The organism is Mesorhizobium yinganensis, from assembly GCF_040081985.1.
Lineage (GTDB): Bacteria > Pseudomonadota > Alphaproteobacteria > Rhizobiales > Rhizobiaceae > Kumtagia > Kumtagia yinganensis.
Map to the genome: position 1 here is coordinate 56,082 of NZ_JBEBMH010000014.1, position 55,372 is coordinate 111,453.

The window sequence follows — 55,372 nt, forward strand, 5'->3', positions numbered from 1 at the left end:
GGCGAAGGACAGTTTTGTGAAGGGGCGCTTCCAGTCCTGCGCAAGTTCGCCATAGCCGGCGATCTGGTCGGCGAGCAGTCCGACCGCCAGCGCGTATTTGTCGGCGTTGTTGTAGTTCTTGAGGACGTAGAAGTTGCGGGTCATCAGGAAGGCTGGACCGCCGCGCCCGTCCGGAACCTTCAACTCGGCCTTGTCGCCGCCGTTGCGGAACGGCTTGCCGCTTGGTCGCGTGACGCCCAGCGTTTGCCATTTCGAAAGCGATATCGAGCCTTTCGGGAACTTCGTGCCTGCCGGAAGGACCACCTCGTAGCCCCAGGTCTTGCCTGCTTGCCAACCGTTTTTCTTCAACAGGTTGGCGGCGGTGGCGAGAGCGTCGGGCACTGAATTCCAGATGTCGCGGTGGCCGTTGCCGTCCATGTCCACGGCATAGGCTTGATAGGAGGTGGGGATGAACTGCGTGTGACCCATGGCGCCGGCCCACGAGCCCATCAGATGGCTCTCGTCGATATCGCCGGTCTGCAATATCTTGAGCGCGGCGATCAACTGGGTGCGCGCGAACTTCGCCCGCCTCTGGTCGGCATAGGCAAGTGTCGCCAGCGAGCGCACGACGTTGCGCATCACCTTGTCGTTCTTGAGGATCTCGCCGTAGTTCGATTCCATCGACCAGATGGCGAGCAGGATGTTGCGGTCGACGCCGTAACGGGCCTCGATCTTGTCCAGCCACGGCTTCCATTTCTTGGCCATGGCGCGGCCGACCGAGATCGACTGTTCGTGGACGCGATTGTCGAAATAGTCCCACACCGGTGCGGTGAACTCCGGCTGGAACCTTGCCTTCTCAATGACCTCCGGGTCGGCGGAATTGATGCCGCGAAACGCGCGGTCATAGGTTGCGCCCGAGATGCCGCTTTGCATGGCGGTGGCGCGGAAACCCGCTACCCAGCGCTCGAAGCCGGCATCGGCGAACGCCGGATTGGCCGACAAGACAATTGCGATCGACAGGCCAGCAGCGGCCGCGGCGCCGGCGAGGCGTCTTGCGGTGTTGCGAACGAGCATGTTTCCCTCCAGTCCTATATACTGAAGACTCATTCATCGCCAAAGGCGGTTAGCAATTGGTTTACCATAGGGCTTACCGGAACCAAAATTTATGCGATTGGTTGTTGGCAGCATCCCACCTCCGTGGGGTGGGAACTAATCTTAAATTCGGGCATGACAATGTCTTCCAGGCTTATTGCGGCCTTCAATGCGGGAACGGATACTCTAGTCATGAAGCGAGTCAGAAAAGCTGTTTTCCCCGTGGCGGGGCTTGGAACGCGGTTCCTTCCGGCGACCAAATCGATTCCCAAAGAAATGCTTACAGTCGTGGACCGCCCGGTGATCCAGTATGTGGTCGATGAGGCGCGCGAGGCCGGCATCGAGCATTTCATCTTCGTCACCGGCCGTAACAAAGGTGTGATCGAGGATCATTTCGACCTGCAATTCGAGCTCAACGAAACGCTGGCGCAGCGCGGCAAGACCGAGCAGCTCGATTATCTCAAGACATTGCAGCCCGGACCGGGCCAGACCAGCTTCACCCGCCAGCAGGTGCCGCTCGGGCTCGGGCATGCCGTCTGGTGCGCGCGCGACATTGTCGGCGACGAGCCCTTCGCGCTGCTGCTTCCCGACATGATCATGCAATCGGAAAAGAGCTGCATGAAGAACATGGTCGAGCTCTACGCCGAAACCGGCAACAACATCATCGCCGTGCAGGAATGCGACCCGGCCGAGGCGCACAAATACGGCATCGTCGGCAGGGGCAAGGACATCCACAACGGTTTCGAGATCACCCAGATGGTGGAGAAACCGAAGGCCGGGACCGCCCCGTCCAACCTCTTCATCAACGGCCGCTACATCCTGCAGCCCGAGATATTCGACGTCCTGGCGAAGCAGGAGCGGGGAGCCGGCAACGAAATCCAGCTTACCGACGCGATGCTGAAGCTCGAGAAGAGCCAGCCTTTCTTCGGCTATCACTATCGCGGCAGCACCTATGATTGCGGCTCGCCGGAAGGCTTCGTCGAAGCCAACATCGCCTTCGCACTGGCGCGGCCGGCGATGCGGGGCGGCGTGCTGGCCATGCTGGAACGCCTGATCGCCGACCTTGATCCGGACGAAGCGAAGGCGGCGGAATAAGCGGCTCGTCCGGCGCTTGATTGTCGCTTAGCGCTGGACCTTCAGGCCGAGGAACGCGCTTTGGGCCGTGTATGCGCGGCCTTCGATGTTGCTTTCCTGGCCTTCGTAGCGCAGCCGCCCGGTGACGCCGGCATAGCGGTTCAGCCACCAGGTCGCGCCGACTTCCGCATTGTACAGGAAGTCGTGCGAATCCGAATCGGCATAGTTGCGGTAGCCGAGGCCGAGCTTGGCGTTGGTGGTCAGGTTGGCGCGCGCCTGTCGTTCGACTCCGACCTGCACGGCATGCAGAAGGGAGCCGCTTTCGCCCGCCGTCGTCGTGCCTTCCACGGTGGTGGCGGCTTCGATGTTGACGGTGGTCTCCCGCTCGGGCGACCAGGTGAGCAGGGCGCTCAGCGTCGGCCCGTCGATCGGCACGAGCCGGTCGTCGTCGAACTTCTCGCGAAGCCAGCCGCCCGAAAATTCTCCGGTCAGTTTCTCGTTCAGGTCGAGTTCGACGCCGGCGCGCGCGCCATACCGATCGTTGGACCTGCGATAGCCGGCGCTGTCGACCGTCTGGTCGTAGAACTGGCGCCCACCCTCGACCTCGACAAACGGCGTGATCGCCGGCGAGATTTCGTATCCGGCGCGCAGCAGGCCCGTCACGAGCGTGGCGTCGCGGTCCTTCTGGGACAGGGTGTCGCCGTCCGAAAGATCGGCGTTGCCATAGACGTCGCGATCGACCCGGGCGGTTATGCCGAACCGTGCCTTGCCGACATCCTTTTCGAGGCCGAGGGTGCCGCCGAAAGCCTGATGGATCGGATCCGAGACGGTTCCCTCGATCACCACCGGCGATGAAGCGGTCTCCGGCACACGAAGATACTCCAGCGTACCACGGGCGCGCAGTTCTTCGGAGATATCGAGATTCAGTGCCGCGATGCCGCCTATGCGGGAGTCTTCCAGGTCAAATCCCGAAAGCGATTTGCGGAAGACGCCATAGCCGTCGAAGGTTGCGGAATGCTGGCTCCAATCGGACACGGCGTTCAACCGAAGCGTGGTCTCGGAGAGCACCGCCCCCTGGCCGTCGACGCTGTAATTCGCGTTCGAGGTGACGGTGATGCCCTGTTCGATGGTCGGACGCAAGATGAATGTGCCGACGCGGATGCCCACCGGAGCGAAAGGGTTTTGCTCGGGTATGGTCGGGTCGAGCACCTCGATTGCTTCGACCCGACCGGCATCGTCTGGGACACCGATCCTCTCGGCTGGACCGACGGGTTCGGTGCGGACGGTTCCTGTCGTCTCGGTCCCCTGGTCCTGGGCGGGCACGCCGCTCCTCGTGTCGCGCGTGTTGGGTCGAGGCGCTGCCTCCGACTGCTCCTGCTGCTCGCGGCTCTGCTTGCGGTCGCGCGCGGTGGAAGGCGGTCGTGTACCCGGTATGGGCAGGTCCTCGATGAACGTCTTGTCGTCCCCCTGATCCTGGGGGAACAAGGTGCCGGACGGATCGGAACCGTCCAGAGGCTGCTCGTCGGGAACGGCGCCCGGGCTGACGGGAACATAGGGGGAGGGCGGCGCCTGATCGGCTGCAGCCTGTGTGGCGCCGGTTATCATTGGGTCGGCGGAATCGGCTCCGGGCTGGATGGCTCCTCGCAAGCCGGCTGCGTCCTGGGCCGCGGCGAGACCAGACACAGCCAAGAGGCTCGCCGATGCCAGCAGAAGGCTGGCCGCCTTCGCCCGCAGGCTGAACGTTGGCTTTATGCGGACCTGCGGCATGACCTTCCAATGCTTCGGTGACGCCTGCGCGCCATGCTTACCGAACCGTAAATGTGGATGGTTAACGTTGTGTTGCTCGCAGCCAGCGGTGGGCAACCGCGTCTTGACTGTGGACAGAATGGCGTCAAAGCGCTAAGCGCTCACTCATGGCTCTCGCTTCCGTGATACAATCCGATCGTTCGTTTTCGATCGCGTCGGCCCTTAGGACAGTCTCGATCGAGCAGGCGGGTATGGCGGCACTGGCCGCGGCGCTCAACAATGGCCTGTCCGAGCCGTTCGCCCACGCCGTCGAACTGATTTCCGGCATAGGCGGCCGGGTGATCGTGACCGGGGTGGGCAAGAGCGGCCATATCGGCTCGAAGATCGCCGCGACCATGGCCTCGACCGGAACGCCAGCCTTCTTCGTGCATCCCGCCGAAGCCAACCACGGCGACCTCGGCATGATCGCCAGGGACGACGCCATCATCGCCATGTCGTGGTCCGGCGAAACCGCCGAACTCAAGGGCATCATCGCCTATTCCAGGCGCTTCTCCATCCCACTGATCGCCATCACGTCAGGCACCGAATCGGCACTGGCGCGGGCCGCCGACGTGGTCATTTGCCTGCCCAAGACGCCGGAGGCATGCCCGCACGGGCTGGCACCGACCACCTCGACGCTGCAGCAGCTCGTCATCGGCGATGCGCTGGCGATCGCGCTGCTCGAAATGCGCGGCTTCACGCCGGACCATTTCCGTACCTTCCATCCCGGAGGGCAGCTTGGTGCCAGCCTGACGAAGATCAGCGACGTGATGCACACCGGCGACGGCATCCCGACCATTCTCGTCGGTTCGGGCATGAAGGAGGCGATCCTCGCCATGTCGAGCAAGCGCTTCGGCTGCGTGGTGGTCGTCGACGCCGAGGGAGGCCTCGCCGGCATCATTACGGATGGTGACCTCAGGCGTAAGATCGGCGAGGATCTGCCGTCGAAGACCGTCGATCAGGTGATGACGCGCAATCCGAAATGGATCGAGCCGGACACATTGGCGGCGACGGCGCTGCAGCGCATCCAGACGTCGTCGATCACCGGGCTGATCGTCGTCGAAGACAGCAAGGTGGTCGGCTTCGTCCACCTGCATGATCTGTTGAAGATCGGCGTCGCGTAAGCGACGACGTCAGGCCGCGACCACCACCAGTTCCAGGTCGGCGACCGAAACCACCTTCACGCGCGAGCCGGCCGGCAGGTCGGGGCCTGAGACGCGCCACAGCGTGTCGCCGAGCTGGATGCGGCCATAGCCCTCGCGGATCGGCTCGGTCAGCGTCGCGGTTCGGCCGATAAGCTGCTCGCCGCGGCGGTTGAGCAGAGGCTGGTCGCTCTCGGTCTTGCGCCCGCCCATCAGCCTGTAGCCGGCATAGGCGGCGGCTAGGGACAGCGTCAGGAAGACGATGACCTGGACCTGCCAGCTCCAGAACGCCGTGTCCCACAACGCCAGCGAGACCGCTCCGACGACGAGGGCGGCAAGGCCGATCCACAGCAGGAAGAAGCCGGGCGCCAAGATCTCGACGGCGAGCAGAGCCAGCCCCAGCACCATCCAGTTCCACGGCCCCAACTGGCCGACCAGCCATTCGATCATCCTTGTATCCTCAGCCCTGATCCGGCACGCGCGTCACCGGCGGGCGGGCCGGTGAGCGAGGGGCCGGACCGCCGTCATGCCCGAAGACGTCGCGGGCAATCGCCCCGATGCCGCCAAGCGTGCCGATCAGCGACGACGCCTCCAGCGGCATCAGTACGATCTTGCTGTTGTTGGCGGAGGCGATGTGAGACAGCGCCTCGGTGTATTTCTGGGCGATGAAGTAGTTGATCGCCTGGACGTCGCCCTTGGCGATGGCCTCCGATACCACCTGGGTGGCGCGGGCTTCGGCCTCGGCGGCGCGTTCGCGCGCCTCGGCGTCCCGGAAGGCGGCTTCCTTGCGGCCCTCGGCTTCCAGAACCTGCGCCTGCTTCAGGCCCTCGGCCTCGAGGATCTGGGCGCGCTTGGTGCGTTCGGCCATCATCTGGCGGGCCATCGATTCGACGAGATTGGCCGGCGGGTTGATGTCCTTGATCTCGACGCGCGTGACCTTGATGCCCCATACATGCGCGGCCTCGTCGACGATGCGCAGCAGGCGCTCGTTGATGGCGTCGCGGTTGGAGAGCAGTTCGTCGAGGTCCATCGAGCCCATGACCGACCGGATGTTGGTCATGGTCAGATTCAAAATAGCGTTCTGCAGGTTCGAGACCTGGTAGGCGGCCTGCGCGGCGTTCAGCACCTGGTAGAAGGCGACGCCGTCGACCGCCACGATGGCGTTGTCGCGGGTGATGACCTCCTGGGTGGGGACGTCGAGAACCTGCTCCATCATGTTCAGCTTGGCGCCGATGCGGTCGATGAAGGGGATGATCAGGTTGAGGCCGGGCGTCAGCGTCTTGGTATAGCGGCCGAAACGCTCGACCGTGAAGTTGTAGCCCTGGCCGACGGTCTTGATGCCCATAAAGAGCACAAGCACGACCAGAACAACGAGAGCCGCGATGACGATGTCGAAACCGGTGAATTCCATGCATTCCCTCCAGTTGCAGCGCCGGCCGCGCCGAAGTGCCGCCCGGCCTCGCGAATCACTTAGGTTGGTTCGAGCAGCTATACAATCGCGGGACGGCAAAGCTGATGTGAAGGGGCCTCAGCGCGGAAAGGCGAAGATGTCGGTGTCCGTATCTTCGCCGCCGTCCAGCACCGTCGCGATCAACTCCGATGCGATCTGCGAATAGGTGATGCCGTTGCCGCCGTAACCCATGACGGCGAAGAGAAGCGGCTTGCGCGGAACGGTCCCGATCATCGGCAGGCCGGTGGTCGTCGTGCCGAAAGCGCCGGCCCAGGCGAATTCCGGCGAGGTGTCGATCTGCGGGAACATGCGGTGCAGTTTTTGCGCGATGGTCGCGGTCTTTTCGTCGATCATGGAATCGCGCAAGGCCTCGTCGCGGAACGCCTCGTCCTCGCCGCCGCAGATGATGCGGCCGTCATGGGTGGAGCGCATGTAGAGATAGGGGTCAGATGCCTCCCAGATGAAAGCGGCGCCGGGCCAGACGTTCTGTCTTTGCGGCCGGGTCGCGATGGCGAAGGTCGAGACGACCTGGTGCCGGGTTGCCGGCACCGCCTCCATCAATTCGTAGCCGGTGGCGAGCACGACGCTCTTGGCCGAAATGACCGGACCGTCCTTGGTCGCGACGGTCACTCCGTCCGATGTCGCCGATATCGTCGTCGCCTCGACGGGGGCGTAGAGACGCCCCTTGCGCTCGATCACTTTCCTCAACAGTCCCGCCGTGAGCTTGCGCGGGTCGAGCGCCAGATTGCCGTAGCTGAGCAGTGCCGAACGCCCCTTAATGCCGAAGCGTTCGGCGAGTTCGATGGGCTTCAGATAGGCGGAGCGCAGCCCGGCCTGGCGGCGCACCTCACCCTCCTCGCGCAACTGCGTGGGCGAGAGCACATTGCCGTGGAGGAGCAGCGATTGCCGGGGCTCCATCAGGCAGTCGATCCGCAGATCCTCGATGCGCGATTGCAGATTGGCGACCGCGAGACGCGAGCGCCGCCATGCGGCCTCAGCCTTGCCGCGCCCGATCTTGTCGGCCAGCAGCGAGAGCGGCTGGTCGATCTCATATTGCACGAGCGCGGTTGTCGCGGCGGTGGAACCGGCCAGCGGCCCGCGCCGGTCGATGCAGACGACGTCGCGTCCGCAGGCCGTCAGCGCCTCGGCGATCATCGCGCCGCTGATGCCCATGCCGACCACCAGGACGTCCGTCTTGATGTCCTGCCTCAGATCAGCCGTCGGAACGCCCGGCACGCGGTAGGCGGTCCACACCGGACGCCCGGTACGAAGATCGAGTTTGCGCTGCATGGAATGTCCAGGTCAAAGGCAAGCGTCAACGGCACAGCGTTCCCGGTGTTCCGCGTAGCCGGCTCAGATCCAGCCCAAAAGTTCGCGGCGCACCATCGTCTCGATGACCTCCATGCCCTCCCGAGAATCGTTGAGGCAAGGGATATGGGAAAAATTCTGTCCGCCGGCGTGGTGGAAGATCTCCGCGGCCTCGCCGGCGATTTCCTCCAGCGTCTCGATGCAGTCGGCGGAAAAGCCGGGGTTGACGACGGCGATTGACTTCACGCCGTCGCGCGCCAGTTTCTCGACCGTCTTGTCGGTGTAGGGCTGCAGCCATTCCTGCGCGCCGAAACGCGACTGGAAGGTGGTGATCAGCTTCTGCTCGCCCCATCCGAGTTTCTCGCGCAGCAGCCGGATCGTTTCGAGGCAGTGGGCGCGATAGGGGTCGCCCTTGTCCGAATAGGGTTTGGGGATGCCGTGGAAGGAGGCGAGCACGACCTCGGGTTCGAAGGGAAGCGTTTTCAGATGCGTCTCGATGGAGCGGGCGAGCGCGTCGATATAGACCGGCTCGGCATAATAAGGCGGGACGCAGCGCACGGCGGGGGCGTTGCGCATCCTGGCCAGGGCATCGAACAGCTTGTCGTTGGCGGTCGCGGTCGTGGTCGCCGAATATTGCGGGTAGAGCGGGAAGGTGAGGATGCGGTCGCAGCCCTGGGCGGTCAGCCGATCGACGACGCTCCTGATCGACGGATTGCCGTAGCGCATCGCCCAGTCGACGACGATCCGGTCGTCACCGGAGAACACCGCCGCGAGCTTCTCGCCCTGGGCGCGGGTGATGGTGCGCAGCGGCGACTCGTTCTTCTCGCGATTCCAGATCTTCGCATAATTGGCGCCGGACTTTCGCGGGCGCAGCGTCAGCACCGGGCCGTAGAGGATCGGATACCAGACGAAGCGCGGCAGTTCGATGACGCGCGGGTCGGAGAGGAATTCTCTGAGGTAGCGCCACATCGGCCAGAAGTCGGTGCCGTCCGGCGTGCCGAGATTGACCAGCATGACGCCGATCTTCTGAGAGGGGGCGAGAGGCCCGCCGCGCTCCGTTGCGATGGAGGACGGTTGTTTCATTTCCGGCCCGGCGATGGCTGAACTCATAAGGCTTTGCTCCCCGACCGCCGATAGGTAGCCGCAACCCCGCCGAATTCAATGCAGCGTGTGGCCGCAGATGAAAACGGCCCGGCGTGAGACCGGGCCGTTGGCGATCCGTTTGTCCGGGCTCAGTTGGCCGGCGGGATGGTGAGCGTCGCGCCTACCGGAAGGAAACGCGGCTTGTAAGGATTGGCGTTGCCGATCAGGTGCCACTTCGCGCCGTTGCCATAAACTTTTTCGGCGATGTCCCAATAGTTGTCGCCGGCGACCACCACATGCGAGGTTTCCGGCTTGGCGGCCGGAGCCTGGGCTTGCGCGGGGGCTGTTGCCGCCGGAGCCTCGGCAGGGGCGGCGGGAGCGGTGGTCTCTCCGGCAGCCGGCGGCTGCTTGGTGATATCGGCCGATCCAGCCGGCAGTTCCGGCAACGTTGCCTCCGGAGCAGCGGCAGCCGGCGCCGCCGCGGCCGGCGCGGCAGCGGCGACCTCGGTGATGCGGCCGTCGAGGTAAGGCGTGTATGGGCGGTGGGCTCCGAGATAATCGGCCACGACCTGTTCGAGGCCCGGACCGTAGTCGTAGGCGTTCGTGGCGTCGTTGGCGAAGATCTTGTAGCCGTCGCCGCCCTGGCGAACATAGTTGTTGGTGGCGGCGATGTAGGTCTTGTTGGGATCGATCGGCACCCAGGCGCCGTTTTCCATCACCTCGACCGACTTGACACGGCTTCCGGCCGGGGACGACTTGTCGAAGGAGTATTTCAGGCCGGCGACCTGCGGGAAGCGGCCGGCCCCTTCCTCGATCTGGCCAAGCCCGCTTTCAAGAGCCGCTGTGATGTCCTTGCCGGGAAGCTGGAAGGTGGCCAGCGTGTTCTGGAAAGGCAGGACAGTGAGCACTTCGCCCATGGTGACCACGCCCTGGTCGATCGAGGCGCGAAGGCCGCCGCCGTTCTGGAAGACGATCTGCACGCCCTGGTCCTTCACCCGGTCGAGGATAGCGTCGGCGACGAGGTTGCCCATCTCGCATTCGCGGGTGCGGCAATTGTCGCGGCTGCCGTCGATCGCCTTGGTCGTCTCGGAGACTTCCTTGTTCTTCAGTTCCTCGATCGGCGCGCCGAGTTCGGCGATGCGCGTCAGCGTCGCCGGGTCCGGTGTGATCGACTTGTCGAGCCAGATCGGGTCGCCCTTGGCTTCCTTGACGACGCCGGCATCGTCAAAGGTGACCTGCAACTCGCCCAGCACTTTCGAGTAGGAAGCCGCCTGGACGACAGGCACCTTATAGCCGTCGGGATTGTCGACCCAGGTCGGGTAGGGACCGGCCGCCTTGTCCTCGGGCTTGTTCGACAGAAGCGTGTGCGAATGGCCGCCCACCACCACGTCGACGCCCGGGATCTTGGCGATCATCTCCATCTCGCGGGGATAGCCGATGTGGGTGAGGGCGATGATCTTGTCGACGCCCTCGTCCGTCAGTTTCTTCACCTCGGCGGCGATGTTGGCGACGTCGTCCTCGATCTGGATGTTCGGGCCGGGAGAAGCGATCTCCGGCGTATCGGTCGTCACCGCGCCGATGATGCCGATCTTCTGGCCGCCGACATCCAGAACCACTGACGGCTTGATCTTGCCGTTGGCCTTGGACTGGTTGTTCGGCTTGATGTTGACGCCGAGGATCGGGAATTTCGCGTTGTCGATGAAGGGCACCAGCGCCTCTTCGCCATCGTCGAACTCGTGATTGCCGAGCGCCATGGCGTCGAAGCCCATCTCGTTGAGGAACTCCTCCTCGGCCTTGCCCTTGTAGGTCGTGTAGAACAGCGAGCCCTGGAAATTGTCGCCGGCCGACAGCAGGATGACGTTCTGGTCCTTGAGCTTGTCGCGCTCCTGGGCGATCGCCGTGATCAGCCGCGCCGCGCCGCCGAAACACTCGCCCTTCGTCTCCTCCTCGGCCGAGCAGGTCGATTCGTATTTGTTGTTCGATTCGATGCGGCTGTGCCAGTCGTTGATGTGGAGGATGTTGAGTGTGTAGTCGGCAAAGGAGGCGCTGGCCGACATTGCGAGCGTCGACACCGACAATGCGGCGAGGGCGGCGAGTTTTTTCATATTTGTCTCCCGGATGCGGCTGGTCCCACGCTTCTAGCGCGCCGCCTTGACCGTTTTCTTACACGGCCGATGCCGGCATGTTTCCACCGGCGTCAGGCGGATGCAAGCGGAATCGGGGCCGGCGGCGGCACGGGCAGGCTTCCCAAGCGGATGGATAAATTCATGACAGCACAAATCGCCGCCAGACCGCGAAATTTTTTCGCGCTGGCCGTTGATTTCTGCGATCGGCGCGTGGTGGCCGGGTCATGAGGTGTCCGGCGTCTCCAGCGCGTAAACGGCCAGCGCATGGGCGTGCGCGAGAATTTCGTCGACGTCGCGGATTCTGTAGGAATGGGTCGCGGTAGGGTCGTAGCGGGACAGCCGGCCGCCGGGCGGACGCCCGCGCCGCAGCGGCGAGAGGCGCCGGCCGGAAACGGGACCATCCCGCGCGATAGCGTCATCGCGCCGTGCCTGCCAGCGGGCGAAGCGTTTGGCCTGGCCCGGCAGGTCGTCGAGCGCGGCGCCGAGCGCGGCAAGGCGCTGGGCGAGACGCGCGGCGTCGATCTGATCGTTCGGCGACGGAGGGGGAGGCAAGGGGTGGTACGTCGCGCCGAAATCGAGGCCGAGGATGCGCGGGGCGGCGTGGGCGGGCACAGCGCGGCGCGGGACGCGGAGCAGACGGCGCGGCGGATCGAGCAGGGACAGCGATAGGGTGCGCCGGGTGACCTTTGCACGCTTCTTCGGTCCCTTTGGCAGGAAGGCGCGCGGACCGCGCAAGGTCGCGGGCTTTGGCTTGCGCGGGCGGAGCGGCGGCAGGGTTACGACGATCCCACGCGCGGCCGCGATGATGAGGCGCCGCGCGGCGGCTTCGGCCGGACGCAGCAGCCGCAGGATGGCGAGGTAGAGATGGCGGGGGAGGCTGAGTGCCGGGTTAAGTGCCGGGGACAGTTTACTTTTTTCCGCCAGCACCTGCCTTGAAGCGGCTGCGCCTTTCCGCGGAAAGAAAGTAAACTGTCCCCCAGCGCCAACGCCCCCGGCGCCCGGCTCCTCAGCGCCCATCCCGGCCATGGCGACGAGCATGACCAGGATGCGCTTCAGCGCCTCCAGGTTTCGCTGGATTGCCGCAGTGCCGTCCATCGCCGCCTTCCTCCTTTCGCTACCATGGCTGATCCCGCGCCGTCGGCGTTCGGCGGGAGAAACCGGCAACGAGAATGAGGTGGATTTTGCCGAGGGGGATCAAAATCGCGTCCGGCGGCATTCGACCCACCGGGCAAGGCGGGGCAGGATGAGCAAAAGCAATGGTTTACGCTGAGAAGGCCAATAAAATTCTTGGCGCCGACCCGTTTCCAATCCCCGTTCTCAGGAGGTTTCGCCACGGTTTTCGGGACCGCCGAAGTACTTCGTCACCGGTACGGCATGGATCCAGGGTCTCCGCAGGTCGCTTCGCTCCTGCTGCGCCCCAGGAGGACGAAAGGAGGGACGCGCAAGGCCAGTCGCCGACACTGGCGACGGAGGCCGCCGACAGGAGCAAATGGCGGGGCCTCATTTCGTGTAGTCGCGCTCGTCGGAAATCACCTTGCCGTCATTGGGCAGGCTGCCGGGTTGGGCGAGCGCGACATGGCCGCCGAGGCGGGTCGCGTCGCGCAGGGCAACCGCGATTGAATCGGCGTCGAGCGTCTGTCCCGGCGTGGGCTCGACATGCAGCGTCATAACGTCCATCTCGCCGTCGCGCGTCACCACGAGCCGGGCGCGGGCGATGCCGGCATGGCGGCGCGTAACCTCGGCGATCTGCGCGGGGTCGACGAACATGCCCTTGACCTTGGTGCGCTGGTCGGCGCGGCCCATCCAGCCGCGGATGCGCGTGTTGGTGCGTCCGCAAGGCGAGGCGCCGGCGAGCACGGCCGACAGGTCCCCGGTGCCGAGGCGGAGCAGCGGATAGGCCGGGTTGAAGCCGGTGACCACGACCTCGCCGACTTCGCCCTCGGGCACGGGGTCGCCGGTGCCGGGCCGCACGATCTCGACGATGATGTGTTCGTTGACGACCATGCCCGGATTCGGCTGGCCATCCGCCCCGGCGGTCTCATAGGCGATGACGCCGAATTCGGCGGTCGCATAGCACTGCATCACCGACACGCCGCGCGAAAAATATTCGGCGCGCAGCGAGGGGAAGAGCGCGCCGGCTGTCACCAATGCCTTGCGGAACGAGGACAGGTCCTTGCCCATTTCCGCCGCACGGTCGAGCAGCACTTTCAGGAAATCCGGCGTGCCGCAATAGACCGAAGGTTTCAGCCCTGCCGCTGCCTCGACCTGCAGGTCGGTGCTGCCGACGCCGGCGGGGAAGACGGAGCAGCCCAGCGCGCGGGCTCCGGCATCGAGCAGGAAACCGCCCGGCGTCATGTGGTGGCTGAAAGTGTTGTGGACGGTGTCGCCGGAACGGATGCCGGCGGCGAAGAAGGCGCGCGCCGTGGCGCGTCCCGCTTCCGGGCGGTCGTCTTCCGGCACCCAGATCGGGCCGGGCGATTGAAAGATGCGGCGGCCGGCCAGCGCGGCCGGATCGGCGAGGCCGCCGAAGGGCGGGTCCTCGGCCTGGCCTGCCATGATCTGCGATTTGCGCAGGACCGGCAGTTTCGCCAGCGCGGCGCGGTCGGTTATGGCGGCGGGATCGACGCCGCCAAGCTTGGCGGCGAAGGCGGGGACGGCTCGCGCGGCTTTGGCAAGGAACGCGGGGAGGGCGGAAAACAGCGCCGCGTCGCGCTGTTCGGGGGAGCGGGTTTCGAGCGCGTCGAAGTATTCCGTCATCGGCCGTTCCTCCGGATCGGGCGTGTTATCGCAGCACCCTGATCCTGTGCGACGAGGAGGAAAACCATCGCCGCGACGCGCGCAGCGGCGTCAGGCGGTTCCGGCGCCGCGCCGTGTCAGGACGAACTGCTGGCCGCCCGAACTGGTGCAGTTGAGCTGGTTCGGCGCGACGAGCGCGCAGTTGACGTTGGTCGTGGTCTTGCGGATGAGCGAAACCACGGTGATCTCGACGGTGTTCCCGTTTACCTTGTAGCTGCCGTCGGCGAGCTTGTTGCCGGTGTCGAGCGCGTTGGTGGTGAAGACGCCGCCCGACAGCCTCGACACGGCTACGCCGTCGCTGCTCAGCCATTCGCCCTCGACGGCCGATGCGGCCGCGGTCGGTCCGGAAGGGCCGCCGCTGACGCAGCCGGAAATGCCGGCGGCCAGGATTGCAATGGCACCCGCCTGGATCAGCCTGCGCGTTTCAATCATCGTTTCGATTCCTCTCCTTCGTCCTTAACAAAGCAATCGCCCGATTTCCGGGCGATTGCAAGTTCAACGGAAGTGAAGTGGAAGTCCGGTCAGCGCACCAGCACGTTGCGGAACTGCCAGGGGTCCTTCTCGTCCAGGTCCTCCGGGAAGAGGCCGGGACGGTCCGTCAGCGGCGTCCAATCCGTGTAATATCCCTCGACCGGGCCGAGATATTGCGACTGCACGTCGAGGCAGCGCCGGTAGTCCATCTCGTCGGTCTCGACGATGCCGGCATTCGGGTTTTCCAGCGCCCAGACCATGCCGGCGAGCACAGCCGAGGTGACCTGCAGGCCGGTGGCGTTCTGGTAGGGGGCGAGTTTTCGCGCCTCTGCCAGCGACAGATGCGAGCCGTACCAGTAGGCGTTCTTCTTGTGGCCGAAGAGCAGCACGCCGAGTTCGTCGGTGCCGTCGACCAGTTCATGCTCGTCGAGCACATGCTGGACGGGCTGCGCCTTGCCGGCGGCGCCGAACATCTCGTCCAGCGACAGCATGGCGTCGTTGCACGGATGGTAGGCGTAGTGGCAGGTCGGCCGGAACGTCACCTCGCCATGCTTGTCGCGCACGGTGAAATAGTCGGCGATCGAGATCGCCTCGTTGTGGGTGACGAGGAAGCCAAACTGCGCGCCGAGCGTCGGGCACCAGGTGCGGATGCGGGTGTTGGCGCCGGGCTGTTCGAGGAAGATCGCCGCCTTCGAGCCCTTCTTGTGCTTCTTGGCGTTCTTCGGCATCCATTTTTCATGGGTGCCCCAGCCGAGCTCGGCCGGCTGCAAACCCTCCGAGATGAAACCTTCGACCGACCAGGTGTTCCAGAAGGTGTTGAACGGCTTCGGGTTCTTGGTGCGCTGGGTGTCGCGCTCGGCGATGTGGACGCCCTTGACGCCGGCCTTCTTCATCAGCTTCGCCCAGGCTTCGCGGTCGTCCGGGCCGGGTTCCTCGAAGTCGAGGCCGAGATCCTTGGCCAGGTTGACCAGCGCCTGCTTGACGAACCAGGAGACCATGCCGGGATTGGCGCCGCAGCAGGAGACGGCGGTTGTGCCGCCCGGGTTCTTGCGGACCTCCCCGCGCACGGTCTCGCGCAGCGCGTAGTTGGTGCGCGAGGCGTTGCTCGCCTCCTTGTCGAAATAGAAGCCGAGCCAGGGTTCGACGACGGTGTCGATGTAGAGCACGCCGAGCTTTCGGCAGAGCTTCATCAGGTCGAGCGAGCCGGTATCGACGGAGAGGTTGACGCAAAAGCCCTGGCCGCCGCCTTCGGTGAGAAGGGGCGTCAGCAACTCCTTGTAGTTCTTCTTGGTGACAGCATCCTGGATGAATTTGATGCCGCGCTCGTCGAGCAGTTTTTTGTCGGTCTCGCGCGGGTCGATCACGGTCATGCGCGTGTGATCGAACTTGAAATGGCGCTCGATGAGAGGAAGCGTGCCGCGCCCGATCGAACCGAAGCCGATCATCACGACGGGGCCGGTGATCTCACCGTAAACAGGCCATTTTTCTTTCACCATTTTATGCTGGTCCCTCCATTGAACCTTGGGGTTGACGCCCGCCTTTCGGGCAATCCTTGCCTCGACACCATAGAACAGTGTCACAATAAAGCGAAATCTTGGATTTTGATTACACCAAGACCCTTTTGCAGGGTCTGGAGGTCACCCGGCGCGATGCCCCGCGGGTGCCGCGAAGGCGTCTCTGACTACTGGGCCCGGGCCGCTTAATAGTATCGGACGATGTAGGGCCGGACCGCCAGCACGCCGCCATCGTCTTTTTTAGGCGCGGTGTCGAAACCCTTGTCCGGCCACGGATTCTTGCCGTCGCGCAGCCACGTCAGCGTGTCCAGCCAGAAGCCGGAGGCATGACGGTCGTGGAAAAGACCGAAATGGCCGAGCGCGTCCATGCCGAGGTCGGCCGGCGTCAGCATTGCCTCGGTTTTCGGGGCATTGCGGTAATAGTCCAAAGCGCGGCGGACGGCGCGTGGCGTGGCGAAATCGTCGTCGGTGACGGTCACCGCGAGGATCGGCGCGGTGACGGCGGCGAAGCGGCGAAGGACGCTTTTGCGCTCGATACGCGGATGGCTGCGTTCCATCCTCGCGCCGCGAAAACTCCATTCGTTGGCGACGCCGGCCGGCAAATCCTCCAGCCAGCCCAGGCGCTTTCCGGGGAAATGACCGCAGAGCGCGGCGATCAGCGGCATGGCGACGTGCCATTTCAGAAAGAGCCGCAGGCGGCGATCCGGCGCATAGTCGGGCCAGTAGGCATATTGGGCGCCCACGGTGAGCATGCGGCCGATCGCCGGGGCGCTTTCTGCCAGGCCGGGCAGCACGCCGCCGATGCTGTGGCCGACGACGAGCAGCGGATTGCCGCCGGCGCGCGCCGTGGCCATGCGGAGCACGGCTTCGAAATCCTTCTCGCCCCAGTCGCGCCAGCGGTAGCCGCAGCCGCGCAGGTCGGCGGGCCGGGACAATCCGATGCCGCGATAGTCGTAGGTCCAGACGTCGAAGCCGTGGCCGGCGAGGAAGGCTGCGTAGCGCTGATAGTAGCGGGCGAGCACGCCGGTCGCCGGGTTTATGATGACGGCGCCGTTTTTCCGGCCGCGCGCGGCTTTCCAGAAATGACCGTGCAGGATGACGCCGTCGGCGCATGGAATCGCGACGGGCTGCGTGGTGACCGGGAAATTTTGCTGCAGCATGAAGGAGCCCCTTTGACCAGGACAGCCTATGCCTGCGGATTAATTGATTACACTCACTAGTCGGTATACATAGGAGCATGACCTCAGAAGAACTCCCGACCCGCGACCGCATCGTCAACGCGGCTTCCGACTTGTTCTACGGGGAGGGTATCCGCGCCGTCAGCGTCGATGCGGTGGCGGAAAAGGCCGGCGTCACCAAGCGCACGCTGTATTATCATTTCACCAGCAAGGACGAGCTGATAGCTGCCTATCTGCGGCAGCGGGAGCAGCCGAACCTGGCGCGGTTACGGCGCTGGTACGCCGAGGGCGAGGGCGGCGTCGCCGACAAGACGCGGGCCGTTTTCCGCAACCTGGCGCGTTCGGCGCGCCGTCCGAGCTGGAAGGGATGCGCGTTCCTGCGCACGTCCGCCGAACTCGCCAACATGCCGGGGCATCCGGCGATGAAGATCGGCGCCGCCCACAAGAAGGATTTCGAAAACTGGTTCGCGGCGACCTTCGAGGCCGAAGGGCTCGCCGATGCGGCCCTCTTGGCGCGGCAAGTCGTGCTGCTGCTCGACGGCTCGTTCGCGGTCGTCCTGCTGCACCGCGACCCGGCCTATATGGAGGCGGCGGGCGAGGCGGCGTTCGCCCTGGTGAGCGCGGCCCGCCGGGATGGCGTTGGCCAGGCTATTTAAGAGGCGGCGATTTCCTCCAGCCGTTGGATCAGCCGGTCCTGGTCGGCGGTCAGCCCCTTGTAGTCGAGCTGCGGCTCTTCAAGCGCCGCTAGCTGCGTTGCAAAGGATTTTGCCAGCACCGCGCGGTCGGGATGCCGTGCCAGCACCGCCAGCGGGTCGAGATAGATGCGGATGGTGAACAGGATGTCGCCCGAGACCGGCAGTTTGCGCAAGGCCTGACGCTCCACCCGGATGAAAGCGCGGGCAACCGCCTCGTCGTCTGCAAATCGCGAGGGCCGCGCCGAGGTCCGTGCATCGCGCTCGGTATTCGAGAAGGGGTGGTAGAGCGCGCCGCCGAGTTGCAAGGACCAGTTCCAGCGTATCACGCCCTGGCCCTGCAAGCGGTCGAACATGCGTGCGATCAGGTCGGCGTTGCGCGTGCCGTCACCGAAACCGGGCACGGGCGAGTGGATATGGTTGAGTGGCCTGCCGAATTTTTCCGTCAGCACCCAGGATGAGGGGAAGCAGAGCGAGCCGGCCGCCAGGCGCCAGCCGTCGTCGCCCCGGCGCATCAGGATCAGGTCTTCCTGCACCAGCAGCGACGCGGCGCGCAGCGGGGCCGCGGCTATGTCGGTGGAGCGCAGGCGTTCGGCAAGCGCCGTCTGACCGGCAGGGCCGGGGAACAGGCGCGCGGCATGAGCCGAAAGGTGGGCGGCCGCCATGCCCAGCACTTCCTGCTGGGCGGCCCGCGTGTCCGGCTCCTCGACGAAGATTTTTTCGGGGATGGTCGCGTAAAGCCGCGCCTTCTCCGCCAGATAGGCTTCGTAATGCCCGTCGATCTCCAGCCATGCGTCCGGGTCGAGCGGCTTCAGCCCGATCGTGAAGGGTTTCGACGAGCCGTCATAGGGTGTGTGGGTGAGGAGTTCGGTCATCCGATCCACTTGAGAGGCCGCTCACGGCTGGTATGAAAGATGCGCAGGATTTCGACAGTCTCGCCTCGAATTCGATACGGGACGACATATGGCAAGCCGGGCACGGAATGTTCTCGGATGCGAGGCTGTGTCGACGGCCTGCCGATCCCTGGACGTGCGGAAATGAGATTCAGTGATTTCTTGATCCGGAGGGACACGGCGTCGGCGGCGTACTCGCTATCGAGGCTGATATAGGCTCGGATTTCGGCCAGATCGCGAACCGCTCTGGGGAGGATTTTGAGCTTCAATTGCGGCCGTCAGGAAATATGTCGGGTTCGGGCGGCGGCAACTCGTTTTCCGTTCCCCAGGATTCAAGCCACTTAATGACGGCCTCCCCGGAAACGAATACACCCTCGTCCGCTTCCCGCTCCGCTTCCTCGATCGCAGCCAGATAGGCGCGGCGCTCGGCCAGATGCGCCTCCACGGCCTCCTTGACGACGAAAGCGGTGGAGCGCTGGGTCGCGCGGGCATACTCTTCCAACTCTTTCTTGGTCTCCGGAGGAAGGCGTACGGAAAAGGTCTCGTTCGCAGCCATGATGTGATCCTCGAACACAGGTGAACTCAAGCGAACACAATGTAGGTGGCGCCGCCTTCGCAGTCAAATCATGATGCTCCGAAACTCGTGGCCGGCGCGGCGGACATCCGTGCCTCGATCAGGCCGCGCAGCGAGTTGCCGACGAGGATTTTTCGCGCCGCCCACAGATCGTGCAGCGTCAGCACGGCCTCGCGCGCCTCGCCTGTCTCAATCAGTTCACCGCGCAACACGCCCGGCAACAGACCGCATGACAGCGCCGGCGTGAGCAATTCCTTCTCGCCCGTGTCGAGGAAGATGCTGGTGATGGTCCCCTCGCAGAGTTCGCCGCGCTCGTTGAGAAGCAGCAGCTCTTCGGCCTGCTCGCGTGGGAATTCGGCGCGTGCTGCTTCGTAGAGCGCGCGGCGCGTCGTCTTGTGACGCAACAGCGGGTCGGACGAATCGAGCCGGGTGGCGGCGATGCGGAGCGTCCAAACGGTGTCTTCGGGGAGCGGTTCGAAAGGCTGGGTCACGCCGGTCGCCTTACCGTCCGGAGCGAGCGTCAGCCGCACGCGCAACGGAACGCGCTCGCCTTCGCAAGCGCCCAGCGCCTCGCCGATCTTTTGGGGATCGGCTGCGAAACCGAGAGCAGCGGCGGATGCATGAAGCCGCGCCAGGTGCCGCTCGAGGCGGACAAAACCGCCGATGGGCTGCCAGCGAAAAGTCTCGATCAGTTCGAAGCCGGGGCCGTTCCGGTCGCGAAGCGGGCCTTCAGCAGGCATTCCTGATACTCCGACTCGGCGGTGGAATCGAACACGACGCCACCGCCGACATTGTAGACGGCCTCGCCGTCCGGGAAGAGCGAGATGGTGCGGATCGCCACGGAAAAGCGCATCGGCCCGCCCGGCGCGATCCAGCCGATGGCGCCGCAATAGACGTCGCGCGGCGCGGTCTCCAGCTCACGCAAAATCTCCATTGCGCGGATCTTCGGGGCGCCGGTGACCGAGCCGCAGGGAAACAGCGCTGCAAAGACGTCGCGAATGGACCGGTCGGGCAGGAGCTTCGCGCGCACCCGGCTGACCATGGTGTGCAGGGTCGGATAGGTCTCGACCTTGAAGAGTTCTGGGACATCCAGCGTGCCGACTTCGCTGACCAGCGAGATGTCGTTGCGCAGGAGGTCGACGATCATGCGGTTTTCCGCCTGGTTCTTCTCGTCGTTCCTGAGGAAATCCCGGAGGCGGTCGTCCTCGGCCCTGGTGGCGCCGCGCGGCGCGGTGCCCTTCATCGGATGGGTCTCGATCCAGCCGTCCTGGCCGATCTCGAAGAACAGTTCCGGCGAGCGCGACAGCACGACCGGGCCGCCGAGATCGACCAGCGCGCCGTATTTCACCGGCTGGCGGGCGGTCAGTGCGTCGAAGGCGGCGAGCGGCGAGCCCGTCCAATGCGCGTGGACCGGGAAGGTAAGGTTGCCCTGATAGCAGTCGCCGGCGCGCAGGTGGCCGTGCAGTTTCGCGAAGCGTTTTTCGTAGTGGGCGAGCGTCCAGGTGGCGCGGGCGTCGAAGATCGGGCCGTTACTGGGAGCCGTCTTGCCGGCGGGCAGGTCCCTGTCGGCTGGGCCGTCGAAGACGCCGAGGCAGAGCAGCGGGGCGCGGCGGCCCTCGGGAAGGATCGGCCGCAGCTTCGGCTCCAGAAGGTAGCCGGCTTCATAGGAGAAATAGCCGGCCAGCCATTGACCGGCAGCGCGAGCCGCCTCGGCTTTGTCGAGCGCGTCGAAGAAGGTGCCCGGCGTGTCCGCGGACAGGATTGCGCGCGGTCGCTCGAACAGCACGGAGCGGCCAACGACGTCGTCGCGGAAGAGGGCAAAGGGACTGGATGGCTTTGCCATTCAATTCGGCCGGAGGATCGACATGCTTCGGTATAGGTGTCCAGCGTTCATGCCGCGAACCTAGCTGCGGCCTGGGCCGCCGCCTATTGGCCAGTGGGAGGATCGTGCGCCTCCAGCCGCGGTACGCGAGGCCCCCGGCGGCCGGCGTGTCTTCACTCCAGCGCTTCCAACTCGTCGATCAAGCCGGAAATCACCGAGAGCCCCTTGCCCCAGAAGGCCGGATCGGAGGCGTCGAGACCGAAGGGCGCCAGCAGTTCGGAATGATGCTTCGTGCCGCCGGCGCGCAGCATGTCGAAATATTTGTCCTGAAAGCCTTTTTCGGCGTTCTGATAGACGGCGAACAGCGAGTTCACCAGGCAGTCGCCGAAGGCATAGGCGTAGACATAGAAGGGCGAGTGGATGAAGTGCGGGATGTAGGCCCAGAAGGTTTCGTAGCCGTCGCGCAGCACGATGGCGTCGCCGAGGCTCTCCTTCTGCACTTCCAACCAGAACTGGCCCAGCCGGTCGGCGGTCAGTTCGCCGTTCCGGCGCTCCGCATGCACCTTGCGCTCGAATTCGTAGAAGGCGATCTGGCGCACGACCGTGTTGATCATGTCCTCCACCTTCTGGGCGAGCATCGCCTTGCGTTCGCGCCGGTCGGTGGTCCTGTCGAGCAGCGAGCGGAAGGTCAGCATCTCGCCGAACACCGAGGCTGTTTCCGCCAGTGTCAGCGGCGTCGACGACATCAGCGGGCCCTGCGCGCCGGCCAGAACCTGGTGCACGCCATGGCCGAGTTCGTGGGCGAGCGTCATCACGTCGCGTGGCTTGCCCATGTAGTTGAGCATCACATAGGGATGGGCGGATGGCACAGTGGGGTGCGCGAAGGCGCCGGGAGCCTTGCCGGGGCGCACCGGCGCATCGATCCATTTGCGGTCGAAGAAGGTGCGCGCGATGTCGGCCATATCAGGCGAGAAGCGATGATAGGCCGTCAGAACCGTGTTCTTCGCTTCGTCCCATCCGATCGTCGCCTGCGGGGTCTCGGGCAAGGGCGCGTTGCGGTCCCAGTGGTTCATCTTCTTCATGCCGAGCCACCGCGCCTTCATCGCATAGTAGCGATGCGACAGGCGGGGATAGGCTTCGCGGACGGCGGCGGCCAGCGCATCCACGACCTCGCGCTCGACGCGGTTGGCGAGGTGGCGGGAATCCGCGATGTCCTGAAAACCGCGCCAGCGATCGGAGATTTCCTTGTCCTTGGCCAGCGTATTGGTGATCAGCGTGAAGATGCGCAGGTTTTCCTTGAATGTCTTTGACAGCGCCTCGGCGGCCTTCTGACGGACCTTCGGGGTGGGGTCCTGCAGCTTGTTCAGCGTCGGCTCAAGCGTCAATTCCTCGCCGTCGACCTTGAAGCGCAGCGCGGTCATGGTCTCGTCGAAAAGCCGGTTCCAGGCGCCGCGGCCGGTCACCGACTTTTCGTGGAAAAGCTGCTCGATGCGGTCTTCGAGTTGGTAAGGCTTGTCCTTGCGGAGATCGAGCACCCAGGGCCGGTAGTGGCCGAAGACCGGATCGGCATCGAGCGCCGAGGCGATCAGTTCGTCGTCGACCAGATTGAGTTCGAGCGCGAAGAACAGAAGATGCGCGCTGGCGTCCGTCATCTTCTCCTGCACGTCGCCGTAGAATTTGGCGCGCTGCGGGTCGGCGGTATTGCCGGCATAGACGAGGCCGGCATAGGAGGCGAGGCGGCCCATCAGTTCCTCCAGCGCCTCATATTCCTTGAGCGCCTGGCCGACGCGGCCGGCGGCACCGGCGGCTGCCTCGGACGCCAGCGTCCCCTTCCAGCGTTTCTCGAAGGCTATCGCCTGTTCGGCGGCGAGCGCCAGGTCGCGCTGCAGTTCCGGAGACTCCATGCCGGGATAGAGGTCGGCGAGATCCCATTCCGGCAGGTCGGCAAGCGGCGCCGCGCTCAGCGCGCTGACCGCGGCATGGGCTTTCCGTTCCGAGACAAAACGCATCGCAATCCCTTTCCAAGTTTCAGGACGGCCGCGGTTCGTGAGAAGTCCAGCCGGAACTTTAAACGCTTATTTAGGTCCGGCTGCCACTATCATCCAGAAGGCATTCATGGCCAGAACGGTTTTCCGTCCATGTCGAAGGGACCATGACGGCACGCATCCTCCTCGTGGACGACGATCCGGTGCAGCGGCGCCTGCTTGAGGCTGCCGTCACGCGCTTCGGCTATGCGGCGACGATCGCCACCGACGGCGAGTCCGCGCTCGCCGTGCTTGACGGTCCGGACGGCAAGGGGATTTCCGCTCTCATCCTCGACCTGAACATGCCCGGGCTCGATGGGCTGGGTGTGCTGAAAGCCATGGCCGAGCGCGGCCTGGAACTGCCGGTCATCGTGCAGACCGCGCAGGGCGGCATCGAGACGGTCGTCAGCGCGATGCGGCACGGCGCCTTCGACTTCGTCGTCAAGCCGGCATCGCCGGATCGGCTGAAGGTGGCGCTCGCCAACGCGCTGAAGGTCGAGACGCGCGGCGACGAGGCCAAGCGAACGGCGCGTCGTACAACCGGCAGCCTGAGTTTTGCCGACATCGTCACCCGTAGCCCAACCATGGACAAGGCGTTGCGGCTCGCCCGCAAGGCGGCGGGGTCGAACATCCCGATCCTGATCGAAGGCGAGTCCGGTGTCGGCAAGGAGATGGTGGCGCGCGCCATCCAGGGCACGAGCGACCGCGCCGCGCGGCCGTTTGTCACCGTCAATTGCGGCGCGATCCCGGAAAACCTCGTCGAATCCATCTTGTTCGGCCACGAGAAAGGATCGTTCACCGGTGCCACCGAAAAACACGCTGGCAAATTCGTCGAGGCGAATGGCGGCACACTGTTCCTCGACGAGATCGGCGACTTGCCGCTCGACGTGCAGGTCAAGCTGCTGCGCGCCGTGCAGGAGGGGGAGGTCGATCCGGTCGGCGGGCGCACGACCGTCAAGGTCGACATCCGCCTGATCTCGGCCACCCACCGTGACCTGCTGCAGCAGGTCAAGGACGGCGGTTTTCGCGAGGATCTTTTCTACCGCCTCAACGTCTATCCGATCGTCGTGCCACCGCTGCGCAACCGGCGGGAGGACATCGAACCGCTGACGCGGCATTTCATCGCGCGGTTTTCGGCAAGCGAGACCAAGGGCCGGGTGCGGGCGATCTCGCCGCGCGCCCTCGCCATGCTGGAGGCGTATGACTGGCCGGGGAACATCCGCCAGCTCGAAAACGCGATCTTCCGGGCGACGGTGCTCTGTGACGGCGACACGCTGACGGACGAGGAATTCCCGCAGATCAGGGCGCAGGTCGAAGGCACCGTCGATCTCGACCAGGGCGGATCTGCCTCCGCGGATGCTTACGACGATCTCGAGCCGGACCTGTTCGAGGGTCCTGCCGTCGTTGCCGAGCGTCCCCTTTCAAACCTCGTATCGGCCGCCGGCACCTTGCGGGCGCTGGACGACAATGGCGAGATGCGGCCGCTCGCGGACGTCGAATACGACATGATCGTGATGGCGATCGACCATTACGGCGGCCAGATGAGCGAGGTGGCGCGAAGGCTCGGCATCGGGCGTTCGACGCTCTACCGCAAGCTCAAGGAATACGGCATCGACCCCGAAACCGGCCGTTCCGAGCGGCTTGCGTCGTAGACGTTAACGCCAGCATCGCGTAAGCTTGGCCTCGTACTTTGGCTGTTAACCATGTGGTTGGCTACACGGATTTGGACAGGATGCTGCCACGCTCTTACCGCATTTCAGCTTCAATAAGCTGTGATTAACCATTAGGATCGATAGTCTGGGTGTCGGGAATCGCCGGCGTCCAGGGTTCAAGTCCGGGGACAAAACGGCAGTCTGCAAGGCCTTTTGATTTGATCAGCATCGAGCGACACCACGACCGGCGAGACGACGAGGGTATCCGCTGGAGAAACTGGTTTGTTGGTCTCATGGTCGCGCTCTGCGCGTCGGCCTGGGGCATGGGAGCGGCAAGCGCCGAGACACGGACGCTGAAGCTCTATTTCATCCACACCAAGGAAAAGGCCGAGATCACCTTCAAGCGCAACGGGCGCTACGACCAGGCCGGCCTCAACAAGATCAACAATTTCCTGCGCGACTGGCGGCGAAACGAGCCGACCAAGATGGACCCGCGCCTGCTCGACCTCGTCTGGTCGGTGTATCAGTCGGTGGGCGCGCGCGACTACATCAACGTCGTGTCGGCCTATCGCTCGCCGGCGACGAACTCGATGCTGCGCGGCCGCAGCCGCGGCGTCGCCAAGAAGAGCCAGCACATGCTCGGCAAGGCGATGGATTTCTATATCCCCGGCGTCAGCCTCAAGAAGCTGCGCGAGACCGGCATGAAGATGCAGGTCGGCGGTGTCGGCTATTATCCGCGCTCGGGCTCGCCTTTCGTCCATATGGATGTCGGCAGCGTGCGCCACTGGCCGCGCATGAGCCGCCGCGAACTGGTGGCGCTGTTCCCGAACGGCAAGACGCTGCACGTGCCGAGCGACGGCAAGCCGCTGCCCGGCTTCGAGCAAGCGGTCGCTTCCTACGAGGCGCGCAAGAAGAGCGGCGCGACCGCGCTCGCCTTGGCCTCCACCGGCAGCAGCAAGCCGTCGAAAGGTCTGCTGGCGATGCTGTTCAGCCGCGGCGCGGATGAGGACGAGGAAGGTGCTCCCGTCGAGGAAACGCCTGCTGCGGTTGTCGAGGAGAAGGCGCCCGTAGCGGTCGCCAAGGCTGCGCCCCCCGCTCCCGCCGCCAAGCCTGAATCACTGCAGGGCATCCAGATCGTGTCGCCCGAGAATGCCAACCGGACCGAACTGCCGGTCGCAACCGCGCCGGAGACGGCGACAGAGCCGGAAGCACCCGTCGCTCAGACCCCGGAAATGATCATCGCGGCATTGCCCGCGCGTTCGGTGCCGTTGCCTGCGCTGGCGCCGCGCCCGAAGGCCGAAGTCGGGGTGACCGAGATGGCAGCCGCCACCACCGTCTCCGAATCGGCCGCCGCCGGTTATCCGCCCGCCGATATGCCCTTCGGCATGGCCGAGCAGGTTCCCGCCGATGCGGCGTCCGGGCCGGCTGCCACGGGCGCCGTTGCCGAGCCTCCCGCGCAGGTCGCGCTTGGCATTCCGCTGCCGACGCCCAGGCCGGCGCATGCCGCACCCAAGGTGGCCGATGCCGTGGATCCCAAAACGCCGGACGACGTCCTGCTGGCGCTGGTCTCGGCTGAGCGCGACCCGACGACGACGAGCGATGCGGCGGCGGTTCCGATGCCCATGGGCCGCCCGGCCGACGAGGATGAGTTGCAGATGACCGCCATCCCGTCCGAGCGTCCGGCATCGCCCGCCGCGTCTGGCGCCGCCGACGACCAGGCGGCCGTCGCGGCCGCCATCAAGGCCAACAATGCGCGCGTCGCGGCCTTGGCTTCGGTGACGGCAGGGTCGTCGCAGCCGGCCCTGGCGGCCAATGTCGACCCCGGCACCGTGGCGTCGCTCGGCGTCAAGACCACGCGCAAGACCGCGCGGGCTACAGCCGGCGACGCAAAGCCCGAGCGCAAGAGCAAGGTGACAGCGGCGCAGCCGACCGCCGCCCGCTGGGCGCTGAACAGCGACCAGATGGCGGAAACCGCCGTTGCCAACACCACGGCGCCGTCCTTCGCCTACAATGCGGTGGTGACCGCGCCGCGCGAAGTCTACACGATGGGCTTCCGCAAGGACGGTGAAGGCGTTCCAGATGCGAACCGCTTCACCGGCAAGTCCGTGGAGTTCCTGTCGGTAGCGCGGTTCGAGTAGCGCCCGCCTTCTCGACCAAGCGACCGGACACGATTGTGACCGGTCGCTGATCTTCGCCGCTAGATAATCAGCAGATCGTCTATCACGTGTCCGTTGTGGTTCGCGTCGGCGACGCCCACGAGGTCGACCGTATCGCCATCGCCTCGCAGTTTCAGCCGCCAAACGCCGTCGATCACCGCGTCGCTCGCGATGCTCTGGCGGCCGTCGGGCAGATCGATCACATCCACCTGCGACCTGCGGTAATCAAGGATCGTATCGGTCTCGCGAAAACCGTTGGTCAGTTCGGCCGACCTGAACAAGAAGACGTCCGGGCCGGCTCCGCCGGACAGGTCGTCATTGCCGGCACCGCCGCCCAGGCGGTCGCCGCCTTTTCCGCCGAAGAGCCGGTCATTGCCGATGCCGCCGGCCAAACGGTCGTTGCCGTCGAGACCGCGCAGCGTGTCGTGACCCAGTCCGCCCAGAACGGTGTCGTTGCCAGCATAGCCCTCGAGCCTGTCGTTTCCGGGCAGGCCCCGTACCACGATCCTCACGAGTTCCTCGTATTCGCCGTCGGGGGTGGTCGTCAGCACCTCGCCGACACCGGCCACATACTTCTTGTACTCGACATGGCCGGGGTCGAGCGCCGTGGTTTCCCGCGTCTTCAAAGCGTCTTCGAAATCGCCGTAGGCGGTCACGACGGAAGCATCAAGGCTCAGCACCTGAGCCGCGTCCTCGGCGACCCCAGGTGCATTCTCCTGGAAATAGGCGTCGCCCACCTTTGGGTGCGCCTCCATGACAATGCCCGGCCGTGCGCCGTCGACGCCCGCGCGCCAGCTGCCTTCGGTACTGACCGGCAATGGATTTCCCGGTTCGAACTCCTTGGTATCCTCGCCGAAGTACCAGACGTTGCCTTGCTTGTCCTGGGCGAAGTAATCGAACGTGTCCTCAATGACCTGTCCATTGATCGACTTCGTGTCGTGCACGACGATGCAGGTCACTCCGGCGATGACGACGGTTTTGTAGGTCACCTCGAAGACGTCGCGGCTTCCCTCCGCCTTGTCCTGATAGACAAAGGCCGTTCCCGGCCGCAGGATCATGAATGGATTGTCGATGTGGTCGACGAAGTTCCCCGGATCGAAAACCGGAGCCTTTCCGCTCGAATGCGATGACTGAATTTTGAGGCTGGGCATGTTGCGCATGGGTACCTCCCTCGCCGCCGCCCGGCTCCATCTGCCGCCTCAAGCGTGGTTCAATTAGGGAAGATTCTTGTCCGCATTGCCGCGCCAATGCGTCGCCTTTGCGGCGCCGCATTTTGCCGTCCGGAACGCAGTTGCGTGCGTCGAAGATGGTCCGTTCGCCCACGGACTTGGACGTTCGACGATGGCGGTCTTCTTGCGTCGATCCCGCTGTCTCAGACGGCCCGCAAGCCCGAGGCCTCTTTGGCCAGCGCTTCGATTGCCGCCCAGTCCTTGGCCTTGACGAGTTCGTCCGGCGCGACCCAGGAGCCGCCGACGCAGACGACGTTGGGCAGCGACAGATAGTCCCTGACGTTCTTCTGCGAGACGCCGCCGGTCGGGCAGAAGCGGATGCCCGCGAAGGGGGAGGCGAGCGCTTTCAGGAAGGCCGCGCCGCCGGCCTGCTCGGCCGGGAAGAATTTCAGGAAGTCGATGCCGGCTTCGCGCGCCGTCATGATCTCGCCCGGCGTGATCGCGCCGGGCAGCAGCGGCACCTCGCTGCCGGCGGCGGCGGCCAGGACGCTGCCGCTGACGCCGGGGCTGACGATGAAACGCGCGCCGGCCTTGGCGGCCTGGTCGAACTGCGCGGCGTCCAGGATGGTGCCTGCGCCGACCACCGCCTCCGACACCTCGGCGGAGGCCCGCCGGATGCTTTCCAGGGCGCTCGGGGTGCGCAACGTGATCTCGATGACCTTCAGTCCGCCGCGCGCCAGCGCCCTTGCAAGCGGAACGGCGTTGTCCGCGTCGTCGATCTTGATGACGGGAATGACGGGCTGTCCGTCAAGCAGGGACAACAGCTTTTCGGTCTTGCTTGGCATCGGTACTGTCCGGTCGTGTTCGGGATTTAAACCGATTAACAGAGTGAGCCCGACAAGTCCACGAAGCGCGGGCGGATTCGACGGGTCGATCTGGCGACCAATCGGCGCAGACGATGTGGCACCGGAATGTCACGCACGGATGACGGCGAACTCGTCGTCCGCCTTGAAAATGTGCGGGTGAACCGATACGGCCAGCGGCCATGATTTCCCCCTTGCCCGAAGAGGCCTTCCGCGTCGCCGCACTCTACCGGTTCTGCCGGCTGGATCGGTTCGAGAGCGTGCGGGCGCCGCTGTCGGCGTTCTGCTGCGGAAAGGGCATCAAGGGCACGCTCCTGCTCGCGCACGAAGGCATCAACGGCACGGTCGCCGGGCGTCCCGAAGCCATTGCCGCGCTGATCGATTGGCTGGAGGCCGTTCCTGAATTCGCGGGCCTTGAGGTCAAATACAGTCTTGCAAGCGAGATGCCGTTCCACCGTATGAAGGTGCGGCTGAAACGTGAAATCGTCACCATGGGCGTCGAGGACATCGACCCGACCGCGAGCGCCGGAACCTATGTCGAGCCCCAGGACTGGAACGCGCTGATTGCCGATCCGGACACGGTGATTGTCGATACGCGCAACGACTACGAGGTGCGGCTTGGCACCTTCGACGGCGCGATTGACCCGCGGACCCGGAGTTTTCGCGACTTCCCAGCCTGGGCGCAGGTGCATCGCGGGGAACTCGCGGGCCGCAAGGTTGCGATGTTCTGCACGGGCGGCATTCGCTGCGAGAAGGCGACCGCCTATGTGAAATCGCTGGGCGTCGAGGACGTCTTTCATCTCAAGGGCGGCATCCTGAAATATCTCGAGGAGGTGCCGAGCGAGGAGAGCCTGTGGCAAGGCGAGTGTTTCGTCTTCGACGAGCGTGTCTCGGTCACGCACGGGCTGGCTGAGGGCGAGGCCGAGCTTTGCCGCGCCTGCCGGGCACCGTTGATGCCGGCCGACCGGCGGTCGCCGAAATATCGGCCGGGCATCTCCTGCGAGCGCTGCCACGGCGAGCGCAGCGACGCGGATCGCGCCCGCTATGCGGAGCGCCAGCGCCAGGTGGAGCGCGCCGAGGCGCTGGGACTGCCGCTGCCGATCGGCAGTTGAGCGCGGAGGGCGCGGCGGCGACGATCCAGGGGATTTGGCCCATAGGCAGTGGGCAGTCGGCAATAGGCAGCCGGATGGTTTGAGGGTGAAGGTTACTCCAGTGACGGTGTGCTTCGCCGACGATCGCGTCGACGCACGGCCCGACTGCCCATTGCCGACTGCCCACTGCCTATGGGCGCGGAAAATCCGTGCGAGCGATTGGCCTGCCCGAAACGCGCCGGTCATTGCATTGTCGCGGTGGGCTGCCTAATTCTGACGGACCTGTGATCGTCCCGCCGATACCGGGACCAGCAAGCGGAGGCCTCGATGTTCGATCCCAAAAAACTGCTCGACGATCTGCTCGGCTCCAACGTGCCCGGCACGGGCGGCACCGTTCGCGACGGCGCGGGCAAGGCGGTGCAGATGGCGAAGGACAATCCGCTGGCGGCCGGCGCGCTGGTTGCCGTGCTGCTCGGCACCAGCACCGGACGCTCGGTCACCGGTTCGGCTGCGAAGCTTGGCGGGCTGGCGGCGATCGGCGGGCTTGCCTATCACGCCTACAAGAACTGGCAGGCCGGCAAGGAGCCTGCCGAGACGGCCGAGGCGCAGCCGCAGATGCTGCCGCCGCCCTCCGATACCGGTTTTCATCCCGACAATGCGCCGCAGGGGGAAACCGAATTCGCGCTGACGCTGATCCGCGCCATGATCGCCGCCGCCAAGGCCGACGGCCATATCGACGACGAGGAGCGCAAGAAGATTTCCGACAAACTCAGCCTCGCCGGCATCGGCGGCGACGCGGAAAAATTCCTGATGGCGGAACTGGACGCGCCGCTCGACCTCGACGCGCTTGCCGCCGCCGCCAAGACGGAGGAGCAGAAGGTGGAACTCTACGCCGCCTCGCGGCTGGCTATCGACCCGGATTCGCGCGCCGAGCGCGGTTATCTCGACTTGCTGGCGGGGCGCCTCGGTCTGCCGGACGCGCTGATCGACCATGTCGAGGCGACCGTGACGGCGGCCAAAGCGGCGGTCCCAGCCGAGCCTGCTCCCGCACCGGCCGCGCCCGAGACTGTCACTACAGCAAACCCCAACGTCAATCCGCGCTGGTAGCGTTCAGAGCAGCCGACCGAGCAAAGCCGGACGCCTGGTGAAAGTCTGACGCTTTGGGTCCCGGAGAATGCCGCTTTGGGCGGGAAGCGGCTGTTGCCTGCGTATTGTTGGCCGCAGACAATTTATGGAGTTGATTTAAGTCTATGCTGCTCCCTAATTGGAATGGGAGCGGGGAAGCATTCCATGAATGATGGTGCGCATGAGCAAGAAGCTGGAGAGGGGAAACTCCAGCCAGCTTGGTCAGGCGCCGACGACGTTCTCCCCCCACCTCGTGGAACATCGCGTCCAACTATGATTGCCGCGAGCCTGATCGGCCTCGGGGTTCTGGTGGCTGGTGCATATGCAGCCACCCGGACTCCGCTCGATCAAGCCCATGTGGACGCGCTCATAGCAGACTGCGAGGTGCAGCAGAAAGCCGACGCCTGCACCGAGTTGCTGAAGGCGGGCTTGCCGTTCAAGCAACAGCAGATCGCCTCCATATATGTCCTTCGCGGCAGTGCGCGGCAGAGTGCCGGCGATGTGAAAGGCGCGGTTGAGGATTTTGACCAGGCGCTGCGTATTGAGCCCAAGCTGACCCAAGCTTACCTCATACGGGGCGCCCTCTATCTGAACGGGGGCGAGCCGCAGAAGGCGGCGGACGACTTCGGACGGTTCATCAGCGCCAGTCCAAATGCCAGCGAAGGCTACTACAATCGTGGTCTCGCCTTCCGTGCTCTCAACCGTTGCGATCAGGCCGTTTCCGACTTCCAGCAGGCGCTCAAGCTCAATGCTGGCTTTGCGGATGCCGCATATCAGAAGGGCGTCTGCGAGCACGCATCGTCGCAGCTCGAACAGGCAATTGCGAGCTACGACCTAGCACTTTCCATCCGGCCGGATTTTGTGGACGCTCTCGTCAACAGAGGCACAGCCGGGTTCGAGTTGGGAGAGACGGTGAACGCCGAACAGGATTTTAAGGCAGCGCTATCACTCAATCCGAACAACTCGCTCGCTTCCTATAATTTGGGACGACTGTACGTGGACCTTGGCCGGCTCGATGATGCAATTGAGCAATTCAGCCAAACCCTCCTTATAGAGCCGGCACATAGGTTGGCCCTCTACAATCGAGGCATAGCCTACTTCGTGCAAATGAAGAGTGAACAGGCGCTGGCCGACTTAGACGCGATGATCCGGATGTCCGAAGTCGACGCTTCACCATTGAGCGGCTCACCAATGGGAATTGACTACGACCTGTCTGATTTCTCGTCGCAGAACGGCGTTCAGGCCAACGAGGCGGCACTCGCCTTAGCCCATCTCAAACGCGGGATGCTGTATCACCTGAACGGCCGCTTCGACCTTGCAATTGCTGACTATGACAAGGCGATGAAGTTCAATCCAGACTTAAAAGACGCCGCTCTTTTTCGGGCTAAGGCACAGCGGCTGGAGAAAGTGACGTGGTGAAGGCCCTCTGGACTTCCGTCTAGAGTTGACCGCAGGTGTCGGGTGGCAGACTTTCACCGCTGGCAGCATCCAAAGGATTGGGAGTGGATATCGGGCTTCCGGTCCGCGCAGCCATGTCCGCCGAGTGTCACGTCCGCCGACCGCCCGGGACCACCCGTTCGAGTGCCCGCAGGATCGTACCGTCGCGATCGGCTTCGAGGTCGCCCTGGAGAAATCTAAGGCGGCCTGCGATCAGCAGGTTCGCCAGGCCGTGAACCAGCGACCACGCGGTCAGGATGTCGGCGCGGCCTTCGACGTGATCGAGGGCGTTGTCACCGCGCAGGTCGGCGACATCCTTGACCAGCACCATGAACGACTCGAAAGACGGCCTTGAAAACTCCTCGGATGAAAAATCCGGGCGGCGGGAGCCGAACATCAGCCCGAACAGGGCCGGATTGTCGAGCGCGAATTCGATATAACCCTGGCCCGACGCGATGAATTGCGAGCGAGCGTCACCCGGCGACCTGGCTTGGCGCCGTTTCATCGTGTCTCGGAAGCGGGTGGCCGCCACGGCGGCGAGCGCCGTCAGCAGGTCGCTGGTGTCGCGGAAATGATGCGCCGGGGCGGCGTGCGACACGCCGGCGCGCTTGGCGACGCCGCGCAGCGTGAACCCTTCGATGCCTTTCTCGATCAGTTCCTGCTCGGCCGCCTTGAGCAGCGCTTCGCGCAGGTCGCCGTGATGATAGGCCGATCTAACCCGCTGCCCGGTCTCTTGCGCCATGAATCCAGATCCTTTGCCGTCGGTGCTTAGCACCACGAATTTCCGGGCTCAATCTTGACGGCGTAAAAATGAAGTTGACATCGTAAAGATCGTCTGCAATCCTCATCTTGTCGCTGTCAAGATGAGGCTGCCGCCGCGATGACCCCTGACACCCTGTTCCAGATTGCCAACACCACCGCGCTGGCCGGATGGGCGGTGCTGCTCGGCAGCCCGCTGTTTCCGATCATCGCCGACCGCATCGCGGCCTATGCAATTCCGCTGCTTCTGTCGGTCGCCTATGCCGGCCTGATCCTTGCCTTCTGGGCGCGCGGCGAGGGCGGGTTCGACAGCCTCGACAATGTGGCGCGCCTCTTCCAGACGCGCGAACTGCTGCTCGCCGGCTGGATTCACTATCTGGCCTTCGACCTGTTCGTCGGCGCGTGGATCGTGCGCAAGGGCCGCGGCGAGGCCGTGCCGTTCCTGCTGGTCGTGCCTTGCCTTGCTCTGACCTTCCTGTTCGGGCCGGCGGGTTTCCTGACCTTCGCCGCCATCCGCGCGGCGCGGGCCGGCCGTGCTGTTATCGCCTGAACCTGCCGCAACCGAGGAGCAGAATCCGATGTCGGCGACCGAGACGCTCCCGCAGCCCATTCCGGAAGTCCGGTTGCCTCGCTTCCTGGAAATGCTGCGCCTTGCCGAGCCGCGCTTCTTCGGCGCGGCGATCCTGATGCTCGCCGCCATCGCGCCGACGGTTTTCGCGTCGGTGGTCGACCAGCGCAGCTTCCTCGGCATCGAGGTCTGGGTGAAGCCGCTGAAGTTCGAGGCGGCGCTGGTCGTCTACCTGTTCACCCTGGCCTTCTACGCGCGTTTCCTGCCAGCGGGCATCGGCGAACGCGGCTGGTACCGGCTCTACAGTTCGATCGTGGTTTTTGCGATCGTCGCGGAGATGGTCTGGATCGGCGGCGCGGCGTTTTTGGGCACGGCCTCGCATTTCAACCGGGGGCCGATCGGCGGGATTTTTTATTCGGTCATGGGACTGGGCGCCGTGATCCTGTCAACGCCGCCGGCCGTCTATGCCTGGCTGATCGCCCGCAATTCGGCGACTGGGCTCTTGCCCGTTGTCCGCGAGGCTTTGATCATCGGCCTTGCCCTGACGCTGCCGCTCACGCTGGTCACCGCCGGCACGATGGCCGGCATGGCGGGCCACGCGGTCGGCGGGTCGGGCCTCGACACGGGCGGCTTTCCGGTGATGGGGTGGGTGCGCGATGGCGGCGACCTGCGCGTGGCGCATTTCTTCGCCAGCCACGCGCTGCATTTCATCCCGTTGTTCGGATTGCTGTCGCTGGCGCTGTTCGGTGCGATGAACCGATGGCCGGCAAGGTTTTTTGCCCTGGCGTTTGTCGGTTTTGTAATGTGGACCTTTGTCGAGGCATTGAACGGCCGGCCGTTCCTGCCGGGCATCGGCTGAAGCCCAAAGCACCTCAAAATCGCCTTAACCTTTGGTTAACCCTTAAAGCGCATCATTCTCATCAGTCGGATCCGCTTTCCTCCTCCCAAGTGCGGTTCAGATCAGGGCGGTCGCCAATGACCGCCCTTTTTGTCGGACGGCTTGCCTGATTGCCCATGATCTGCAATGCCTCGCGCTGACATGGAGGAAACATCATGAATTCAGGCAAGACGGCGGTTGTCACGGGCGCGGGCACCGGCATCGGCAAGGCGACGGCGACGGCGCTGCTGCGCAATGGCTGGAACACGGTTTTCGTCGGACGGCGGCAGGCGCTGCTCGACGAAGCGGTGGCTCAGGCCGGGCCGACGGAGGCGCGTGCGCTGGCCGTGTCCTGCGACATCTCGCGGGAGGACGATGTCGAAAGCCTGTTCAAGACGATTGTGGACACATTCGGCCGCGTCGACCTACTCTTCAACAATGCGGGCATGAGCTACAAATCGACGCCGATCGACGAGATACCGGTATCGGTGTGGACCCACATGGTTGGCGTCAACCTGACGGGTTCGTTCCTGTGCGCCCGCGCGGCGTTCGGTGCGATGCGAAGGCAGTCGCCGCAGGGCGGCCGCATCATCAACAATGGATCGGTCTCGGCCTATGCGCCGCGGCCGGGCTCGGTGCCCTATACGGCGACCAAACACGCCATTAGCGGGCTGACCAAGACACTGGCGCTGGACGGGCGGCGCTTCGACATCGCCTGCGGCCAGATCGACATCGGCAACGCGCTGACGGATATGGCCCATGCCATGACCGTGGGCGTGCCGCAGGCCAACGGCACGATGGCGGTGGAAGCGGTGATGGACGTGCAGCATGTCGCCGATGCGGTGCTTCACATGGCTGGCCTGCCGCTCGACGCCAATGTGCTGTTCATGACCGTGATGGCGACAAAGATGCCGTTTGTCGGAAGGGGCTGACCGGCCGGATTAGGTGTTGGGCTGCTGGGCGGCCCGCCAATCACTCCCTCGCCGTTTCCGCAAGCTGCGCGCCGGGAATGTAAAGCATGACTGGCCGGATCTCGTAGACCGCCGTGGGGTTGACGCTCTTCAGGTCGCGCGCGATTTCGATCGCGGCGTCGCGGTTTTCGGCCTCGATCATGTAGAGGCCGAGCAGTTGCTCCTTGGTCTCGGCGAAGGGGCCGTCGACGACCATGCCGGCGCCGGGCCCGCGCAGGGTAAAGGCATCTTTTGTCGAGACGAGCCTAGCGGCGGGGCCGAACGTGCCCTGATCGACATAACTTGTGTGGACCGCGAGAAGGTCGTTCATCAGCGCCGAATCCTCGTCCGGCGTCATCGCGTCGATGGCGTCCTCGACATGATAGGCGAGCATTGCATAGAGCATCGGTACCCTCTTCTGATTATTCGGACGGTTGCCTGGCGCGCGGAACAGAGCCGGTTCCGGCTTTTTTCGCAAGACTTCGACGATTTGCTCCTGACATTGAGCGCGCATGCGTGGCGATCAAATCTGCATCGCTCCGCGACCCGGCCTTGTGTGGGGAAAAATATCTGACTAAAGTCAGATAATGCAAAGAGAGCAAATCGACCAGATACGCTGCTTCAACCGGCTCGTCTCGCAGCGCATCGGCGCGCTTGATGACAGTTATCTGTCGCGCGGCCGACCGCTCGGCGAGGCGCGGCTGATCTTCGAGACCGGGCCGGGCGAGGGCAGGGACGTGCGGTTGTTGCGCCGCAGGCTCGGCCTCGACGCCGGCTATCTCAGTCGGCTCCTGCGCTCGCTGGAAGGCAATGGCCTAGTCGAGGTCGGCAAGGCGGAGGCCGATGGGCGCGTGCGCCAGGCGCGGCTGACCGAGAAGGGGCGCGGCGAATACGCCGCCTACGATGCGCTTTCCGACGATCTGGCGCGCTCGATGCTCACGCCGCTCGACGAGGTGCAGCGCGAGCGGCTGGTGGCGGCGATGGCGGAGGTCGAGCGCCTGCTGCGCATCGCAGCACTTGAGGTGGCGGTCGAGGCGCCGGACAGCGACGAAGCGCGTTTTTGCCTCGGCGAGTATTTTGCCGAACTGGCGCGGCGTTTCGAGGAAGGCTTTGACCTGGAAATCGGCAAGGCTGCCGAGGCGTCGGAGATGACGCCGCCAAAAGGCTGGTTCCTCATGGCGCGCATCGACGGCGAACCGGCCGGCTGCGGCGTGCTGAAGACGCTGGAGGACGGTATCGGCGAGATCAAGCGCGTCTGGGTCTCGCCCTCGGCGCGCGGGCTGGGCATTGCATCGCGGCTGATGGAAAAGCTCGAATCCCTCGCGCTGGAAGCCGGGCTGACGAGCGTGCGGCTCGACACTAATCGCGCGTTGTTGGAGGCGCAGGCGATGTACCGAAAACTCGGCTACCACGAAATCGCGCGCTACAACGACAATTTTTACGCAAATCACTGGTTCGAGAAGCGACTATAGGCAAAAGCACAACGCGATACTATATTTCGCCAACAGGGGTGGGATCGATGCTTGATGCAATTTGGCATGTTCGTGGCGGAGTTCTGATTCTCGGAGATCGGTCCGAACATAAGATAATTCAGCGTTTTGCTTCAATATTCGCAGCACACTGCAAGCCGGTCGTTCAGACGACAGAGCTGTCGGTGGAATTTTGCGATCCTTGGTGGCGTTTCTTTACATCCAGAGGGGCGGGTGATTTTTCCCGGAAGGAGCATTGGAAGGGATTGAGTCCGTTGGGGATCTTTGACCGTGGAAAGATAATGGTTACAAAAACCGACCAAGGAAAAGTCCTTCGCTATGACATACGCATCTTACATGGCCTTGTATTCTCTGTTCTTGGATCGATCGTTCTAGGAATTATTGCCTTGGTGGGCGGTGTGTCGACCTCAAGCGCGGGAATACTATCTATTTTCGCGTTCCTTTGGCTGTACCTGCCAGCATCGCTTTGGGTGTCCTTTCGCGCGCGCACTTTCTTTCACAAGACGGTGGCCGATATCCGGTAAGCGTCAGAGCGCGAAAAACCCCTGCGCCGCGGAAATCAACGCCAGCAGGCCGAGCAGCGCGAGCACACCCTTGCGGAAGACGGCCGGGTCAGCGCCCTTGAAGCCGCGCGAGCCGACCCAGACTCCGATCAATAGCGCCGGCAAAAACATCAGGGCGCGGACCACGCTGTCCCAGGTCAGCAGGCCTTCATGCGCCAGCATCGGCAGCGCCATCATGTCGGTGCCGAGGAAATAGGCGATGACCGAGGCGCGGCCGGCGATGTTGCCGGCCGGCGAAGCGAAATAGAACAGGATCACCGGCGGCCCGCCGGTGCCAAACGCGCCGTTGAGCAGGCCCGATACGCCGCCGGTCGTCACCGAGGCGACGGCGCCCGGCATGGTCTTCAGCGCAAAACCGCGCCACAGCAGGATGGTAAAGATCAACACGATGATGCCCAGCGCCAGCTGCATCGGCGCGGCTGGCACATTGGCGAGGAACCACACGCCGAGCGGCGTTCCGACGAGACAGCCGATCAGCAGCGGCAGGATCGAGCGCCAATGCACGTCCTTCCAGATGCCCGGCAGCAGGTGGATGCTGGCGGCGATCTCCAGCATGAAGATCGAGGGCACGATCTGGGACGGCGGCAGCACCAGTGAGAGTGCTGTGACGGTCAGCAGCGAAAAACCGAATCCAGAATAGCCCCGCACGATTGCCGCGAGGAAAACGCACAGGACCGAGTAGGCGACGACGCCGGCAGACATGCGCCACCATGACGTGGTGGCGGCGGGTTTCGCGGTCCAGATGGTGCTTGGTTTGGGGGCCAGAACCTTGCAGCCTCTTGATTCCGGCCGGAAGAGCCCTGTTCTACCGGCCGGTCTGAAGCGAACCTCGAATCGGAGCCCTATTTAGGCCGCCTTCGCGCCGGCTTCGAGAAATTTTCCCACCCTTTCCAGCGCCCGCAAAATATTCTTCTCGGAATTGGCATAGGAAAGCCGGATATACCCTTCGCCGAGCACGCCGAAATCCGGGCCGCCGATCAGCGCCACGCCGGTTTCCTCCAGCAGCGTGGAGGCCAGTTTCTTGGCCTTCCAGCCGGTGCCGGAAATGTTGGGGAAGGCGTAGAAGGCGCCCTTCGGGGTGATGCAGGAGACGCCCGGCAGCTTGTTCAGGCCCTCGACTACCAGCTTGCGGCGACGGTCGAACGCCTTCATCATGGTATCCACCGCATCCTGCGGTCCGTCGATGGCGGCGATACCGGCATGTTGGGACGGCGCGTTGACGCAGGACCAGCAATTGACCGCCAGTTTCCGCACCTTGTCGTAGAGGTGGCTGCTCTCCTTCGAGTTCGGCCAGATCGACCAGCCCATGCGCCAGCCGGTCATCGCCCAGGTCTTCGACCAGCCATTGAGCACGATCAGGCGCTCGCGCAGTTCCGGAAATTGCAGCAGCGAGCAGTGTTTTTCGCCGTCATAGGTCATGACGTCGTAGATCTCGTCGGACAGGATGGCGACATGCGGATGCTTTTCCAGCCCCTTCGCCAGCTTCTCGATTTCGGCGCGCGGGGTGACGCCGCCAGTCGGGTTGGCGGGCGAGTTGAGGATGAGCAGCCGCGTCTTCGGGGTGATCAGGGCGAGGGTTTCCTCGGCCGAAAAGGCAAAGCCGTTCTCCTCGCGGATCGGCACCGGCACAGGCTTCGCGCCGGTGAACTCGATCATCGAGCGATAGATGGGGAAACCGGGATCGGGATAAAGGATTTCCGCGCCCGGCTCGCCGAACATGACGATCGCGGCATACATTGTCGGCTTGCCGCCGGGCAGGATCATGACGTTCTCCGGCGAGACCTCGATGCCGGTTGTGGTCAGCGTGCGCCGCGCCACCGCTTCGCGGGTGGCGAGCAGGCCGGTGGCGGGCGTGTAGCCGTGATGGCCGTCGCGCAGCGCCTTGATCGCGGCCTCGACGATATGGTCGGGCGTGCGGAAATCTGGCTGGCCGATGCCGAGATTGATGATGTCCTTGCCCTGCGCTGCGAGCGCGGTGGCGCGGGCGAGCACGGCGAAGGCGTTTTCCTCCCCGATGCGGTCGAAGGCGGCTATCGTTTGGAGCACTTTTCCTCCCAATCTGGTTCTAGCGCATGGCCTCGAAAACCCAACGGTGAGACCATGCGCGACTTATTGTCCGCGCGTTTCTGTGAGCCTCTTGCCGCAAAGTCAATCGGAGCAAGGCCGACCTTGGACGAAGAGCTGAAAAAGTGGACGGCAAGGCCTAGGCCTGAACGCAAGGTGCTGGAGGGGCGCTATGCGCGGCTGGAGCCGCTGTCGGCGGCGTGGCACGGCGACGGGCTGTACGAGGCAGCCACGATTGCCAATGCCGACGAGCGTTTCCGCTGGCTCGGCGAATATCCGCCGGAAAACCGCGCGGCGCTGCAGCCCTGGCTGGAAAAGGCCGAGGCCAGCGAGGACCCGCTGTATTTCACGGTGATTGACAAGGCGTCGGGCAAGGTCGCGGGGCGCCAGACTTTTCTGCGCATCGATACGGCCAACGGCGTCATCGAGATCGGTCATATCCATTGGGGGCCGCTGATGCAGCGCAAGCCGGCGGCGACCGAGGCGCATTTTTTGTTCATGCGCTATATCTTCGACGAACTCGGCTACCGCCGCTGGGAATGGAAATGCAACAACCGCAACGAGCCGTCGAAAAGGGCGGCGCTGCGCTTCGGTTTCCAGCCGGAGGGGGTGTTCCGGCAGGCCATGGTGATCAAGGGCGAGAACCGCGACACGGCCTGGTTTTCCATCATCGACAAGGAATGGCCGGCACTGAAGCGCGCTTACGAGGCGTGGCTCGATCCGACGAATTTCGACGCGGCCGGGCAACAGAACAGACGGTTGGAGGAGTTTCGCGCGGCGAGCTGAAAAAGCCATACCGAACAATATGTTGCCGAGCGCCTTCCAATACGGTGCGGCGAAAAAGCTCGATTCGGGCCAAGACTTTTGCCGGCCGATGGACTAAGCCTTCGCTGCAAAACGCGACCAGAAGTATTCGTAACAAGACGGCCGGGGGAGATTATGGCGGGAAGACTGAAGGGCAAGATTGCGGTGGTTACCGCGGCGGGGCAGGGGATCGGAAGAGCGATCGCTGACTTGTTCGTGGCCGAGGGCGCGACGGTTTTCGCCTCGGATATTTCCCGGGACAAGCTGGACGGGCTGGCCAGGGCCAAGAAGGCGAAGCTCGACGTTCTGTCGACGAAGGCCGTCGAGGCCTATGCGCAAAAGGTCGGTAAGATCGACATTCTGGTCAATGTCGCCGGTTTCGTGCACCACGGCACGGTGCTGACAACCTCCGAGAAAGATTGGGATTTTTCGTTCGACCTCAATGTGAAGTCGATGCACAGGACGATACGTGCCTTCCTGCCGGGCATGCTGGAAAGGGCGAAGGAGACGGGCAAGACCTGCTCGATCGTCAACATTTCGTCGGGGGCTTCCTCGGTGCGAGGCATACCGAACCGCTATGCCTATGGGGCGAGCAAGGCGGCGGTGATCGGGCTGACGAAATCGGTGGCGGCGGACTATATTCGTGACGGGATTCGCTGCAACGCGATTGCGCCGGGCACCTTCCGGTCGCCTTCGTGGGACGACCGGGTGGAGGAACTCGGCAAGAGCGTCGGCAGCAAGGACAAGGCCTTGGAAATGTTCGTCAATCGCCAGCCGATGGGACGCGTTGCCGATGCCGCTGAGATCGCGCCGATCGTCGTTTACCTGGCGGCGGACGAGGCGGCCTTCACGACCGGAACGGTGATGATGGTCGACGGCGGCTTCGCGCTTTGAGGATTTTGCCCCGATGGATTTCGCGCTTCCATGACCACTGACAACCGCAACGCGGCGATCGCCGCGCTGGTGATCGTGCTGGGTTTCGGCATCGGCGCCTTCTACCTGCCGACGATCATGCTGGCGATCGGCGGCTACTCTCCTGTAATCGCAGGGATTTTCGCCGTGCTGTTCGTCGCGGCGTTCTTCCTGGTGTTCTGGCTGCGCGGCCGCCAGCAGCGTAGGCGCGAGCGCTGACGGTTTTTCCGAGAAAGCCGCCGTCAAGTCCGGAATATCAAGATATTTCAGCTGGTTGCCGGAAAATTCGCCCTTTGTCAGAGGTTTTGCGCTGACGCACGCCCCTCGCGAACAGGACGCGGAGGCTGTTTCGCGCGATTTGCGGCGACGGTTGTCCCAATTCGTCTGCTGCGAGCGTGGCGCGTTTTTGAGGGGCGGCGACTTGGCCCAGGCCCTATGCGTTGAGGCTGGCGCCGAGCAAAGCGAGGCCAAGCAGAAAGACCAGAAGCGCGCCGGCGATCTCGATCGAGGCATGCACCCGATTTCCAGTGCGGCCGTCGCCGGCGAAGGTGACGGCCCAGTTCTTAGCGGTGACGGCGAGTGTGGCCAGCAGCGAGACGGTGATGGCGGTGCCGACCGACATGGCGACGACCGAGAGGATGCCGCCGGCGAACAGCCCGTTGAGGAAAGCGAAGGACAGGACGATCAACGCGCCGGTGCAGGGACGCAGGCCGACGGCGACGACCGCCGACCAGGCGGTGCGCCAGTCGAAGCGGTCGCCAGAGATCATCGACGGATCGGGCGCATGGCTGTGGCCGCAGGTTTCGCAGACCATGACCGTACCCGGGGCGCTGGCGTCGCTTGCCACGAAAGCGTGGTCGAAGCGTGGCGCGGCGGGGGACTCAATCGGCCCAAAGAGGTTGCCGGCGGGGCTGTCGGCCTGGGCGGCGGAAAGGCTGAAGGCCGGGTTGAGGCCGAACAGGCCGGAGAGGCGGGGCCAGGCCTTTGTCCACAGAAGCCAGGCGCCGAAAAGGGTGATCAGCGCGTAGCTGGCAATCTCCAGGAACCAGGTCGCGTCGGTCATCGAGATGGCGGTGCCGCGCAGCACCAGGAACACCAGGGTCATGACGATTATCGCCGTCAACGCCTGCAGGAAGGCCGAGACGAAGGACAACATGATGCCGCGCCTCAGCGCCACCTCATTGGCCAGCATGTAGGATGAGATGACAGCCTTGCCGTGGCCCGGCCCGGCGGCGTGGAAGACACCGTAGGCGAAGGACAGGCCGACCAGTATCCACAACTGGCCGCCGTCCTGGCGCATGGCCTTCAGCGCGCCGGTGAGCGAGCGGTAGAACCCCTGCTGCTGGACGTTGACCCAGTTCATGAAGCCGGAGAACAGGCCGGTGGAGGGCACCATGGCCTCGTTGGTGCCGATGCCGAGCGAGCTCTGGGCATGGGCCGCGGCGGCGAAATGCGCCGTGACCGCGGCCAGCCCGAGCAGGGCGAGGACGGTGCGGAGCGTCGGCTTCGTCATGCGGCGCGGCCCGTCATCCGCTCGCCTGGCAATTGAGTTCGAGCTTTGTCGCAAAGATCTTGCTCATGTCGGTCCCGGTGGGGTCGTTGAAGAAAGCTTCGGTCAGCGTCGACTGGTTCTGGGCGATCGCCTCGTCGGGGTCGGGACGGATCACGCTTTTTTTGCAGTCGGCCGGCATGTCGACCACCGCCAGGTTGGCGTTGTCGGTGAAGTCGATCGCCGTGTAGAAGGTCGGGTCATAGACGCCGAAATCCACCTTGCCGGAGAGTTTGAGGGGCTCCTTCGGTGTCGATTCGAACAGGATGATGAGCTGCTGGTCCTCGAAGGTGGCAATAAGCTTCGGCGGCGGCTGCATCGCCACATCCTTGCCGTCCTCGGTGACGATCTGGAAATAGTTGTACTCCGCGAGCGACGAATGGACAGTGTTTGCCACGTCCTGAAGTTCGGCGTCGTCGAGCTGAAGGTCGGAATTCTTGTCGAATTCCATCAGCACGGTGGACGAGAACAGGTCGTCGAAGCGCCAGAGATGGCGCAGCGACTTTACCGTGCGGTCGGGATTGACGACAACATCGAGCCGCGCCTCGGCGAAGACATGCGGATGCACCAGCGCCGGAGTGGCCGAGCCGAAAAGGATCGCAGCGGCGGTGGCCGCCTTGGTAAGCTGACAGGGAAAATGCATCCTCGGGTCCGGCTGATTTGCGGAGCCCGAGGATTACCAGAAAGCGGGCGAAAATGGGACAAGAATGGCCACACGCCAAAACGCGAGCCTATCCCTCAGATCGGATTGGCAAGAGCGGGCCGCATGCCTCGAAGCCTACAACCTGCTATCTGCTAATTTATGCGGTCTCAAAAGTCGCGTTGCTGAAAACCTCCTCAAACCCTGGGAATTTCAAGCCTATCGTTTTGTCCTTTCCCGGCGGGTCGCCACTGTTCATCTTCGCGGAGAAATATATCTCCTTGGTGCTTTCAAAGCTTTTTTCCACGACAGTTCCTATGGCAATTTTGTTTCCTCCGGCATCGGTTTTATAAACTTTAACAACAAAATCGTTCGTAAAATTCGATCCACTGATGCTTGCGTCGCCGGCTTGTGCGGAACTCGGTATTCTATACTGCAAGAAGGCATCGATCTTTGGCGCCGACACGAAAATCTCAACAGCGCTTACCTTTGGCTTTTTGTTCGCAGGGGCTTTCATTTCCATCTCCCGATTATCGGTGTGAATTCAGCACTGATCAGTCCGTATCCCAGTTTCGCCCTCCCGCAGCCCCACTCGACCGGCCGAATGATCCGCTAGACCTTCCACCGCTGGATCTGCCGCCGCTCGATCTGCCTGAGCCTGTGCCGAAGCCACGAGGGTCGAAACCCGTTTCCGGTCCGAGCAGCGTCTGCTCGAAGGTTCCGGTGGTCGCGTCGATCCGTATCGTGAAATCGCTTTTGTCATATGCCCAGACCTTTAGCGAACGGGCGAATGATCCGCTCTGCGACCCGATTCCGGTCGTCGAAGGGGAGGCAGGAGAACGAGAGATCAGGTCAAGCCCTGGGACGTCCGGTATCTCCTCGATATCCATTCCCGTGCCATGGACAAGATATATCGCAGGCCTGGACAGATCAAATAATCCTCCCTCGAATGAGAAAAGATATATCCGGGCGAGGTGTATTTCTATGCCATCGGTTATATTTAGCTGCCTCGCTAAGAAATTGTTGTCCCCACGGCGCGGTGGGCGGCCGGGGTCGTTCGAAATAGGCGGTCTTATTGTCAGATCGTCAACAATTCTGCCGAAAAGATATATTGCAGATACATCTAGTATAGAGTCGCGCGGTCTTGGCATTATCACGTCCTCCGGTTGCCTATTCACCTCTCAAAGAAGATCATGCGCCTCTCACGAAAGCTAAGATTTGGGAGATAGTCGCCTTGTCCAGGGGTCAAGGTGCGCGTGAAGCGTCGCTCGCTGTCCTTTCTGCGTGGTCGCAGGCGCCTGCCGGCATGCAATTCGCCGATGCCCCGGCGCCGGAAATTGCCGTCGAGCAGGTCCGAGAATTCACCGCCGGAGTGCATGCGGTCGGCCGCCAGCATCGCGCCGGCGACGTCGCCATAATCCAGAAGGTCCGGGCTCAGCGTCCGCAACGTCTCGGCCAGATACATGCCCATGACATCGCGCGCATCGAGCAGCGCCTCCCCGAAGCCGTCGGGGTCACGCGCAAAGGCCACGTCGAACATGTCCTGCAACGGGCTTTCGAGAGAGGAATCGGACTGCGCGACGTCAGCCAGTGCCGCGACCTCAGGCGCGATGATGCCGCGCGCCACCAGATTTTCGTGAAAGATGTCGACCAGGCTGTCGAAGATGGCGCCGGTCAGCGGTTCGGAAAGATCGTGCTCGTTCTTCCAGCCATGGACGAACTCGGCCATGGTGCGCTTGTTGTTTGCCGAGCGTATCTGCCGGTGCGGCGAAAACTCGGAAAAGCGGGCGAGGCGGTTGGCGAGATAAAGGTTGCCCCTTGTCTGTTCAAGCACGTTTTCGACAACCGAGGGGAAATGCATCGCGGCGATGAGCGAGACGGAATCGGCGAAAGATTCCTGGAAGCCGAGGTATTCGGGATATTCGTTTTCGGCGTCCGGAACTCCGAGGACGCCGTAGATGACCGCGTGGCCGACCTCGTGGGCAATGATGTCGAAGTCGAGACTGAACGGCAGGGTCCGGCCGTCCGCATCGGTCTGACTGCCCAGTTCAAGGAAGCCGTAGCCGTACTGGGCATTGTTCCAGTCCGACAAAATGTCGATCTCCAGGCGGTCGTAGTGATCGCTGAAATGCCACGCCAACGAATGGCCGAGGTAATTCTCCCATATGTCCAAGGTGAAGCGCGCGCAGCCGAATGCGTGGGCGGCCTCGAAGCCCGGCATTCCCGGGCGATAGTGATCGAAATTGCCCCGCCGATCCGGAACGGCCGGCGCCACGATCCGGCCCTGCCAGGGCGGAAGATATAGGAACGGCGTTCCAAGCGGACCGATGTTGAGGCCATAGGGGCGGGACTTCCGGTCCGGCACGATGACATACATGCTGTCGTCCGACGGGCCGACACGAAGGCTGCCTTCAGGCGACGAGACGGTGATGATTTCGGGGCGGGAAAAGTCGTCCTCGTACGGAGGCTGAACGAAGAGCCTGAACCGCGTGCCGCCCATCCGAACCCCTCGCCGATGGAGTGTTCAATGTAACATAGCAATATTGACCTGGCGAGAGCTTTGCGAAAACCAGGTTATTCTGAAATTTCTTCGGGACGTTGCATCAAATCGGCGGATCCCATAACTTCCATCAACTTCTGATAGCGAGGATGAGAGCGGATCGACTCCAGATCCGCATCGTTCATGAACCACAATTTCATATCGCTGCCGACATGCGGCGCCCAGGTTTGCAGAAGATCAATCGCCCGTTCAACTTCTCCAAGCTGCGCATACGTGCAGGCGGCGTTGTACTGTATATGCGTGTCGCTTGGATCGGTTGCGATAGACTGCGCGAGCCACGCCAGAGCCCGTTCGTTCTCGCCGAGGAAGGCCAGCACCGTTGCCGCGAGACATGCGCAATTGGCGTTCTCCGGATGCCGCTGAAGTTCTTCCTCGGCTTTCCTGACCGCGACGCGCCCGTAGTTCCTTGCCTCTTCTATCCTGCCGTCGGAGCGCAGCACGCTGACGAGCATCGCCGGCGAGCCGTAATCCGTCGGTTTGACCTCCATGGCGCGCACAAAATACTTCGCGGCAAGCTCGAAGTTGCCATCGGTCACGCAGAATTCGGCATAGAAGCGATTGGCCTCATGGCAATCGGGATTGAGCGCCAACGCCTGGCCCAAGGCCGTGGCAGCGGCGGCGCGGTTGCCGCCGAGCGCAAGCGCAATGCCCTGGGCCGCATGGGCCTCGGCCAGTTGCGGATCGATCGCCAGCGCCTTTTCGGCAGTCGCCAAGATGTCGTCGACCTTGATCTTGTCGCCATAGATCGACTGAAGCCGGATGTCGCAGAACGCGATGCCGGCATAGGCTCGGGCATAGGCGGGGTCGAGTTCGACGGCGCGGAGAAAGTTCTGGCGCGCCATCAGATGGTTCGCCTTGTTGGCGATGTGATAATATTCCCGCCCTCGCAAATAGTGCGTATAGGCCTCGACGTTCTCCGTCGGCGCCTGTTCGATCGCTCTCTTCTCCTCGGGAAGCAGTTTGACCCTGAGCTGGCTGACGACCGCCTTGGCGATCTCATCCTGTACGGCGAATATATCCGTCAGGTCGCGATCGTAGCGTTCGGCCCAGAGATGGCCGTCGGTGGCGCCTTCGATCAGCTCGGCATTGATCCGCACGCGGTTTCCGGCTTTGCGGACGCTGCCCTCGACGATATAGGCGACGCCGAGTTCGCGGGCGATGCGCGCCAGGGGTTGCGTGCTGCGCTTGTAGGAAAAAACCGTATTGCGGCTGATCACGAACAGGCCGGAGACGTTGGACAGGTCGGTGATGATGTCCTCGGTGATGCCGTCGCTGAAATATTCCTGATCGGGATCACTGCTCAGATTGGCAAAGGGAAGGATCGCCACGGACGGCTTGGCGACGGCCGCGCGCGGCTGGCCGCCCCGGGCCGCGGATTCCGCCAGCGGCCCGTTCTGCCCCCAATCGGCAAAAAAGACGTGGACCGGCTGCACGATGTTCTTCACCGTCCGCGGGCCCTGGTCGACGAAACCGAGGTCGAGCTTGTTGGCAACCTCGTTGCGCACCGCGGCCGAGCAGGCGATGCCGCCTGGAACCGCAAGGCCCTGCAGGCGAACCGCCATGTTCACGCCGTCGCCGTGGAAATCGTCGCCGTCGACGATGATGTCGCCGAGGTTGATGCCCATGCGGAACAGGAAGTGGCGGTCTTCCGGCAGTCCGGCGTTGCGCTCGATCATGCCGCGCTGAATCTCGGCGGCACAGCGGGCCGCGTTCAGCACGCTGCCGAACTCGATCAGAAAACCGTCGCCCATCACCTTGAAGATGTGCCCGCCATGCCTGGCGACGGTGGGGTCGAAGAATTCATGGCGGTGGCGGCGGAGGGCCGACAGCGTCTGCTCTTCATTGGCTTCCATGAGGCGGCTGTAGCCGACGACATCGGCGGCGAGGATTGCCGCAAGCCGACGTACAAGCTGCTCCTCGCTCATGGCGCATGCCCTCGATGGCCGATGCCAAAGCTACCCTATCGACGGTTCGGCGGCAACGCCGCTCGACCGACGAAGGACCGTTTGCGGATAAGCCGAAAGCCTTACTCGGCCCCGTTTTTCCGGAACCACTGCACCAGGAAGTCGACGAAGACGCGGACTTTCGCGGGCAAGTAGCGGCGGTGGGGGTAGACGGCGAAGATGCCGCCGCCGCGCGGCAGGCGTTCGTCGAGCACGGGCACCAGGCGGCCGGCGTCGATGTCGGGCTGGGCGATGAAATCGGGCAGCACCGCCCAGCCTAGGCCGGAGACGGCGGCGGCGCGCGCCGCCATCGGGCTGTTGACCTCGATGCGGCCGGTGACCGAGACGGTGCTGGTCTCGCCGTCCTCCCCGACGAAGGGCCAGTTGGACAGCCAACGGCCGTTGGTGTCGATGACACAGGGTTTGTGGGCGAAGTCCTGGGGGCGCGTTGGCATGCCGTATTTGTCGATGACCTCCGGCGACGCGCAAATGCGCACGGAGAAGGGAGAGAGGCGCCGCGCGATGAGGGAGGAACTCTCCAGCCGGGTGATGCGGATGGCGAGGTCGAACCCTTCCTCGACAAGATCGACGAAGCGGTCGTCGAGCTGGATCTCCAGCACGATCTCGGGATGGTCGCGGGCGAAGTCGATCAGCGCCTGGCCGATCGGCGCGTCGGCGAAGGTGCGCGGGGCGGAGAGTTTTATGCGGCCGCGCACGTCGCCGGAGGATTCACGTACCGCGTCGGCAAGGCTGTCGATCTCGCGCACGATCTCGGAGGCGCGGCGAAAATAGGTGTGGCCGGCCTCGGTCAGCGAGAACTGGCGGGTGGTGCGGTTGAGCAGCAGGGCGCCGAGCTCGTCCTCCAGTTCGCGCACATATTTGGAGAGCAGCGCCTTGGAGCGGCCGATCTTTCGCGCGGCGGCGGAAAAACCTTCCGCATCGACCACGTCGAGGAAGGCGCGCATGCGGGTGAGGGTGTCCATCGCGTCAGCCCACTCCCGCATTTGCCAGAATCTTCCGTCCCAGCCGGATCAAAGCGACGTCGCTGTCGGGCGGGCCGACGAGGGAGAGGCCGAAGGGCGCGCCGTGGACAGTGCCGAGCGGCAGCGTGATCTGCGGACAGCCGGAGAGGCCGGCGAGGCACAAAAGATGCAGCGCGCGTTCGCGGTAGTTTTGCAATTCCTCGGGCGGCGTGCTTTTCAGCGGCGAAGCGCCCGGCACGGTGGGCAGCACCAGCACCGCGCCGTCCTTCAGCAGGTCCAGCATCTCGGCGCGGAAGGTATGGCGGCGGATGCGCTCGGCATGGACGGTCTGTTCATCGACCGTCCTGCCATAGCGGAACCGCTCGAGCGTGGCGGGCGCGACCGTGTCGCCGTGCGGTTCGAGCCACGCGCCATGCGCCCCCCAGGCCTCGAAAGCCTGGATGTTGCGAAAGCAGAAATAGAGTTCGTCCGGAGAGGAGGTGAAGGGCAGTGTGGCGCGGTGTTCGATGGGCAGATCGATAAAACTCTTCATGCGCTCATATTCGGCGGTTTCCTCAGGCCCGGCGAGGAACCCTTCCATGGTGTCCAGCGGGACGGCGCGGGTGAGCAGGGCGCGGTGGATGTCGCGGCCGAGCAGGATTTTTCCGACCGCCTCGTAGATCTCGATGTCGGCGGCGAACCAGCCGACCGTATCGAGGGAAGGAGCGAGCGGCATGGTCCCGTCGATCGGGATGCGGCCCTGCGTGGTGCGCAGGCCGATCAGGCCGCAAAAGCTCGCCGGCGCGCGCACCGAGCCGCCTGTGTCGGAACCCAGCGCTATGTCGGCCAGGCCGCCGGCCACTGCCGCCGCCGAGCCGCAGGAAGAGCCGCCGGTGTAGCGCTCAGGCGCCTTCGGATTGATCGGCAGGGGAAAATGCACGTTCTGGCCGAACAGCGAGAACACCAGTTCATCGGTTACCGTCTTGCCGGCGAAACGCGCGCCCGAATCGAGCAGCGCCTTCACGCAGGACGCGCTGCTCGTGGCGGGAACGGCTTCCGCGAATTTTTGCGGATTGCCGCAGCCGGTGCGATAGCCCTCGACGTCGAATATGTCCTTGACGCCCAGCCGCAACCCGTCGAGAAGGCCGGATTCCGCATGGGGAACAGGCACTTGCGGCAGCTCGAGGAAGGCGTTGAGGGCGTCGCGCGTACCAAGCATCGTTCACCGTTTCCCATGTGTCGCGGCAGAATTGTTCACGTCTCGAAGAAATGCAAGCGGGGTGCATTTTTTCGTTGATTGTGACAGCCAAGATTCCTATATCGCGCTTGCCCAAAGTCGCACGTGCCTGTGGGCGTCCCCCGACCCTCGGAATGGCGAGATGTCGGGACGGTACCCGGGAAGTAACGAGCCCGGTCGGTTCAGCGGCCAACCGCCGATCCGAGGACGTCTTGAAGCAACGACGGTGCGGGCCTTTCTGGTCTCTGTCGGCAGTCCAACGCCGACAATTACTGAAGAGGCACACCTTCATTGCCGGCAGTGCGGTTGGGGTCTCCCATCCAAGCCAAGGCAGACAAAGCGAGCGCGGACCGCAGGGTCTTAGCAAGCCGACGCGCGAGATGCGTTTCGTGGTTCCGGGGTCTCCACCGGCTGGCGCCACGCGAACCCGTCTCGCCCCTTTGTCCACCGCGGATGAACGCCCAGAGGGCGGTCCGCACCTTGCATTGAAGCGCGGGAGAGTACCCGCGCGACTGGAGAGACCCGATGGCCACGCAGCGCATCCTCGACTTCCTCGCCACCCGACGACCGAACGGCCCGTGCCTGGTCGTCGACCTCGACGTGGTCCGCGACAATTTCCGCGCCTTCGAGAAGGCGCTGCCGGACAGCAAGATCTATTACGCGGTGAAGGCAAACCCGGCGCCGGAGATCCTGCGCCTGCTTGCCACGATGGGTTCGTCCTTCGACACCGCGAGCGTTGCCGAGGTCGAGATGGCCATGGACGCGGGGGCTCCAGCGGAGCGCATCTCCTTCGGCAACACCATCAAGAAGGAGCGCGACATCCTGCGCGCCTACAATCTGGGCATCCGGCTGTTCGCGGTCGACTGCGTCGAGGAGGTCGAAAAGATCGCCCGCGTCGCGCCCGGCAGCCGCGTGTTCTGCCGCGTGCTCACCGACGGCGAAGGCGCCGAGTGGCCGCTGTCGCGAAAATTCGGCTGCGTGCCGGCGATGGCGGTCGACGTGCTGCGCCATGCGAAGTCGCTGGGGCTGGACGCCCATGGCGTGTCGTTCCATGTCGGCTCGCAGCAGTGCGACCTGACGGCGTGGGACCGTGCGCTGGGCGATGCGAAGAAGGTGTTTTCGACGCTGGCCGAGGAAGGCATCGTGCTGAAGATGGTCAATATGGGCGGCGGCTTCCCGACCCGGTATCTGAAGGACGTGCCGGTGGCGCAGGCCTATGGCCAGGCGATCTTCTCGGCGCTGCGCAAGCACTTTGGCAACGACATCCCGGAGACCATCATCGAGCCGGGCCGCGGTATGGTCGGCAATGCCGGCGTCATCAAGTCGGAAGTCGTGCTGATCTCCAAGAAGGCCGACAACGACAATGTGCGCTGGGTTTTCCTCGACATCGGCAAGTTCGGCGGTCTCGCCGAGACCATGGACGAGGCGATCCGCTATCCGATCGTGACCGCGCGGGATCAGGACGAAAAGTCCCCGTGTGTGCTCGCCGGCCCGACCTGCGACTCGGCCGACGTGATGTACGAGAAGACGCCCTATCCGCTGCCGCTGTCACTGACCATCGGCGACGAGGTGCTGATCGAAGGCACCGGCGCCTATACGACCACCTATTCGGCGGTCGCCTTCAACGGCTTCGAGCCGCTCCGATCCTACGTGATCTGACGGGCTTTTAGCCCCTCAGATCACTTCCCGAACGCCGGCGCTCTGTTGCCGGCGACGGGTTCGCTTGTGGAACAGACCTCTGCGGGTGAAGGATTTTCTTGAAATGAATGCCGAAAAAGACATTGCAGTTATGGGTGCCGCGTTGGCGCGCGGACTCTCCCCCCTTGAGGGGGAGATGGGCGGCAGCCCAGAGGGGGTAACCTCAGAAGGCACCGCCAATATGCGAAGAACTGCCGAGGCGACCCCCACCGGCGGCTTCGCCACCTCCCCCTCAAGGGGGGAGGGGAGCGCCGCGCATGTCATCATCGCCGAGACCGCCGCCGATGTCGGTGCGCGCGAGATGTTGCTCGACCGCGCCATGGGCGCGGGCCGCAAGCGCAAGTCGTCGGAAAAATTGCGGCGCGGCCGCCGGCCTTCCGAAGGGCTGGCGTTCGTCGCGCGTGACGCGGACGAGCATGTCGTGGGGACGGTCCGGTTGTGGGATGTGCGATTTGCTGTCTCCCCCCTTGAGGGGGAGATGGGCGGCAGCCCAGAGGGGGTAACCTCAGAAGGCACCGCCGACATGCAGCGCACTGCCGCACTGACCCCACCCGGCCGCTTCGCGGCCACCCTCCCCCCAAGGGGGAGGGATAAGTCGGCGCTCCTGCTCGGTCCGCTCGCCGTCGATCCGTCGGTGAAATCCGCCGGCATCGGCTCGGCGTTGATGCTGCACGCTATCGCGGAAGCGAAGCGGCTGGGGCATGGCGCGATCCTGCTCGTGGGCGACGCGCCGTATTATGCGCGGTTCGGCTTCTCGGCGGAGAAGACCGGCCGGCTCGCAATGCCTGGTCCTTATGAGCGTCACCGCTTCCTGGCGCTGGAACTCGCGGGCGGTGCGTTGGATGGAGCACATGGCGTGCTCAGGCCCGCGGGGCGCAAGGTGAAGGCGCACATGGAACTCGCGCGGGCCGCGTAAGTTACAACCTCATGAACAAGGACCGGGCCGGTATAGCGCGGTCCGACGGCCGTCTCCGGCGGAGTGGGGTGGAGATGGCCGTTCCCCTCATTATCTCCAGCCCCCGCCAGACCTAAAGCGATACGGTTATACCAGTGGCTGCTTCCTTTGATCGTCGGTCAAGGCAAATGACCTCGGCATTACAGCAACTGGCTCAATGCCATGGCGACCGACATGTCACCGGTGACCTTGATCTTGCCGGTCATGAAGGCCATGGTCGGGCTCAGATCGCCCGACATCAGCGCCTCGAGATTGTCCAGCGACAGCGAAATGGTGCAGTCCGTCTCGGCGTCGGTGGTGGAAATGGTGTTGCGGTCGACGACGATCACGCCGTCCTTGCCCAGGTCGAACTTCACCGACTTCTCGAAATCCGATTTCTCGACACGCGGCCGCAGCCGGTCGACGATGTCCTGGGCGCCCATTTTCAGTCTCCTGGTTGGCGTGGCCGGCAGATGGTCTTGCCGTCCAAAATAGTGTGCCCCGTCCCCTCGGCAATCGTGCTTCGGGTCAAACGAGCGGATGCAAATCAGATGGAAGAGGGTTACGTCAGCCGGATGTCGGCGGTCAACCTGTCCCGTCGGTCTGCGACAATTCGTGGGGAAGCGTGCTGCCAGACGGCTCAGTGCGCCGGGGCCGCCTCGTGGCCGGCCTCACCGGCTTCAGCGTTCGCGGCGGGCTTTTCGGCGACCGGCTTGCGGCGCTTGACCGCGTTGTCGCGGATTTCGTCCTTGGTGAGGTAATCCACCTGCTCGACCAGCACGTCTTCCACGAGGTCCTGCTTGACGCGCTTGTTGATGCCGTCGCGGATGCCCTTGCGAAAAGCGTCCAGATCGAGCGCCGGTGTTTTCGAAAAATCCAGCGCCGCCATGGAATAGATGTAGGAGTAGACCACATCGGTGATCAGCGCGTCTGCCGGCACGGTCAGCTTGCGCAGTTCCGAGGGATCGACCGTGTAGACGAGCCGGGCGAGAAAATAACCCTCGACCTTCGAATCGCGGATCATCGGAACGGAGATCACGTCGGTCTTCACATAGTCGAGCCCGCCCATCAGCGAAGGTGCTGCGACTTCCGTCCCGGATTTCGCGCCAGCCGACTGGAAGGAATAAAACACCGCGCCCAGGGTGGCGGCGCAGATCCAGACTGCGGCAAGCGCGAACTTGATCAAGTGCTCCACCCGAACTCGCCGGCGGAATAGGTGCCGTCCGCCTCGGCATGGCGAATGGCGTCGCGCATCAGCGTGGCGACTTCGTTGACCGCGTTGAGATGGGCGCGGATGGCCGACTCGTTGCGGGCGAGAGTCTCGCGCAGGCGCTGCAGGCCGTCGCGATGCTCGGCGATCATGTCGGACTCGCCCATGCCCTTCATGGCGCGGGTGAGTTCGTAGAGGTGGCGGCTTTTCCGCGCGTTCGAGGACTGGAGGTCGAAACCGCGGTCGTTCTTCAGCCCGTGGGTTTCCGCTTCCACGGCCTCCTCAATGCGGCCGATGATGATCGACAGGCTGGCGGGGCGCGCGGCCGGAGGGGTCTCGACGGCCATCGGGCGGATGGCGGGAACCTCCGCAGTGTACTCGGTCATGTAACGCTCCTGTACGGCTTTGGGCTCTCGGCGGCATCGCCGCCGCTGTCGCGCAGCGTGTTTGCCGCCTTGCGCTGAAGTTCCTGCACCAGCGCGTCGGACAAAGCGGCCTGGCGGTCTTCCTCGGTCCGCTCCGGACCGCGCGAGACCGGGCCGATGGACTTGACTGTCTTGCCCTCGACATAGTGGTCGGCAAGCAGATGTGAGGCGATGCCGATGCCGCCGCGCTCGGTCATCACGTCGGCGATCTTGCCGGCCATCATCGATTTCCACATGTCGCCGGCAAGGCCCTTTCCGTAGACCTGCTCTGCATCCTTGGGCAGCATGTTCTGGACGAAGGTTTGCAGCACGACGGATTCGAATTTCTTGAAGGCCTCGGCCTGGCCGGTCGGGTCGGGGCCGCGCGAGGCACCCGTGCCGGAAGGAGAGCCGACGCTGAAGGCGGCGTCCGTGCCGGTCGGGGCCGTTGTGCCGGTACGCCGGGCGAGTGCGGCACGCGCCGCATCCAGTCCGGACGGCTCGACGGCGCGGGCGACGTCGAGAACGATGTCGCTGGGCGGGGAAATGGCCAAGGAGAACGCTCCTCCGGTTTTGATGGGGGTATTGTGGACGCGAAAGCTTGCGGGAGCCTTGCCGGCTTACCCTCCCCCTTGAGGGGAGGGTCGGTGAGCGGTCGGAGCGAAGCGGAGATCGCGAACCGGGGAGGGATCGCTGCAGGATGTAGCCGCAACGACCCCTCCCGGCCGCCTCGCGGCCACCCTCTCCTCAAG

The 55,372-nt window shown here is 64.1% G+C and carries 53 protein-coding genes (1 of these 53 running past the window's edge); 18 read left to right on the forward strand and 35 right to left on the reverse strand.

Annotated elements, in window-relative coordinates:
* Positions 1–1,053 carry the 5' portion of a lytic murein transglycosylase gene (locus ABMA59_RS22585; protein WP_349007645.1) on the reverse strand. It extends 174 nt beyond the left edge of the window, so 1,053 of the gene's 1,227 nt are visible here — the first part of the coding sequence; the start codon lies at positions 1,051–1,053; the stop codon falls past the left edge of the window.
* A 210-nt stretch (positions 1,054–1,263) separates the two neighbouring features.
* Between ABMA59_RS22585 and galU the strand changes: the two genes are divergently transcribed.
* On the forward strand, positions 1,264–2,166 hold the full coding sequence (gene galU, locus ABMA59_RS22590; protein WP_349007646.1) for a UTP--glucose-1-phosphate uridylyltransferase GalU: 903 nt from the start codon (positions 1,264–1,266) through the stop codon (positions 2,164–2,166).
* Between the two features lie 27 nt (positions 2,167–2,193).
* Here the strand turns inward: galU and ABMA59_RS22595 are convergent, their stop codons facing one another.
* Positions 2,194–3,912, reverse strand: coding sequence for an outer membrane beta-barrel protein (locus tag ABMA59_RS22595; protein WP_349007647.1), 1,719 nt, complete (start codon positions 3,910–3,912; stop codon positions 2,194–2,196).
* Between the two features lie 146 nt (positions 3,913–4,058).
* On the opposite strand from ABMA59_RS22595, the gene ABMA59_RS22600 reads away from it, so the two are divergent.
* On the forward strand, positions 4,059–5,054 hold the full coding sequence (locus tag ABMA59_RS22600) for a KpsF/GutQ family sugar-phosphate isomerase (protein WP_349007648.1): 996 nt from the start codon (positions 4,059–4,061) through the stop codon (positions 5,052–5,054).
* Positions 5,055–5,063: 9 nt separating this feature from the next.
* Here the strand turns inward: ABMA59_RS22600 and ABMA59_RS22605 are convergent, their stop codons facing one another.
* The 10 genes from ABMA59_RS22605 to ABMA59_RS22650 form a co-directional block, all read right to left on the reverse strand.
* On the reverse strand, positions 5,064–5,522 hold the full coding sequence (locus ABMA59_RS22605; protein ID WP_349007649.1) for an NfeD family protein: 459 nt from the start codon (positions 5,520–5,522) through the stop codon (positions 5,064–5,066).
* A gap of 10 nt (positions 5,523–5,532) precedes the next feature.
* The gene (locus ABMA59_RS22610; protein ID WP_349007650.1) at positions 5,533–6,483 is read right to left on the reverse strand and encodes an SPFH domain-containing protein; all 951 of its coding nucleotides are present in this window, start codon (positions 6,481–6,483) and stop codon (positions 5,533–5,535) included.
* A gap of 117 nt (positions 6,484–6,600) precedes the next feature.
* Complete coding sequence (locus ABMA59_RS22615) at positions 6,601–7,812, reverse strand: NAD(P)/FAD-dependent oxidoreductase (RefSeq protein ID WP_349007651.1); 1,212 nt, start codon at positions 7,810–7,812, stop codon at positions 6,601–6,603.
* Positions 7,813–7,875: 63 nt separating this feature from the next.
* A complete protein-coding gene (gene hemH, locus ABMA59_RS22620; RefSeq protein ID WP_349007764.1) occupies positions 7,876–8,913 on the reverse strand; it encodes a ferrochelatase in 1,038 nt (345 codons plus the stop codon).
* Positions 8,914–9,062: 149 nt separating this feature from the next.
* Positions 9,063–11,018, reverse strand: a complete 1,956-nt coding sequence (locus ABMA59_RS22625; RefSeq protein WP_349007652.1) for a 5'-nucleotidase C-terminal domain-containing protein — start codon at positions 11,016–11,018, stop codon at positions 9,063–9,065.
* Positions 11,019–11,261: 243 nt separating this feature from the next.
* Positions 11,262–12,134, reverse strand: a complete 873-nt coding sequence (locus ABMA59_RS22630) for a hypothetical protein (RefSeq protein WP_349007653.1) — start codon at positions 12,132–12,134, stop codon at positions 11,262–11,264.
* A 405-nt stretch (positions 12,135–12,539) separates the two neighbouring features.
* Positions 12,540–13,796, reverse strand: coding sequence for a phenylacetate--CoA ligase family protein (locus ABMA59_RS22635; RefSeq protein ID WP_349007654.1), 1,257 nt, complete (start codon positions 13,794–13,796; stop codon positions 12,540–12,542).
* A gap of 90 nt (positions 13,797–13,886) precedes the next feature.
* A complete protein-coding gene (gene omp10, locus ABMA59_RS22640) occupies positions 13,887–14,267 on the reverse strand; it encodes an outer membrane lipoprotein Omp10 (RefSeq protein WP_349007655.1) in 381 nt (126 codons plus the stop codon).
* Between the two features lie 89 nt (positions 14,268–14,356).
* Positions 14,357–15,802: a homospermidine synthase gene (locus ABMA59_RS22645; protein ID WP_349007656.1), complete on the reverse strand. Its 1,446-nt coding sequence runs from the start codon at positions 15,800–15,802 to the stop codon at positions 14,357–14,359.
* 203 nt (positions 15,803–16,005) lie between these two features.
* Positions 16,006–16,980 carry an alpha/beta hydrolase family protein gene (locus ABMA59_RS22650; RefSeq protein ID WP_349007657.1) on the reverse strand — a complete coding sequence of 325 codons (975 nt, stop codon included), beginning with the start codon at positions 16,978–16,980 and terminating at the stop codon, positions 16,006–16,008.
* A gap of 77 nt (positions 16,981–17,057) precedes the next feature.
* On the opposite strand from ABMA59_RS22650, the gene ABMA59_RS22655 reads away from it, so the two are divergent.
* Positions 17,058–17,654 (forward strand): TetR/AcrR family transcriptional regulator, encoded by a 597-nt coding sequence (locus tag ABMA59_RS22655; RefSeq protein WP_349007658.1) that lies wholly within the window; start codon positions 17,058–17,060, stop codon positions 17,652–17,654.
* On the opposite strand, the gene ABMA59_RS22660 is transcribed toward ABMA59_RS22655, so the two are convergent.
* The 6 genes from ABMA59_RS22660 to ABMA59_RS22680 all read right to left on the reverse strand — a co-directional run bounded on the left by ABMA59_RS22660 (position 17,651) and on the right by ABMA59_RS22680 (position 22,988).
* Entirely contained in the window at positions 17,651–18,565 is a 915-nt protein-coding gene (locus ABMA59_RS22660) for a heme-dependent oxidative N-demethylase family protein (protein WP_349007659.1), read from the reverse strand. The genes ABMA59_RS22655 and ABMA59_RS22660 overlap by 4 nt on opposite strands.
* Positions 18,562–18,852, reverse strand: a complete 291-nt coding sequence (locus tag ABMA59_RS37260; RefSeq protein WP_425475967.1) for a type II toxin-antitoxin system RelE/ParE family toxin — start codon at positions 18,850–18,852, stop codon at positions 18,562–18,564. The genes ABMA59_RS22660 and ABMA59_RS37260 overlap by 4 nt, the downstream gene beginning before the upstream one ends.
* Positions 18,849–19,139: a ribbon-helix-helix domain-containing protein gene (locus tag ABMA59_RS22665; RefSeq protein ID WP_349007660.1), complete on the reverse strand. Its 291-nt coding sequence runs from the start codon at positions 19,137–19,139 to the stop codon at positions 18,849–18,851. Before ABMA59_RS22665 ends, ABMA59_RS37260 begins: the two co-directional genes overlap by 4 nt.
* Before the next feature lie 68 nt (positions 19,140–19,207).
* Positions 19,208–19,897: an aminotransferase class IV family protein gene (locus tag ABMA59_RS22670; RefSeq protein ID WP_349007661.1), complete on the reverse strand. Its 690-nt coding sequence runs from the start codon at positions 19,895–19,897 to the stop codon at positions 19,208–19,210.
* Positions 19,846–21,000, reverse strand: coding sequence for an aminodeoxychorismate synthase component I (locus tag ABMA59_RS22675; protein ID WP_349007662.1), 1,155 nt, complete (start codon positions 20,998–21,000; stop codon positions 19,846–19,848). Before ABMA59_RS22675 ends, ABMA59_RS22670 begins: the two co-directional genes overlap by 52 nt.
* A gap of 152 nt (positions 21,001–21,152) precedes the next feature.
* Complete coding sequence (locus ABMA59_RS22680) at positions 21,153–22,988, reverse strand: M3 family oligoendopeptidase (protein WP_349007663.1); 1,836 nt, start codon at positions 22,986–22,988, stop codon at positions 21,153–21,155.
* Between the two features lie 143 nt (positions 22,989–23,131).
* Between ABMA59_RS22680 and ABMA59_RS22685 the strand changes: the two genes are divergently transcribed.
* A complete protein-coding gene (locus ABMA59_RS22685; protein ID WP_349007664.1) occupies positions 23,132–24,655 on the forward strand; it encodes a sigma-54-dependent transcriptional regulator in 1,524 nt (507 codons plus the stop codon).
* Positions 24,656–24,873: 218 nt separating this feature from the next.
* A complete protein-coding gene (gene mepK, locus ABMA59_RS22690; protein WP_349007665.1) occupies positions 24,874–26,793 on the forward strand; it encodes a peptidoglycan L,D-endopeptidase MepK in 1,920 nt (639 codons plus the stop codon).
* Positions 26,794–26,852: 59 nt separating this feature from the next.
* Here mepK and ABMA59_RS22695 read toward each other — a convergent pair whose 3' ends face one another.
* Both ABMA59_RS22695 and ABMA59_RS22700 read right to left on the reverse strand, forming a co-directional pair.
* A complete protein-coding gene (locus ABMA59_RS22695; RefSeq protein WP_349007666.1) occupies positions 26,853–27,971 on the reverse strand; it encodes a calcium-binding protein in 1,119 nt (372 codons plus the stop codon).
* Between the two features lie 212 nt (positions 27,972–28,183).
* On the reverse strand, positions 28,184–28,825 hold the full coding sequence (locus tag ABMA59_RS22700; protein WP_349007667.1) for a 2-dehydro-3-deoxy-phosphogluconate aldolase: 642 nt from the start codon (positions 28,823–28,825) through the stop codon (positions 28,184–28,186).
* 200 nt (positions 28,826–29,025) lie between these two features.
* On the opposite strand from ABMA59_RS22700, the gene trhO reads away from it, so the two are divergent.
* The 3 genes from trhO to ABMA59_RS22715 all read left to right on the forward strand — a co-directional run bounded on the left by trhO (position 29,026) and on the right by ABMA59_RS22715 (position 32,478).
* Positions 29,026–29,955, forward strand: a complete 930-nt coding sequence (trhO, locus tag ABMA59_RS22705; RefSeq protein WP_349007668.1) for an oxygen-dependent tRNA uridine(34) hydroxylase TrhO — start codon at positions 29,026–29,028, stop codon at positions 29,953–29,955.
* Positions 29,956–30,261: 306 nt separating this feature from the next.
* A complete protein-coding gene (locus ABMA59_RS22710) occupies positions 30,262–31,041 on the forward strand; it encodes a tellurite resistance TerB family protein (protein ID WP_349007669.1) in 780 nt (259 codons plus the stop codon).
* Between the two features lie 183 nt (positions 31,042–31,224).
* Complete coding sequence (locus ABMA59_RS22715; protein ID WP_349007670.1) at positions 31,225–32,478, forward strand: tetratricopeptide repeat protein; 1,254 nt, start codon at positions 31,225–31,227, stop codon at positions 32,476–32,478.
* Positions 32,479–32,605: 127 nt separating this feature from the next.
* On the opposite strand, the gene ABMA59_RS22720 is transcribed toward ABMA59_RS22715, so the two are convergent.
* Positions 32,606–33,238, reverse strand: coding sequence for a TetR/AcrR family transcriptional regulator (locus tag ABMA59_RS22720; RefSeq protein WP_349007671.1), 633 nt, complete (start codon positions 33,236–33,238; stop codon positions 32,606–32,608).
* Positions 33,239–33,376: 138 nt separating this feature from the next.
* On the opposite strand from ABMA59_RS22720, the gene ABMA59_RS22725 reads away from it, so the two are divergent.
* The 3 genes from ABMA59_RS22725 to ABMA59_RS22735 all read left to right on the forward strand — a co-directional run bounded on the left by ABMA59_RS22725 (position 33,377) and on the right by ABMA59_RS22735 (position 35,632).
* On the forward strand, positions 33,377–33,805 hold the full coding sequence (locus ABMA59_RS22725; protein WP_349007672.1) for an ABA4-like family protein: 429 nt from the start codon (positions 33,377–33,379) through the stop codon (positions 33,803–33,805).
* A 28-nt stretch (positions 33,806–33,833) separates the two neighbouring features.
* Positions 33,834–34,682: a hypothetical protein gene (locus ABMA59_RS22730; protein WP_349007673.1), complete on the forward strand. Its 849-nt coding sequence runs from the start codon at positions 33,834–33,836 to the stop codon at positions 34,680–34,682.
* Positions 34,683–34,876: 194 nt separating this feature from the next.
* Entirely contained in the window at positions 34,877–35,632 is a 756-nt protein-coding gene (locus tag ABMA59_RS22735) for an SDR family oxidoreductase (RefSeq protein ID WP_349007674.1), read from the forward strand.
* A gap of 40 nt (positions 35,633–35,672) precedes the next feature.
* On the opposite strand, the gene ABMA59_RS22740 is transcribed toward ABMA59_RS22735, so the two are convergent.
* Positions 35,673–36,056 (reverse strand): YciI family protein, encoded by a 384-nt coding sequence (locus ABMA59_RS22740; RefSeq protein WP_349007675.1) that lies wholly within the window; start codon positions 36,054–36,056, stop codon positions 35,673–35,675.
* Between the two features lie 181 nt (positions 36,057–36,237).
* On the opposite strand from ABMA59_RS22740, the gene ABMA59_RS22745 reads away from it, so the two are divergent.
* Together ABMA59_RS22745 and ABMA59_RS22750 are read left to right on the forward strand one after the other, a co-directional pair.
* Positions 36,238–37,122, forward strand: coding sequence for a GNAT family N-acetyltransferase (locus ABMA59_RS22745; protein WP_349007676.1), 885 nt, complete (start codon positions 36,238–36,240; stop codon positions 37,120–37,122).
* Positions 37,123–37,169: 47 nt separating this feature from the next.
* Entirely contained in the window at positions 37,170–37,664 is a 495-nt protein-coding gene (locus ABMA59_RS22750; protein WP_349007677.1) for a hypothetical protein, read from the forward strand.
* 3 nt (positions 37,665–37,667) lie between these two features.
* Here the strand turns inward: ABMA59_RS22750 and ABMA59_RS22755 are convergent, their stop codons facing one another.
* Together ABMA59_RS22755 and ABMA59_RS22760 are read right to left on the reverse strand one after the other, a co-directional pair.
* Positions 37,668–38,405 (reverse strand): sulfite exporter TauE/SafE family protein, encoded by a 738-nt coding sequence (locus tag ABMA59_RS22755; protein WP_349007678.1) that lies wholly within the window; start codon positions 38,403–38,405, stop codon positions 37,668–37,670.
* 144 nt (positions 38,406–38,549) lie between these two features.
* Positions 38,550–39,749: a pyridoxal phosphate-dependent aminotransferase gene (locus tag ABMA59_RS22760; RefSeq protein ID WP_349007679.1), complete on the reverse strand. Its 1,200-nt coding sequence runs from the start codon at positions 39,747–39,749 to the stop codon at positions 38,550–38,552.
* Between the two features lie 123 nt (positions 39,750–39,872).
* On the opposite strand from ABMA59_RS22760, the gene ABMA59_RS22765 reads away from it, so the two are divergent.
* From ABMA59_RS22765 to ABMA59_RS22775, 3 genes are all read left to right on the forward strand, one after another.
* Entirely contained in the window at positions 39,873–40,553 is a 681-nt protein-coding gene (locus ABMA59_RS22765) for a GNAT family N-acetyltransferase (RefSeq protein ID WP_349007680.1), read from the forward strand.
* A gap of 153 nt (positions 40,554–40,706) precedes the next feature.
* The gene (locus ABMA59_RS22770) at positions 40,707–41,465 is read left to right on the forward strand and encodes an SDR family oxidoreductase (protein ID WP_349007681.1); all 759 of its coding nucleotides are present in this window, start codon (positions 40,707–40,709) and stop codon (positions 41,463–41,465) included.
* A gap of 30 nt (positions 41,466–41,495) precedes the next feature.
* Positions 41,496–41,702, forward strand: coding sequence for a hypothetical protein (locus tag ABMA59_RS22775; RefSeq protein WP_349007682.1), 207 nt, complete (start codon positions 41,496–41,498; stop codon positions 41,700–41,702).
* Between the two features lie 214 nt (positions 41,703–41,916).
* Here ABMA59_RS22775 and ABMA59_RS22780 read toward each other — a convergent pair whose 3' ends face one another.
* The 7 genes from ABMA59_RS22780 to ABMA59_RS22810 form a co-directional block, all read right to left on the reverse strand.
* Positions 41,917–42,996 (reverse strand): nickel/cobalt transporter, encoded by a 1,080-nt coding sequence (locus tag ABMA59_RS22780; protein ID WP_349007683.1) that lies wholly within the window; start codon positions 42,994–42,996, stop codon positions 41,917–41,919.
* 13 nt (positions 42,997–43,009) lie between these two features.
* Entirely contained in the window at positions 43,010–43,675 is a 666-nt protein-coding gene (locus tag ABMA59_RS22785; protein WP_349007684.1) for a DUF1007 family protein, read from the reverse strand.
* Positions 43,676–43,832: 157 nt separating this feature from the next.
* A complete protein-coding gene (locus ABMA59_RS22790) occupies positions 43,833–44,189 on the reverse strand; it encodes a hypothetical protein (protein ID WP_349007685.1) in 357 nt (118 codons plus the stop codon).
* A gap of 657 nt (positions 44,190–44,846) precedes the next feature.
* Positions 44,847–46,172: a gluzincin family metallopeptidase gene (locus ABMA59_RS22795; protein ID WP_349007686.1), complete on the reverse strand. Its 1,326-nt coding sequence runs from the start codon at positions 46,170–46,172 to the stop codon at positions 44,847–44,849.
* Between the two features lie 74 nt (positions 46,173–46,246).
* Positions 46,247–48,157 carry an adenylate/guanylate cyclase domain-containing protein gene (locus tag ABMA59_RS22800; RefSeq protein ID WP_349007687.1) on the reverse strand — a complete coding sequence of 637 codons (1,911 nt, stop codon included), beginning with the start codon at positions 48,155–48,157 and terminating at the stop codon, positions 46,247–46,249.
* A 101-nt stretch (positions 48,158–48,258) separates the two neighbouring features.
* On the reverse strand, positions 48,259–49,158 hold the full coding sequence (locus ABMA59_RS22805; RefSeq protein WP_349007688.1) for a LysR family transcriptional regulator: 900 nt from the start codon (positions 49,156–49,158) through the stop codon (positions 48,259–48,261).
* Between the two features lie 4 nt (positions 49,159–49,162).
* Positions 49,163–50,356 (reverse strand): amidase, encoded by a 1,194-nt coding sequence (locus ABMA59_RS22810; RefSeq protein WP_349007689.1) that lies wholly within the window; start codon positions 50,354–50,356, stop codon positions 49,163–49,165.
* 543 nt (positions 50,357–50,899) lie between these two features.
* On the opposite strand from ABMA59_RS22810, the gene odc2 reads away from it, so the two are divergent.
* Both odc2 and ABMA59_RS37265 read left to right on the forward strand, forming a co-directional pair.
* The gene (odc2, locus tag ABMA59_RS22815; RefSeq protein WP_349007690.1) at positions 50,900–52,033 is read left to right on the forward strand and encodes an ornithine/lysine decarboxylase; all 1,134 of its coding nucleotides are present in this window, start codon (positions 50,900–50,902) and stop codon (positions 52,031–52,033) included.
* Positions 52,034–52,253: 220 nt separating this feature from the next.
* Positions 52,254–52,988: a GNAT family N-acetyltransferase gene (locus tag ABMA59_RS37265; RefSeq protein WP_425475971.1), complete on the forward strand. Its 735-nt coding sequence runs from the start codon at positions 52,254–52,256 to the stop codon at positions 52,986–52,988.
* Between the two features lie 179 nt (positions 52,989–53,167).
* On the opposite strand, the gene ABMA59_RS22830 is transcribed toward ABMA59_RS37265, so the two are convergent.
* The 4 genes from ABMA59_RS22830 to ABMA59_RS22845 form a co-directional block, all read right to left on the reverse strand.
* The gene (locus ABMA59_RS22830; RefSeq protein ID WP_349007691.1) at positions 53,168–53,449 is read right to left on the reverse strand and encodes an SCP2 sterol-binding domain-containing protein; all 282 of its coding nucleotides are present in this window, start codon (positions 53,447–53,449) and stop codon (positions 53,168–53,170) included.
* Between the two features lie 197 nt (positions 53,450–53,646).
* Entirely contained in the window at positions 53,647–54,192 is a 546-nt protein-coding gene (locus ABMA59_RS22835; RefSeq protein ID WP_349007692.1) for a hypothetical protein, read from the reverse strand.
* Positions 54,189–54,602 carry a hypothetical protein gene (locus ABMA59_RS22840; RefSeq protein ID WP_349007693.1) on the reverse strand — a complete coding sequence of 138 codons (414 nt, stop codon included), beginning with the start codon at positions 54,600–54,602 and terminating at the stop codon, positions 54,189–54,191. Before ABMA59_RS22840 ends, ABMA59_RS22835 begins: the two co-directional genes overlap by 4 nt.
* Positions 54,599–55,174 (reverse strand): rod-binding protein, encoded by a 576-nt coding sequence (locus ABMA59_RS22845; protein ID WP_349007694.1) that lies wholly within the window; start codon positions 55,172–55,174, stop codon positions 54,599–54,601. The genes ABMA59_RS22840 and ABMA59_RS22845 overlap by 4 nt, the downstream gene beginning before the upstream one ends.
* Between the last annotated feature and the right edge of the window lie 198 nt (positions 55,175–55,372).

Coding starts and splice junctions, on each gene's coding strand:
- ABMA59_RS22750 (WP_349007677.1), top strand. CDS start 37,170: ATGCTTGATGCAATTTGGCATGTTCGTGGCGGAGTTCTGATTCTCGGA.
- ABMA59_RS22720 (WP_349007671.1), bottom strand. CDS start 33,238: ATGGCGCAAGAGACCGGGCAGCGGGTTAGATCGGCCTATCATCACGGC.
- ABMA59_RS22630 (WP_349007653.1), bottom strand. CDS start 12,134: ATGGACGGCACTGCGGCAATCCAGCGAAACCTGGAGGCGCTGAAGCGC.
- ABMA59_RS22615 (WP_349007651.1), bottom strand. CDS start 7,812: ATGCAGCGCAAACTCGATCTTCGTACCGGGCGTCCGGTGTGGACCGCC.
- ABMA59_RS22695 (WP_349007666.1), bottom strand. CDS start 27,971: ATGCGCAACATGCCCAGCCTCAAAATTCAGTCATCGCATTCGAGCGGA.
- ABMA59_RS37265 (WP_425475971.1), top strand. CDS start 52,254: ATGCGAAGAACTGCCGAGGCGACCCCCACCGGCGGCTTCGCCACCTCC.
- trhO (WP_349007668.1), top strand. CDS start 29,026: ATGATTTCCCCCTTGCCCGAAGAGGCCTTCCGCGTCGCCGCACTCTAC.
- ABMA59_RS22790 (WP_349007685.1), bottom strand. CDS start 44,189: ATGAAAGCCCCTGCGAACAAAAAGCCAAAGGTAAGCGCTGTTGAGATT.
- ABMA59_RS22830 (WP_349007691.1), bottom strand. CDS start 53,449: ATGGGCGCCCAGGACATCGTCGACCGGCTGCGGCCGCGTGTCGAGAAA.
- odc2 (WP_349007690.1), top strand. CDS start 50,900: ATGGCCACGCAGCGCATCCTCGACTTCCTCGCCACCCGACGACCGAAC.
- ABMA59_RS22735 (WP_349007674.1), top strand. CDS start 34,877: ATGAATTCAGGCAAGACGGCGGTTGTCACGGGCGCGGGCACCGGCATC.
- ABMA59_RS22740 (WP_349007675.1), bottom strand. CDS start 36,056: ATGCTCTATGCAATGCTCGCCTATCATGTCGAGGACGCCATCGACGCG.
- ABMA59_RS22840 (WP_349007693.1), bottom strand. CDS start 54,602: ATGACCGAGTACACTGCGGAGGTTCCCGCCATCCGCCCGATGGCCGTC.
- ABMA59_RS22645 (WP_349007656.1), bottom strand. CDS start 15,802: ATGGTGAAAGAAAAATGGCCTGTTTACGGTGAGATCACCGGCCCCGTC.
- ABMA59_RS22700 (WP_349007667.1), bottom strand. CDS start 28,825: ATGCCAAGCAAGACCGAAAAGCTGTTGTCCCTGCTTGACGGACAGCCC.
- ABMA59_RS22805 (WP_349007688.1), bottom strand. CDS start 49,158: ATGGACACCCTCACCCGCATGCGCGCCTTCCTCGACGTGGTCGATGCG.
- ABMA59_RS22770 (WP_349007681.1), top strand. CDS start 40,707: ATGGCGGGAAGACTGAAGGGCAAGATTGCGGTGGTTACCGCGGCGGGG.
- ABMA59_RS22725 (WP_349007672.1), top strand. CDS start 33,377: ATGACCCCTGACACCCTGTTCCAGATTGCCAACACCACCGCGCTGGCC.
- ABMA59_RS22785 (WP_349007684.1), bottom strand. CDS start 43,675: ATGCATTTTCCCTGTCAGCTTACCAAGGCGGCCACCGCCGCTGCGATC.
- ABMA59_RS22650 (WP_349007657.1), bottom strand. CDS start 16,980: ATGCTGCAGCAAAATTTCCCGGTCACCACGCAGCCCGTCGCGATTCCA.
- ABMA59_RS22655 (WP_349007658.1), top strand. CDS start 17,058: ATGACCTCAGAAGAACTCCCGACCCGCGACCGCATCGTCAACGCGGCT.
- ABMA59_RS22670 (WP_349007661.1), bottom strand. CDS start 19,897: ATGCCTGCTGAAGGCCCGCTTCGCGACCGGAACGGCCCCGGCTTCGAA.
- ABMA59_RS22730 (WP_349007673.1), top strand. CDS start 33,834: ATGTCGGCGACCGAGACGCTCCCGCAGCCCATTCCGGAAGTCCGGTTG.
- ABMA59_RS22810 (WP_349007689.1), bottom strand. CDS start 50,356: ATGCTTGGTACGCGCGACGCCCTCAACGCCTTCCTCGAGCTGCCGCAA.
- ABMA59_RS22675 (WP_349007662.1), bottom strand. CDS start 21,000: ATGGCAAAGCCATCCAGTCCCTTTGCCCTCTTCCGCGACGACGTCGTT.
- ABMA59_RS22680 (WP_349007663.1), bottom strand. CDS start 22,988: ATGCGTTTTGTCTCGGAACGGAAAGCCCATGCCGCGGTCAGCGCGCTG.
- ABMA59_RS22605 (WP_349007649.1), bottom strand. CDS start 5,522: ATGATCGAATGGCTGGTCGGCCAGTTGGGGCCGTGGAACTGGATGGTG.
- ABMA59_RS22755 (WP_349007678.1), bottom strand. CDS start 38,405: ATGTCTGCCGGCGTCGTCGCCTACTCGGTCCTGTGCGTTTTCCTCGCG.
- ABMA59_RS22595 (WP_349007647.1), bottom strand. CDS start 3,912: ATGCCGCAGGTCCGCATAAAGCCAACGTTCAGCCTGCGGGCGAAGGCG.
- ABMA59_RS22800 (WP_349007687.1), bottom strand. CDS start 48,157: ATGAGCGAGGAGCAGCTTGTACGTCGGCTTGCGGCAATCCTCGCCGCC.
- ABMA59_RS22795 (WP_349007686.1), bottom strand. CDS start 46,172: ATGGGCGGCACGCGGTTCAGGCTCTTCGTTCAGCCTCCGTACGAGGAC.
- galU (WP_349007646.1), top strand. CDS start 1,264: ATGAAGCGAGTCAGAAAAGCTGTTTTCCCCGTGGCGGGGCTTGGAACG.
- ABMA59_RS22780 (WP_349007683.1), bottom strand. CDS start 42,996: ATGACGAAGCCGACGCTCCGCACCGTCCTCGCCCTGCTCGGGCTGGCC.
- ABMA59_RS22600 (WP_349007648.1), top strand. CDS start 4,059: ATGGCTCTCGCTTCCGTGATACAATCCGATCGTTCGTTTTCGATCGCG.
- omp10 (WP_349007655.1), bottom strand. CDS start 14,267: ATGATTGAAACGCGCAGGCTGATCCAGGCGGGTGCCATTGCAATCCTG.
- ABMA59_RS22685 (WP_349007664.1), top strand. CDS start 23,132: ATGACGGCACGCATCCTCCTCGTGGACGACGATCCGGTGCAGCGGCGC.
- ABMA59_RS22665 (WP_349007660.1), bottom strand. CDS start 19,139: ATGGCTGCGAACGAGACCTTTTCCGTACGCCTTCCTCCGGAGACCAAG.
- ABMA59_RS22775 (WP_349007682.1), top strand. CDS start 41,496: ATGACCACTGACAACCGCAACGCGGCGATCGCCGCGCTGGTGATCGTG.
- ABMA59_RS22710 (WP_349007669.1), top strand. CDS start 30,262: ATGTTCGATCCCAAAAAACTGCTCGACGATCTGCTCGGCTCCAACGTG.
- ABMA59_RS22625 (WP_349007652.1), bottom strand. CDS start 11,018: ATGAAAAAACTCGCCGCCCTCGCCGCATTGTCGGTGTCGACGCTCGCA.
- ABMA59_RS22635 (WP_349007654.1), bottom strand. CDS start 13,796: ATGACGGAATACTTCGACGCGCTCGAAACCCGCTCCCCCGAACAGCGC.
- ABMA59_RS22610 (WP_349007650.1), bottom strand. CDS start 6,483: ATGGAATTCACCGGTTTCGACATCGTCATCGCGGCTCTCGTTGTTCTG.
- ABMA59_RS22715 (WP_349007670.1), top strand. CDS start 31,225: ATGAATGATGGTGCGCATGAGCAAGAAGCTGGAGAGGGGAAACTCCAG.
- ABMA59_RS22745 (WP_349007676.1), top strand. CDS start 36,238: ATGCAAAGAGAGCAAATCGACCAGATACGCTGCTTCAACCGGCTCGTC.
- hemH (WP_349007764.1), bottom strand. CDS start 8,913: ATGAAACAACCGTCCTCCATCGCAACGGAGCGCGGCGGGCCTCTCGCC.
- ABMA59_RS22660 (WP_349007659.1), bottom strand. CDS start 18,565: ATGACCGAACTCCTCACCCACACACCCTATGACGGCTCGTCGAAACCC.